Genomic DNA, 57,671 nt, shown 5'->3' on the forward strand with positions numbered 1-57,671 from the left:
CTCGCGATAACAACAAACTTTACGAAAACAGTCTACTTCTTTATAGAAATCGGCCCACATGAACTTGTACAGGATTTTTTTGCCGAGCAGCTTGCACATTTTCCCTGCTTTGACTTTTTGATAAACTTGATTAAACTCCAGCTGGCATATCCAAAAATCAGCCCGCCAATAATGAAGTTTACAACCATTTCATTCACTTCCTTCTCGTTTTTTCAAGAAAATCCAAGTAGCTTTCCACCTTGATAAATAATAAGTGCTAGAAGATAAGCGATGAACAGCGCATAACCAATCGAAAACGTCGTCCATTTCTTTGAGCCTGTTTCTTTATAAATGGTCGCAACTGTTGCTAGGCATGGAATGTACAAAAGAATGAATACCATGAAACTGTATGCTGCCAAAGGAGTGAAATGACTGGCAAGCAATCCCTGCAAGCTTGCTTCATCTGGAACGAAGTAAATAATATTCATTGTTGAAATAATGGCTTCTTTTGCTAAAAATCCTGTGATAAGCGACGCCCCTGCTTGCCAAGAATTAAATCCGATCGGTTCGAACATTGGCGCAAAAACACCACCAACTGCCGCCAAATAGCTATCATCTAAATCCACATTTAACCCGCTTGGTCCTGCATAAGATAATAGCCAAATAAATACGGAACCTGCAAAAATAAATGTACCTGCTTTCTTAATAAAGCCTTTCCCTTTATCCCATGTGCTTCTCCATAAAGCCTGAAATTGCGGCAATCGATATGGCGGCAGTTCAATGACAAATAATGAACTCTCTCCTTTTAAAATAGTTGAGGAGAAAATTTTGGCTAGAATTAACGCAACGACAATCCCGAGTACATAAAGAGACAAAACAATAAAAGCTTTATGGTGAACAAAAAAAGCGCCGACAAATAATGCATAAATGGGTAAACGTGCCGAACAGGACATTAAAGGAGTTAATAGAATCGTCAGCAGCCGCTCCTTCGGGGTTTCAATTGTTCTAGCTGCCATAATGCCCGGTACATTGCATCCAAAACCGATCATCATTGGGATAAAGGCTTTTCCGTTAAGTCCGACAAATTCCATCAATCGATCCATTACGAGTGCCACTCGCGCCATATAACCCGAATCCTCAAGCAATGAAATGAAGAAAAAAAGGATAAAAATTTGCGGAACAAAAACGAGAACTCCCCCAACCCCTGCTACAATTCCATCCAGTATTAAAGATTGAATAAATTCAGAAGCACCAGCTGCTTGCAGCACAGTTTCAATTGCACCAGCTAAAGTGACCGTAATGAAGCCCTCCAGCAAATCTGATAAAGGAAGTCCAAGCCAATCAAACGTTAACATAAACATGAAATACATAAGGAAGAGGAAAATTGGCATGCCTGCAAATTTATTAGTAACGATCGCATCAATCTTTTCTGATAAAGGAATCTTCATCTGATTTCTTTTTATCGCTGCATCCGCTATGATTCTATCAATCTTCTCTTTTCTTTTTTGAAAAACCAACTGTTCCAATGACTTGCCACAGTCTCTTCTCACTTTATCCTCAACCGATTGAATAAAGCTTTTGAGCGTCTCAGCGTTTATATATCCTTGCACATATTTCTCTACATATTTATTACCTTCGAATAATTGTAAAGCAAGCCATCTGGATCTTCCCGTTTTTCCTTCTAGCAGACGACTAAAATTTACTATCGCTTCTTCAATAACCTTCCCATAATAAACAAAATTCTCCCTCGGCTCAGGCGGTAATTTTTCTGTGACAAGGTCGGCCAAGTAATCACAGCCTTTGCCTGTTCTTGCAATGACAGGAGCTACAGGAATACCTAATTGGGCAGATAGATTCTCAGGTTCTATCTGGATCCCTCTATTTAAAGCAACATCCATCATATTTAAACCAATAATGACAGGCTGCCCGTATTCTAAAAGCTGAATGGATAAATGTAAATTCCTTTCCAGTTGAGACGCATCAATAATATTGATCATTTTATCAACATGTTCGGATAAGAGGTATTGCGTGACTACTCCCTCATCTTTAGATAATGGATTTAAAGAATAAATTCCGGGCAAATCAATTAGCTTTTCCTGATTATTCTTGAATAGCCCTACTTTCTTTTCAACCGTAACCCCGCTCCAATTGCCGACATATTCATAGGACCCTGTCAAATTATTAAACAGCGATGTTTTTCCCGTATTTGGATTACCTATTAAAGCAATGTCCATTACAATCTCTCCACTTCGATTTGGATCGCTTCTTTTCTGCGGATACCGACGCATTGACCGGAAGATTCAACCATCACCGGGCCGCCAAAAGGCAGGAAGCATTTAATACACACTTCGGCTCCTTCCGTAATGCCCAGATCAAGCAATCTCCTTCTAACTAAATGATCAATGCCAGAAACATCAAGTATCCTGCCCTTTTCGCCTTTTTTTAATTTTCCAAGCATCCTATTCACCCGATCTCATCAGATTATTTTAATTGAGAATGATTATCTTTATTATATCAAGTTATTACAAACAATACTGTAATAAAAATCAACAAATTATTGAAAAGTTCGAAATCGAAATCTGAAGTAATTTATCGAAATATTTTTTTATTTCGATTCAATTCGACAAAGGAAATTTGCAAAAAGGCTCGAAGTTTATACTAGTGTAAAAAATATGTTGAAATGAAGACTGGTGGTTAATATGTTTACAAAAACAAATGAAAAGATACTAGCGTTTTTACATGAAAACAAAGAGCTCTTGCTCCTTGAATGGGGGGAAAAGAAAATAATCTCCAAAGAGGAGCCTTTTAAACATAAAATGCAGGAAAACGGAGAATTAATGTTTTATCTTGTTTATCAAAGCTTGATGGAAGAAGATGATGAATTAGAAGAAAGGATTCGCACGCTTGCTCATACTGTTGCAGACCAACGAGTGGAAGCAGAAGTTAATCTTGGTGAATTTGTTTATAATGTGAATCTTGGCCGTTCAATTATTCAAAACTATTTAAATAAAATGAGATTGAGCAGGTGGGAGCTGCAAGAACAATTAGAACATATTAATTCCTGTTTCGATCGCTTTCTCTATTATTCCGTCTCCCATTATAGCGATGTAAAAAATCAAATCATCCAGGAAAAGACCCAATTTATTGACACAAGCCATAAAGACAGACTGACTTTGCTAGGGCAAATGACCTCTAGCTTCATCCACGAATTTCGTAACCCACTCACCTCTGTACAAGGATTTATCCAGCTGCTCAAAGCAGAAAATCCCGAAATGAAATATTTGGATATCATTTCAATTGAATTAGGACAGTTAAACTTTCAGATATCCCAGTTTCTTCTGCTATCCAAAAAGGAATTGATTGGAAAGGAGAAAATTACTTTTTCTTTAAATGAATTACTTGAAGAAGTATTAATCTTCTTATACCCAAGCATTTTAGACGGAAAAGTTACGATCGTGAAAAATTGGCAAGAAGAAATTTATCTTCACGGATATGCTGATGAAATTAGACAGGTGCTAATAAACATTATCTTTAATGCCATTGACGTTCTGAACCCGTTCACAACTGATCCCCTGATTGAAATTAATTGTTACCAACTCGGAGACTCTCATGTTAAGCTTAATATTGCCAACAATGGACCGCGGATCCCAGCGGATATTGTACAGTCCATTTTCGAACCTTTTGTTACGACAAAAACGCTCGGTACGGGGCTTGGCCTATTTGTTTGTAAAGAAATCATCGAAAAACATAAAGGAAATCTTACATGCGAAACGCAATCAGAAATGACGGTTTTCAGCATCACGCTTCCAATTGCTGAAGGAAATGAATTTGAGGCCGACTCCTCTAACGCCTGAGTCGGCCTTGTTTTTATCTAAGTCTATATTCTAAATGACTGTTGTTTTTAAATAGGTTTATATGAAGGTGATTGGAGCGGAAATCAACTTCACCTCTTTTGTGTTAATAGCAACAAAGTTTACGAAAACAGGCTTTTCTAAAAAGGAGAGTTGTCTGTGTTTACATTAAAAGTTGATCAGGAAATTGAGTTGCAGTTATTTCAATTACACCATTCAGAAGAGCTCTTTCAACTAGTGGATCGCAATCGGTATCATTTAAGAAGGTGGCTTCCTTGGGTTGATACGATGTCTTCTCCTGTTCAGTATCATTCGATTATTCCAATGTGGCTCAAACAATTTGCAGATAATAATGGGTTTAATACAGGGATTCGATATCATGGAAAGCTTGTTGGGGCAGCAGGTTTCCATCAAGTCGATTGGAATAATAAACAGACGAGTATGGGCTATTACCTTGCCGCGGGCTATGAAGGCAAAGGAATTATGACAAGAACCGTTCAAGCCCTTGTCAATCACGCCTTTTTAGATTTACAACTAAACCGGGTTGAAATCCGCTGTGGAGTCAGAAATATGAAAAGCCGAGCGATTCCCGAAAGACTAGGCTTTGCCCAAGAAGGCATCATTCGTGACGGTGAGTTTCTTTATGATCATTATCATGATCTGGCGGTTTACAGCATGCTTGCACGGGAATGGGGAAATTAAACGAAAGGCAGTCCGAGGACTGCTTTTTTTAATTCAAGGCTCTATAATGAAATGTTTTTATATAGATATTTGTAAAAAAATACGTTTACGGGAAAAGTATATGGAGGGAGGTGAATACTCCTTACATATTTTGTGAGGATATATATGATACTCAATATTTTTCTTTTATTTCTTTTAATAGCGCTAACGGCCTTTTTTGTTGCTTGTGAATTTGCAATGGTGAAAGTACGTACATCCCGGATTGATCAATTACTCGCGGAAGGAAACGTGAAAGCTAGAGCCGCGAAAAAAGTGATCTCAAGTCTTGATGAATATTTGTCGGCATGCCAGCTTGGAATAACAATTACAGCTCTAGGTCTTGGCTGGCTTGGAGAGCCGACAATTGAAAAGCTATTGGCGCCTGTTTTTGCCAGACTTGAACTTCAGCCACAGTTAACTCATATTCTCACTTTTATAATTGCCTTTTCACTTGTCACTTTTTTACATGTGGTCATTGGTGAGCTCTCTCCAAAGACTTTTGCGATTCAAAGAGCAGAAGCAATTACTTTAAGATTTGCACAGCCTTTAATTTTGTTTTATAAAATCATGTATCCGTTTATATGGGCATTAAATGGGTCCGCGCGGTTTGTGAGTGGTTTGTTTGGGTTAAAACCAGTTTCAGAAAATGAAATCGCCCATTCAGAGGAAGAATTACGAATTATTTTATCCGAGAGCTTTAAAAGCGGAGCAATCAATCAATCGGAATATAAGTATGTAGATCGAATTTTTGAATTTGACAATCGACTCGCAAAGGAAGTGATGGTTCCACGAACGGAAATCGTTAGTTTAGATGAGAATGCACCCCTTTCAGAAGTCCTGCAAATTGTTATGAATGAAAGATATACGAGGTATCCGGTAACTGGCGGCGATAAAGATACGATTCTTGGCCTAATTAATGTGAAAGAAATTTTAACCGACTGTATTCGTAAAAAGTGTGAAGAGGAAAAGCCATTAGGACAGTATATAAAACCAGTAATTAGGGTGATTGAAACGATACCAATTCATGACCTTCTTTTAAAAATGCAAAAAGAACGCTCACAAATGGCGATTTTATCTGATGAGTACGGCGGGACCGCAGGATTAGTAACGACAGAAGATATTCTCGAAGAAATCGTTGGTGAAATTCGTGATGAATTTGATATGGATGAGCTGCCACTCGTACAGAAACTGGATAATGACCATTATATTTTAGATGCGAAGCTCCTGATTTCAGAAACAAACGATTTACTCGGAACGGATTTATATGAAGACGAGGTCGATACCCTTGGAGGATGGATCTTGACCCAAAAATTTGATCTAGAAAAGGGCGACGCCATTGAGCAGGAGGGATTTCAGTTTATCATCAGCGAAATTGAAGGCCATCACATATCATATATTGAGGTCAAAAAAACTTAAACTGATTCAGGTGCCTATAAAGAGAGTTTGGCAACCATCAAACTCTTAATATGGGCTTCCTTGAATCAGTTTTACTGTTTCCTGAAAATTTCGGTTCATTTTTGCAATGCTATCTAATAAAATAGATATAATTACTATTCCCAAACCGCTACGTTTGACTGTATGGTTTTAACTAACATATAATAATTTTATGCTACTCATATGTGGGCCAATTTTACTCGAAAAAAGGTGCATATAGCATGATAAATGATCGCAGTTCGGTTGCGCTCATACCACCATATTTTTTAAAATAAATAATAATTGGGGTGATCCGATGGGGCAGTTTATCGTATCGGCGAATTAGCGGCTATCGCAAACGTTTCAAAACGAACCATTGATTATTATACAAACATCGGGCTCATTCAGGCCGAGCGCACGAAATCGAATTATCGAATTTATTCAGAAGACGTACTTTCTGACCTTAGATTTATAGAAGAATGCAAAAATATGCATTTTCCGTTAGATGAAATTAAGAGAAAGCTAGAGTTAAAGTCGAAATTAAATACGCAAACAAGGGACGTAGAGAAGCAGATCGATGCGGTTACCCAGCAAATCAAGCAACTTCATAATGAAATAAACGTTCTGCTGCCGCTTATTAATCGCTTAGATGCAGAACAAAAGGGCGACCTCTCGAAAAAGCTCAATACAGAAGGTTCAACATTAATCCAATCCCTTGTGAGCTTAACAAGTTAATTCTATTTTCCATATTATCAGGAGGTGACTCCTTACCCGAATATAACGGGCTAAGGGAACTTATTTGGACATATTAAACTTGGTTATTATAGCCATTTTAATTGCTTTGACGGCATTTTTTGTTGCTTCTGAATTTGCCATTGTAAAGATAAGAAGTTCAAGAATTGATCAATTAGTTGAAGAAGGTAATAAAAGCGCGATACAAGCAAGAAAAGTGATTAGCAATTTGGATGAGTATTTGTCAGCATGTCAATTAGGGATTACCATTACAGCCCTAGGAATTGGTTGGCTTGGAGAACCGACAATCGCCCATTTTCTTCACCCGATTTTCGAACAACTACACATTCCTGACTCTGCATCTCAAATCCTTTCAATCGGAATTGCATTTGCTTTTATAACCTTCATACACGTTGTGATAGGAGAATTAGCGCCAAAAACACTCGCGATTCAAAAGGCAGAAACAGTCACTTTATTGACCGCTCGTCCGTTAATTTGGTTTTATCGGATGATGTACCCATTCATTTGGGTATTAAATGGATCAGCACGCCTCATTACTGGATTATTTGGTCTAAAGCCTGTTTCCGAACACGAATTGGCGCATTCAGAAGAAGAACTTCGTATCATTTTGTCAGAAAGCTATGAAAGTGGCGAAATCAACCAATCAGAGTTTAAGTATGTAAATAAAATATTTGAGTTTGATAACCGCATTGCGAAAGAAATTATGGTCCCAAGAACGGAGATCGTTTCATTTTCAAAGGATGACACGCTGGATAGTTTTTTACAGACGGTTTATGAAGAAAAATACACACGCTATCCAATTATTGATGGGGATAAGGACCATATTATCGGGCTTGTGAATATTAAAGAAGTTATGACCGATTTAATTAAGAATCGGCAAGTAACAGTTAATAAACTTGAATCATATACCCGTCCGATTATTCGAGTTATTGATACAATTCCGATCCATAATCTCCTCCTTAAGATGCAAAAGGAACGAATTCATATGGCCATCTTAATGGATGAATATGGAGGAACATCTGGCCTCGTAACAGTTGAAGATATTCTTGAAGAGATTGTTGGTGAGATCCGTGATGAGTTTGATATGGATGAAGTACCAGAGGTTCGCAAAGTAAAAGACGGACACTATCTCATCGATTCTAAAGTGCTCGTAAGTGAAGTAAGTGAATTACTTGGCATTGAAATCAATGATGAAGATGTAGATACGATCGGCGGCTGGATCTTAACGGAAAATTACGAAGCAAAACAGGGAGATAGCATTCAACTTGAGTCCTATACTTTCAAGATTGTTGATATGGAAGACCATCATATTAAATACATCGAGGTAACACCTATTGAGGAAAATGAAAGCTCACCTCAATCACTGCCTTTGACAGAAACGCAAGTGGTTTAGATCTGGGAGCTAGACAAAAGGAAATCAGCGAACCTGCTGATTTCCTTTTTTTATTTTTTACTTTTGGCTCATTTCTAGCCTTCTAAGATTGCCCGTTGATTTCCGCTTCGGGCTCTTGCTTTCTCCGCGGGGAGGAACGGGAGCCTCCTCGGCGTTACCGCCTGTGGGGTCTCCCGTTCCCCCTATTCCCGCAGGACACTGAATTTAAATCCTTGAATTGCCCACGCACGAAGGAAGTCCGATAGCATTTTCGAGGAGTCAAGTGCCCTCCGCTCCAATCAACTCAGATTATTAAATAAAAATCGTATTTTAAAAGCAACAAACTTTACGAAAACTTCCTTACTTTTTTGGAAGATGGATCGTAAATTTCGTTCCCCTCCCCTTTTCACTGCTAACCTCAATTCTTCCATTGTGTAATTGGACTAGCTGTTTTACAATTGATAATCCAATCCCAAATTCTCCGAATGAGTGTCCCGTCCTCGAAAGGTCTGCTTTGTAGAATCTATGCCAGATGGACTCTAATTCTTCTGGATCGATTCCAATTCCGGTATCTTCTATTTCAATAATCGTTCCAGTGTCCTCTTCTAATCCACTTAACTTAATTCGACCACTTTCTGTAAATTGGTTACTATTTTTCACAATGTTAACCAAAATTTGAATGAGTCGGTCGTAGTCGGCAAAGACGGATAATTGCTCATGACACTCAATAATAATCTGATTCTTTTTCTCTCTAGCCTGAATGAAAAGCTGTTCTTTCACAACTTCAAGCGCTTCGTTCAAATTGACGTCCATTTTATTCAATTTCAGCTGATTCGATCGAATCTTTTCATAATCAAGATTTTCATTCACGAGCCGAATTAATCGCTTTGCTTCCCGATCAATTAAAACCATCCCTTTTTCGATACCCTCTTTAGGAATTAATTGATCCTTGATTCCTTCGGCCAGACCGCTAATCGTTGTTAATGGTGTACGCATTTCATGGGAAACGTCGGCGATAAATTTCCTCCGCCTGTTTTCCAGCCGTTCAATTTCTTGATTGGATTCCTTTAACTTTGCCGCCATCCCATTGAAATCCTTTGCAAGCTGGCCAATTTCGTCCATATAAGTATCTGGCACATGGACATCATAATTTCCGGCAGAGATCATCGAAGTCGCATGACGGATGTCCTTAATCCGTTTGACTAGATTTTTTGAGAACAGTAAGCTTATTAAAATCGAAGCTGATAATGAAATAACGATCGTATACAATAAGAATTTATTAATCCGGCTTATCATTTCCATCGCTCCGGTAATTGGTGACAGCAGTAAAACCCCTCCTGCCAGCCGTTCTCCATGCATTAATGGTAGGGCAACAAGCGTTACTTCCTGACCAAATCTTTTAATATCATGTTTCACAGACACCATATTTCCAGTGGAAATCTTTTCCCACTCTGCCTTTGTCAGCTGGATCAAAGGTGAGCTTTGCAGTTGCGGATAGATTACTTTTCCATCATGGTTAAAAAGAATATATTTAATATGCCTTGCGTCAAGCAGTTGGCTATACTCTGATAAAAAGCGTTCATCTCCTTCAAGGCGAATCGTCAAGTCCGTTAATATTTGCTCCCCGAAAGAATCCAATTCCTCGACTTTATTTTGAAAAATATAATTTTCAACAAATTGTGAAAAAGATAGACTTAAAATTAACAAAGCGAGAATCAGAATGCTAATATGGCTAAAGAGCAGCTGGTAAAAGAATTTAACCTTCATTACCAGCCACCATTTCATCAAATTTATAGCCAATTCCCCATACCGTATGGATCAACGGTTGCTCTGGCGTGCCAATTTTCTTTCTTAATCTTTTAATATGGACATCCACCGTTCGCTCATCACCATAAAACTGATATCCCCACACACGGTCTAAAAGCTGCTCCCGCGAAAAAACCTGCTTCGGATTTTTCACAAAATAATAGAGTAAATCAAATTCCTTCGGTGTTAAATTCGTAAGCGGCTGACCATTATAGAACACTTCTCTTGAATCCTTACTAATTCTAAAACATTGACTTGTAACAACATGACTCTCTTCTTTTTCGGTTGCTTCATTTTGATAACGCCTCGTAACGGCTTTAATTCTTGCCATCAGGGTGAGAGGGCTAAAGGGTTTTGTGACATAATCATCTGCACCCATTTCAAGTCCCAGCACCTGGTCAGATTCGCTATCCTTAGCCGTTAGCATAATAATCGGCACTTGGCTTAGCTCTCTAATTTTTCGGCAAAGCGATATGCCATCCATAACAGGAAGCATCCAATCAACGATAATGACATCCCATTTTTCTTTATTAAACCGATCGAATCCATCCTGCCCATTATGGACAAAAGTTCCTTCGTACCCCTCTTTCATAAAAAACATTTCAAGCATCGAGCAAACACTTTCATTATCTTCAACAACGAGAATTTTCATCATGCACCTTCCCCGATTCACTGTCTTCTATATTACATTTAATCGAATTACCTCTAGTTTTTCAACGAATACCTCTTCACTCCCATATGATAACCAACTTTTACATCATTTGTTTAATATTTTTGGACATGCTAACTACGTAACTTTATTCTAAACCAAAAAAGGAGCGTGCAAAACAATGAACAAACAATGGCTAACTGTAACTGCTAGTATCTTAAGTTTCTTGTTAGCAGGGTCAATCTTTATACAGAACCCTTCAGCAGCTGCAGAAAAAGGCACGGAAATAAATGAGCGTAAAGAACAGCCGCACCATTTCGTTAAAGAAGGGGATTTTGAGCGTCTATTGAAACAAGGATATACCAAAAAGGAAATATACAAGGCTGCCCATATTGCCAAATATGCAGAAAAAAAGGTTGACGACGTACTTAAAATCTATAAAGATTACGGATCTTCGTGGGAAAAGACCACCCAACATTTCGGAGTAGATTTACAAAAAATCAAAAAACACCATCATCATATGGAAAAATATTTGCAGCAACATAAAGGAACAGTTATTGAAAATGTTGCCGAATATACTGGAAAAACAAAGAAGGAGATTGACTCCTGGCTGAATGAAGGAATTTCTTTACGATTTATCGTTGGGGGAGCTGCGATGGCAAAAGCCAGCAATAAAGACTTAAAAGAAGTAATAAAACTGAAGCAAGCCGGAAAATCTTTTAAACAAATTAAACAAGAACTGAAAATTGATGACGCAAAAATGCGTGATGAAATGAAAAAGTTAATTAGAAAAATAAAAGAAGACATCAAAGGATAATTCCACTCCCATGAAACCACTCTTTCTCTGATTCAGTGATTTCACATGTTTTCAACTATAAAGTGAAACTTCACTCAGTGGGGGTTTTACTACCCGTTAATCTGCGATAAACATTCAAGCTATGAGGCATAGTCGTATAGAGTCGCATTCATTTGATGGAAAAAGCAAAAATCGAGAACAGGGAACTGCTCAATCATTTGAACAGTCCCTCCCTAAATCTAAACAGCTTGATTTTCTTTTTTTCCGCTAGAAACCGTAATATGCTTCGGTTGATTGGCAATTAATAGTTGGAATTCCCCTTTTGATGTATGAACGATAATAGGTAGTCCGGCACCCTCATCGATGGAAATTTTAGCATTTTTTTCAACCTTCTGCGGTTCCATGTCTAGTTCGATTCCCTTATTCGACATATTTACTAAATAGATGCCGTTATGCAGATTTAAAAATTCACTGACCGAAGCTTGTGCTAATTCATTTGCTTCGGTCAATTCTTCTTCAGCAAAAACAGAAGCAATTTCTAGAAATAACTTTTCATCTACGGCAATCGCAGTAAATAACGGATTCGCTCCCTTAATCTCTTGAGAAACTAGCCATTCTGTCTGCAAGTTTCCATTTGCTGAGCCCGCTTCCACATATACTTGATCGTCGATAAATCGGATCATATTTTTCACAAATAAAGAAATATATTGAGCATAGCCTTGTTTTTCAGTTTCCTTTAAATGAAGAAGTCCCTCAACCATCGCATCGATATCGCCGCTTTTAATTGCTTCAAACTTTTCATCTGACAAACTATATAATTTTTTGTAATTTGTTAAGGCATTGGAAAACGCTTCAATCGTCATATAATTTTGATCGACGATTGCTTGAGCTAACAATAAGTGGTTTTTCTTTTGGGAAGATAGCATCATATCTACTTGATCGTTCGACAAGTATCCTAGCTCAGTCGCTATTTCTCCAAATCGTTTATCATGAATTCTCTGTCTCTCATGAATTTCTTCCACCTGATCAGTTGTCAGCAAACCTTCATCCACCGCAAGAACGCCGAACTTCACATGCGTTGTTTTTTGAAGCTCCAGGGCATGATTTAGCTGGACGGAAGTAATCAGCCCATTGTTTAATAAATAATGGCCGAAATATTGACTAAACATGCGCACTTTCCCCCTCATTGATCATTTTCTCAATGATGGATGTGACGGATTCAAGCGTGACCGGTTTTTGAATAAAATCATATGCCCCTAGATCAAGCGCTTTTTTCAAATGGGACTGAGTACCTGCTGAGGAAGCCATGACCACTTTAATCTTCGGATTCTCACTTTTTATTTCTTCTAATGCTTCGATTCCATCTTTCCCTGGCATAACAATATCCATAAAAACAAGGTCCGGTTTAAAAGTACGAGCCTTCTCAACTGCTGCCACACCATTTTCCGCTTCCTCTATCTCCTTCATTTGACAAACTTCTAATATATCTCTCAGCTTTTTCCTGATTAATACAGAGTCATCACAAATTAATACTCTCAATTGTTTTTGCACAATCAACCACTCCTAACTTATAATACCTTATAGGTTAAAAGTTCTACATTTTAGTATTTAATTCCTTCCATAAACGTAATTTTATTGTTTTTCCGCTAATTTAGACGGTGTTAATTTGGATAAATTTCTGCATTTTCTCTCCATCAAACCAAAAAATGTTATAATAATATGGTTATACGCTGTCTTAGTTGGGATAAAGCATATCCTGAATCGAAGCATCCAACTAATCAATAGAGGTGAAAGCGCATGAGTCAATTACCAGTAGAAACGGCTACAACTGCTGTACCAGTGCCCTTTCATAAGGGTTTATCGAAAGCTAGACTAGCTAGAAGAGTATTCTTTATCGTGATCGGTGCAATTTTAGCTGGTGTAGGCATTGAAGAATTTTTGGTTCCAAATAATATATTGGACGGTGGGATCACCGGTGTTTCCATTATCTTATCTCATTTTACCAACTTAAAACTTGGTTTATTTATCTTCATTTTGAATATCCCCTTTTTCTACATCGGTTATAAACAGATAGGCAAAACCTTCGCCCTCTCTACCTTATTGGGAATTGCTGTCTTTTCTATTACGACCGTCTTATTGCACGAAGTTCCAGTTTTCACTGAAGATTTGCTTTTAGCTACCGTGTTTGGAGGCGTTGTTTTAGGAGCAGGGGTCGGGATCGTCATCCGTTATGGCGGTTCCCTCGATGGAACGGAAATATTGGCCATTATCGTCGATAAGAAGCTGCCCTTCTCAGTAGGAGAAATCATTATGTTTTTCAATATTTTCATTTTCGGGACTGCCGGTTTTGTGTTCAGCTGGAATCGAGCGATGTACTCATTCCTTGCTTATTTTATCGCTTTTAAAACGATTGATATCGTAATTCAAGGGCTTGATGAATCAAAATCTGCTTGGATTATCAGCGAGCAGCATCGGATCATTGGCGATGCTATCCTAGCAAGACTTGGCCGTGGAGTTACTTATTTAAATGGGGAAGGCGCCTACACAGGGGACGATAAAAAAGTTATTTTTTGTGTAATTAACCGTCTAGAAGAGGCGAAATTGAAAGCAATCGTGGAGGAGCTTGATCCTAATGCTTTTTTAGCTGTCGCTAATATTTCAGAAGTCAGGGGCGGACGATTTAAGAAGAAAGCTATCCATTAATATTTTTATTGAAAAAGTCATTTAAAGGGAATGGCTTTTTTTGTTGGTCATTAGCTTTAAATTAGGATTCCCCCCAAATGGAGGGTTTTGTATTTTTTGGCAAGTTTGAGAGATAATAACTCATTATTACAATAAACTGGTCGGGGGGATTTCATTGTCCTTTTTTAAAAAATCAAAGCTACCTATGGAACCAACAGCTGTTAATAAGGAACAACATAATAAGAAACAACCCATGTCCAGTGATTTGCATGTCAATATGAACCTCATGAAAGATGCATTTTCTTATCCCGAAAATACGGCATTAAAATTTCGGGATGTGTTTCTTCCCGTTTTCAATAAAAAGGCCTCGATTTTATTTGTCGAGGGAACGGTCGACACAAATCTGATTGATGCACATATCGTTGAGCCATTGCTAAAAAAGTCCATCATTCTACCTAGAAATGATGAAATTGTATCCTTACTAATAAGAAGTGTTTTAACAACTTCTAACGCCAAAAGTATTTCAACCTTTCAAGATGCGATTGAAGATTTAGTGAACGGAAATACCATTATCCTGTTAGAAGACGAGTCACAAGCCATTTCAGTCGAAACAATCGGTTTCGAAAGCCGGTCCGTTGCGGTATCGACAATTGAAACGGTTATTAAGGGGCCTAAGGCAGCTTTCATCGAGTCGGCCGCTGTAAACCGATCCCTCATTCGAAAGCAAATTAAAGATTCAAACTTAATGTGTGAGATGGTTTCTGTCGGCAAAAATGCGCCTCAACAAGTTTCAGTCATGTATATCAAGGAGATTGCTGATTCTGAACTCATTAAGAATGTTAAAAAAAGGCTTACTGATATAGATAGAGATACCATTCTTGAAATTTCCATTGTAGAGCAATATATAGAAGATCGGCCATACTCATTATTTCCTTCAACCTTAACAACAGAACGGCCAGATCGGGCGTCTTCCTTTTTACTCGAGGGCCATGTTGTTTTATTAATGGAAAATTCACCTGTTGCACTAATTGTGCCGATTACTTTTTGGTCTTTATTTCATACGGTTGAAGATCAATATTTACGATGGGCATATGGGAACTTTATTCGTATCATTCGTTTAATCGCCCTTTTTATTGCCATACTTATGCCAGCTCTATATGTTGCAGTGACAACTTATCATGCGGAAATGCTGCCAACTGATCTGATGCTGGCAATTAGTTCTACAAGAGAAATACTTCCTTTTCCCGCCATTATTGAAATCTTTTTTATGGCAATCACATTTGAAATATTAAGAGAAGCAGGCATTCGAATACCAACTGCACTTGGTCCAACGATTGGCATTGTTGGTGCCCTTATTCTCGGTCAGGCTGCCGTTGATGCTAATATCGTCAGCCCCATTCTCGTTATCGTTATCGCGATTACCGGTTTAGCTTCGTTCACCATTCCAGATGTCGGTTTTAATATCGCCATTCGAATGTTAGAGTTTATATTTCTTTTAGCTGGCAATTTCATGGGAATATTCGGGGTTTCATTATGCTTGACATGGGTAATTGCTTACATGGTTTCCATTAAATCTTTTGGTGTTCCCTTTTTTGCACCTTTATCACCCCATTTGCCATCTTCCAAAGATTTACTCATTACACCACCAGTTTGGAAACAGTGGCTGCGTCCTTATACTACGTCTCCACAGAAAAAGATAAGGGGCAATAAACCGGAAGGAGGACCCGACAAATGATTAAAGTGTCAGATGGAAAAGTGGGAACAAGAGAGTTTATCTCAATCGTTCTCCTTTCAACTGGAATTAAACTCTCGGACACATCACCAAACCTACTCTTTACTGATGGGAAAAATGCAGCATGGACGATACCCTTTTTATCCTTTGTGATTCTAATCGTTCCATTTTTTATTCTAATCTCTCTGCTAAAAAAACATGAAATAGGTTTAATGGATCTATTATCTAAGCTTATGGGGAAAATTGTTGGCGGCATCATTGGATTTTGCTTATTTTTCATTATGTTTAACTCAACAGTCATCAACAGCCGCGGATATGTCGACATTGTGAATACGATGTTTTACCCGAAAACACCGGTACCTGCGCTTCTTCTCATGCTTTTGGCGACGAGTTACTTCGTTTCTAAGCGCGGATTAGAGATGATTGGCCGCACTGCTTGGATCGTCATTCCAACCATATTGTTTAGTCAGCTTCTTCTCATAGCTTTTGTTTGGAAGGATATCGATTGGATGCATTTATTTCCAATCGGTGGCCCAGGACTCAAACACATCATGAAAGAAAGCATCACCCATAGTTCGATTTTCGGAGATATCATCCTTCTTGCGGCCTTTTATCCATTCGTACGCACATTTAAGGATTTTCGGTTGGCTTCCCTTTTAGGATTTGGAATTTCGTGTCTGCAGATTGCTCTGTTTGTCGCAATATATGTGATGGTGTTTGATTATCCAGAAATTATTAATATGGCTTTCCCTTTTCAGCAATTAACAAGGATGGCCTCAATTGGGGAAACCCTCACACATATTGAAGCGTTATTTCTAGGCTTATGGTTAATTTCCTCTGTCATTCATTTTGCGATATATTTGTATTTGTCTGCATTTTTCTTTGCAGGGGCATTGCGTATAAAAGAGTTTGAACTGCTACTATTACCGCTTGCTGGATTAGCCTTTTTTTTAGGCTTGGTGCCGGAGAATATATTCCAACTTAATCAGTATCGAGAATTTTTTTTAATTATCATCACTAGTATGCTCATTTTCCTGCCCGTCTTTTTATGGATAGCAGATCGCTGGAAGGGGCGTCGGAAAGATGAAAGCGTGTAAAATCTTATTGTCGATTTTCATCCCCCTTTTTCTTACCGGCTGCTGGGATCAACTGGAGTTAGAAGATCACGCTTACGTCGTTGTTATGGGGCTTGATATATCCGATGATCAGGTGATTAATGTCACATTTCAAATTGCAAACCCGCAGGTCGGATCAACCGAACGAGGGGCAGCACAAAACGAACCTCCTAGCGACATTGTTACAATAACAGCTCCAGATATTTTATCTGCAAAAGAATTGGCGAATAGTATCATTTCAAGGAAGCTTAGTTTTGCTCATTTACGGACAATTATCATTGCTGAAGAATTGGCAAAGACGAAGTTGTTTCACCATATAATCAGCTCTGCCATTATCGACCCTGAATTAAGGCGCGAAACGAATCTGATCGTCAGTAAAGAGCATGCGAAAGACTTTATTGATGCGAATAAGCCGAAATTAGAAACGCGTCCGCATAAATATTATGCTTTTATGCTGCAAAGATGGAAAGACACTGGATATGTCCCCCTTTCGGATTTAAATCGCTATTTTCAGCGATTGTCCGGTGAGTTATTTTTAGCGATTTATGCAACTTCGGAAAAAAATGAGAAACATCGAGAAAATGAGGATAGTTATATTGCAGGACAAGTCCCGCAAAAATCAGGAGATCCGGTTCAAATGATTGGCTCAGCTGTTTTTAAAAATGGGAAAATGATCGGAACTTTAACTGGGGAAGAGACGAGATTTGCCTTGTTACTTAGACACAAGTCACTCGTTCATTCGGTCATTGAGTCATTCCCTGATCCTGTTAATGACAAATACCGAATCTCGGTCAGAGTCAAAAATGGCGAAACGAAAGTAAAAGTGAATACGCAAAAAGTGCCAGCTGAAGTGAAAGTGACTGTTCCAATGAAAGTACAAATTCTTTCTGACCCAAGCTTGGCTGATTACACTCAGGACACAAAGAAACGAGAACTACTCAAGCAATCGATAAAAGAAACCGTAGAAGCAAAAGCATCCGAATTAATAAAGAAAACACAAAAGGAATTCAAAGGAGAGCCCTTTATATGGTATGTAGAAGCAAGACGACATTTTCGAACAGTGCGGGATTATGAAAAATATGATTGGGAGAAAAAATACCAAGAGGCAAAAGTTCAAGTACACTTTGATCTGTCGTTCGAAAGCTTTGGCGAACATATTAAACCTTCCGTTATTAAGAACCATTGAAGGGGATGATGTCCATTGACCTTTTTTATAATCGGCCTTTCCCTGTATTTAACTTACTACACATTTGGTTTAGCCCTAACCATTTGGAAAGATGGCAACAAATTTGCTGGGATTGTGATTACTTTATTATCAGTATGCTTCCCCATCTTAGCCATATTTTTGAAATGGAGTTAGCCACTTGCTACATAAGGGTATCCACTACCGCTTTCTTTGAATTTCAAATACCCGGAACCATTGCCGCATCTTGTCTGCTAGGTTCCGGTGCCTAAATAGAATATGATGAAAAAGTTGTATGCTTTAGCGTTGTTATTAGATGTTCTGAATGCCAAAGAGCCGGGAAGTAAAATTCATTATTATCACCTTGAACAAAATTCAGTTTAAACTCCATCCCTATTATGTCTTTTCCTTCCTTCCAATTGTTAAGAACGGAAGCCAAAAACAACAAATTCTCTGTCCATAAAGCCATTTCTCTTTCAGATAGAGACCCCGCTTTTTGCCATTCATTCATAATATCGAAAAGGAATTCAATGTCTGTCGCGATTTTATTAATTGTTTTCATTCGGGATTCACCCATACTTAGAGCGATTTTACTTTTTTGTGAAAGCGGATTAAATCGCAAGCTTAATTCTGCTTTCTTGAACTGTTGTTCCACTTGGCTCAATCTATTTCGAAATTGGTTCATGCTAGATTCAAAATAATTATTTTGGGAGGCACCGGATTCAAGCCATCGTGCTAAAGATTGCAGTTTTCCCACTAACAGTTGCGGTAACTCCTCCATTTCCTTCAGCGCCTTTTTTGAAAAATTAGGCGGATACAGAAGAATATGCAGCAGAACAGCAATGATCACGCCGATAACAGAATCTCTAATCCGGTCAATCCCATAGCCATGCATTTTATGTAGAAATGTGAAAACAAGCAAAACACTAAGTGCGATCTGATGCAGAATTGTACTATTAGCGCCTAAAATAAGCGGAAAGACAAGACTAATTAGCATGATCATCGCAATAGTCCAGCCATTAACATGATAAGAGGAAGCGAAGATAAAGACGGATGCCACCCCGACGATCGTTCCAACAATTCGTGCGATCGCAAAGCGGATTGATTTAATAATCGTTGCTTGCAAACAGAGGATGAGTGAAATCGGCGCAAGATAGGGATGTTTCGAACCAAATAAGACGGCTAATTCCCAAGAAATAGCCGAACCTACAACCATTTTGATAATCAAACTAATCTTTTGCGGCAATGACAGCTTTATTTGATCCACAACCAGACCTCCTTAAACATACGCACAATTTATGTAGTTTTAGGGTTAGTTTGTTGTTTTCGTGGATATTTATTCTGGTTACTCTAATCGTCAAGTTATATATTCCAATAAAATACTAAAAATGAAAATAGATTTTCTATAATGATGTGAAGAATAAAATGACTATTTTTCTTTTTTAAAAAAACAACGGCAGTCATTTGCCGTTGTTTTTTTGTTACTTATAAATACTTCCTATGAATCCCTTTCCCATCATAAGTAAACAGCATATTTTTTCCTTCTACAATCGTTTCCATATGGACGCTTCTGCCCCATAATTGGTGAACATAAGGCAGCACTTTTTCTAAATATTTAAGATCCAGCTCGATTCCTTCGAACCAATGCTTCAGGTATAGCTCCCCGTTTTTCAAATAGTCTCCGTCAGTCACTGTTAAATATGGAAAACCACCGTTTACGCGCATGCTGACAAGCTGGTCACGGACATTTTTCCATTGTTTATCGACGACTTTATAGTCCTTACCCTGCTTCTGGAATAGGTACATATCTTCCCGCATGACAAGATCTTTTGTTAGGTAGTTTCGTAAAAAGGAGATGTCGGATTCAATTTCACGGACTTCGAACATCTTTTCACGGCCAGACCCTGGTTCTACTCCACGCTTCTTCATTTCTTCTGTTGGATTGTCATATCTTTCTTCAATATCCTCGAATATTTTCAAGCCCAGATAATAAGGGTTGATGCTTGTTCGCGATGGCTGAACGACTCCTGCATTTAACTTTGCAAACTCCAGCGCCTCCCCGCTCGTCAAGTCCATCTCACGGAGAATTCGCTGATGCCAGTACGATGCCCAGCCATCCTTTCGCAAAGATGTTATAAAAAATCGTCTCCACTTTAGGTTATTCCTTCTTTTTAACAAATCTGCACCATTAGCTTAATAACTTCAACAAAAAATGCGTTAATCCTTGTTCGATTAACGCACCCGTTAGTTTAACAAGGAATGGCTTCTTCTCTCGTTCGCTTATTTGTTACTGACGAATAAATAAGCCATTTCCCTCAATAATTTCCTTGCAATTCATAAAACCTATTGTCGTCTTAGAATAAATAGGAAAAGATAAATCCCAATTCCCCATTATTACTGTATCAAATGATGGAAAGAAAAAATCAACAAAATACAGTTCATTTACTGAAAGATTTGCTAAAAAAGTAAGGGCTTCCTCATTACCTATTTTATAAATTCCCTTTTTATTGGAAAATAATTTACGAAAGAGATTCGCCTCTCCTCGATTTAGGCAACTTAAGACATATTTAAGTCCTGGTTTATCCAAGCCTTTATTAATGTGTACATAAACTTCATTCTCTGCCAAATGAAAAAGGCTATTAAATGTACTAACAAATTTTGCACCGTATTTTAGATTATGGTTACTGCCCAATAATGGATTGAGTTGCTATTGATCCCCTCCAGTGTATTTATTATCTCCCATCATATAGTTTGAACTGTCCCCAGGCTTATAATTTGGATTGGTTGGAATATGAGGGTTATTATTGTTTTTCTTTCGTTTCAAGTCAATTATTAAAGCAAAACCTAAAATGCCGAGAATCAAAATAATAAAAAACCAAATTATAGTCAAATTAAAACACCCCTTTTTCTTACATTATATTCCACAAAGTAAATTCCAACCATTTTAATTAAACCTTATTAAAGTAACCTGTCCATTTAGTTCAATAAAGAAAAAGCTGCCGCAATAACCCCTTGTTAAACGATTCCGCCCGTTTGTTTAAGATGATTGATTTTTCTTTCTTGCAACAATTAATTTAAATCCAATTAACATTAATACGCATCCTATAATATCCATAATGACATTACCTTTAACACCGATGCCATTACTCGTTAGCCCTATCAAAAAAGCACCAATAAGAATAAGTGGGATTGCAAATATAAACCTCAAATTATTCAATCCTCCCTTTGTAAGACTTAAACATTCTTGTTGAACTATTCTGCCAGTTTGTTTAATAAGAAATGAAGCACCTCCTTGTTGAAGGAATGCCATCTGTTATCGAAAGAGTGTTCTCACTTGTATAAAATCACTCTGTTAATGCTATTCCTCAAGAAAATCAGACTCAAAAAAGGGATTAACTCTAATTTCCCTCAAAAAGTATTTTATTGGTGTATGCTTATTTAAATATTCCCGTTTAGGAATTAACACTTCCGTTTTCAAACGCTCATGTAGCTTCTTGTCAATTTCGATGGTTGAATTTGCATATTTTTCACCATTTTCTTCTTCAATCTTAATTAAAAATGAAATGATATATTCATGCATAATAGGAAAATCCATTTCGATTTTCTGGTGATGCTCTATAAGTGCCTTTATAAACTCTTCTAAATTAGATTTTGTATTTAGAAACGGAAATCGACAAAGGCTATACCAATTTCCTAAATACACTGTAAATACAGCAACCGCATAGCGACGTGTTTCTTTATCTGGGGAGCCAAAATAATTGTAATACGCTTCTTCCTCAAAAATTTGACCTGTATCAAAATATCCGATTTCAATTCCCATGAGTCCTCTTTTTACTTTTTCAATAATCTCGTTCGCCACTACGATTCCCCCAAGCAAAGAATCAATTATTTCCTTTATATTACCATAAAACATTATCTCTCTATTGCACTAATCTCCCGTTAGCACAACAAGCAAAAAAGACCGCCGCAGCGATCCATCTTGAACTCTTGCCCCCGTTAGTTTAAGTGTAATTATTCACATACTAAAGATTATCCGTCTATATATCTTCTTTTTATTAAATAGTAAATGCATTTTGCGTACGTTGATTGTAAAAAGGTAAAATCTATTGTTTTGCTTTTACACATGTAATATAATTATTACATATGAAACAAATATTGAGTGGTAACGATTTAATAAAATTATTAGATGCATTGTCAAACCCTTTTCGTTTTAAGATTATTGCAATACTGCACCAAGAAAAGAAATACGTTAGTCAATTAGCAAGAGAGTTAGGTATAAGCAGACCCTTACTTTACTTACACTTACAAAAATTAGAGGAGGTGGAACTAATTAAAGGGCATCACGAAATTTCAGAAACTGGTAAGGCGATGAAATATTATGAACTTAACTCATTTGACATTGTATTAAATGAACAAATAATTGCTGATTTAGCAGAGAATTTAAGTATAAAAAAGCGAAAGGATTAAATATGAATCCTTTCCCTTCGCAAAAAAATGAAAGGCTGGTACCACTAAAATGATGACTAACATAGACACTGGAGGCATTTTATTTCTTTTATCATTCGGCATTAATATCCTACCTATTTTGCTTTTTATTATTTTGTTCATTTACATAATCCGATTTATTCGTCGTACTGAACGCCGAGCAGAAGCAAGATTAAAATTAGATACTGAAAATATAACCTTCCAGCAACAACAGATAAAATCAATTCAGGAACTTAATAAAAGATTAACAACAATTGAAAACATTCTTAAAGAGGTTGATTGACTTTAACCATATATTAAAAAGACCTTTAATCAAAAAGGTCTTTTTTGAATTAACCTGCCAGTTAGCACAACAAGAAAAAAATGTTGCGGCTACAACACCTTGTTTAACTCTTGCACCCATTAGTTTAAGTACATTTCTTCACAAAGTAGACTTTATGTTGATGAAGAATAAATTAATTACTTATAACCACCATTAGATTTTGGTAATTTTTTATATTCATCCTTGTTTAAAACAATATCGAAAATGTAATTTCGTAATTCAATTAGTTGTTTGGCATCCTTGGTGGGGTTGCAATATTCTTCAGACAAATAAAATGTAATTGTCTCCCCATTTAATTTTATTTTCCATTTATCTTCATCATATGGAGTTTGCATACAGCTTTTTTTCTTTGGTTCAAGTTTCTTTGGTTCTAATACATTTATCTGTTTCATTTTTTGATATACCCTTTTTATTTCTTCTTTTGTTAATGGTATTTTTTCAGTTATGGTCCCATCAACCACTAAATCTTTTGTGACTGTATTATCAAAAGTATTTATTTCATTTTTGCTCCCTACACCAAATTGTACTAAAAAATCAAAGTCATTCGGCATTTCATCTGGCATTGAATTTTTAACGTTACAACCAGAAATCACTAAAAGTACAATTGTAATTAAAAGACTTATGGGGTTTCTAATTGTCAATTTCCATCCCTCCTTTATCTTCTTAGACGTGTCTTTTTATAAAAAGTTCCTTTAACCTCCTTATTAGACAAACCTGCCCGATAGTTTAAGTACATTTTATTCACAATCTCTCCCATAAATTTCAGGCTATTTTATTTAACAATGAATTCCTCCACAATCTGGCCTGTTACATAAATAAGGCACTTTCCTTGTTACAGAAAAGAGCCCTTTAATGGGGTAACTATAATAAGTTCTCAAACCTAAAATCACTTAATTCTTCTTTAACGCTACCCGTTAGGATAGTACATATAATTTCTGAAAGATTGCCACAACATAGTCATATTAAGTTAGTTAAACTTCAGACCTTACATCACTAGAATAACATTTATCTTATTTTTTGATTTCAAAAGAAGGCTATACTCAATGGACCCATATTTAACATTGGCTTGAAATCAAAATGTAAATATCATGTAACAACAATACCGTTGAAGTCAGGTATTTTAAGGTTTAAACTTTACTTACTATTTGAGGAGTGGATTTAGTGAAAGTAGTATCAGTGAATAAGCTAAAATTCAAGAAAAATTTATCCATGATTGAGCAATATTTAATCAAAGATTTTCTGTTTCAATGGATCGGGCGACCAACAGAAGGATTAGATGAGATTCTACCACTTGATTACACAGAAGATGTCTTTGCAAAGATGGAGGCAAAACAGGAAACATCATTCCTTATTAACGCGGATGAATATTTCAGATATGCGACAATAACAGAAGATGAGCAATTTATAATAGGTGTTTTAAATTGGAAAAAAGAGTTACAGCATAGAATCATTTCTCTGGATGTGGTTTGTTAGGTAAGCACTTTATGGTGCTTACTACTTAACTTTTCTCTTCCAAATTTTAAAAATCTTCTGCGAATTTCACTTATAATCTTCAGTAATATTATTAGTTTCTTCAATATCATGCTTACGTCAATTCTATGACATACCATCAACAACTTGTTCTTCAACTCTTGCCCCCGTTAATTGAAGAAGATTACCATCATTTATGAAAAACTAATTCGAATGATTTGAAATTATTGGAGTATGTTTTTCCCATTTCCCTTGTAAATTTCCCCAATAATCTCCAGTTCGTTTATCAAAAATCATATCGTAATCATCCGACGTTTTGATATATTCATAACGATTTTGTTCATGTTGTATCTTTACGACATCATCTTTTTTGCATCTTAAAGATTGTGAAATAAACCAAGAACCTAGAACGATACATAACCCTAAAAAAATAATAGAAAAAGCCATTAGGTTTTTATTCATAAATACCCCCATGTTTTTCCTTTCTAAAAGTCATATTCCACAACATTAATCAATATTCCTTCTTCTAATAACCTGCCACGTTAGTAAAAAAGCAACTGCTCTTCTTTCGCTATCGCCCCCGTTAGTTGAACAAAATTATTCTGAATTTTACGAGTGAATAATTCTACTTCTCACAAATTCAAGGATATAGAAATTGATGAATGTGAGAATAGGAATAAAAAACACTAATACTAAAATACCTAAACTTCCGAATAATCCATCTGTTTGCTTATGAAACGTTTGAACATCTAACTTGTAAAGAATGATTGTTGCTACTGATAAAATAAGTGTATTTATACAAAAGGAAACTAACATCCCTAACCATTTGTTTTGCTTTATTTTTAATATCCAAATGCAAGTTAGAGTTGAAGCAAGGAAGGAAAAAAATATGATAACGAAAAACGTGATATTCAACAATTAGCACTCCCTTCCAATATATTTTAATTATTAACCTGCCGCGTTAGCACAATAAAAAGCTGCCAAATTGACAGCCTCGATATTTAAGAAAGCACCCTTTAGTTCAATAAGGATTTTTAGTAATGAATAACTAATTCAGTTTAAGGCAAAATAAACCTAATTTTCACAGGGGTGTCTATCATGATTAAAAAGTTAGTTCTTGGAGCTTGTAGTTTTTTATTGTTACCATTTTATCAATGGTTATATTTTTTTCCTGCACTTTAATTTATGAAATTTTTCAAATAACGGAGGTTGTTAGTTTGCTGTCACTTGAAAAGCAATTGGTCCATAATAACTTTCGCCCTTCCGTACTGAGGTTGACGGATGTTGATTGTCAATCCATTTCGCCCTTATGAAATAATAATGAATCCCTTCTTCAGTAGGAATTATTATTTTATTATCTTTTATTTCATAGTTTTCTTTTTGTGAAAGTCCAGCATCATAGCGATAAGAACTATCAAAATCCAACGATGATGGTTTCGGTTTATTTATTAAAATGCTCACTTCTGAACCAATAGCTACATTTAATGTTTTAGGGTTCTTCGATTTTATTAAATCGTTATTTAAACGATTTAATGAACCAACATTTTCACAATTATTCCAGCAAAAATCGTAAACATCTAGTTTCGTTTCTTCTCCATTAACTGTTATTGTTAACGTAGGAGGAGTTCCTCCTGGTAGAGTCTTCTTGTTTGTTTCTGTTGTTACATCGCTTTCTTTTGAACAGCCCAATAAAGTGAATATAGTTAAGAAAACAATACCCAATGGAATAAGACGCTTCATTTGAAACCCCCCATATCTGTAATATCTATCCATTAAATTATACAATAAAAATGAATATCATTTTTATTAATTAAGCTATTTTAAAATATTGTTAAAACAATGGAATAGTTTAATCGAAATTAATTGACAACTTTTTACAACCAAAAAAAAAGACACCGCATATAGAGTAACGGGTTCGGTTGATGGGGAGAAAACATTAATTCACAATCAAATTGGGGATACAATTCACATATGAATTGGTATCCCAATTTTGTTATTATATCAATATCTTAGTGGATTTAACTTACTAATTATCACGCCAATACACATACAAATTGGAGATACCACGTAAATTTATGCGGTGTTGTTAAAACCAGTGCTAAAACTGCTACGAATTGGATTATCATTTATCTAAGGTGGTTCGCTTAGTATTAAGCAAGCTTATTTTTTGAAGAAAATTGGGAATTTTATGATAAAATAAATTTGTAGATTGTGGAATGATGTTCTTAAAAATGAATCTTAGTATTTCACGGGGGGATTTATCGTGTTAAGTATATTCAAATCAAATAATGGGGTGTGGTTAAAAGCCTTCATTGGTGGGGTAGTTTTTGGCATTTTGGCACAGTTCCTCAGACAAATTCCTGGAGCCTTGATGTATTTGGGGGCTTCGACTGCTCCGTGGGTATTCGTTGGATTTTTGTTTTCCTATTCAACATCACGCGGGGTTCATACATTGCGTAAAACCATACTCATCGCTACGGGGAGCATATTAACCTACCTAGTTGCGTGGATTGTGTCGTACTATCTTTTGTTCGTAGTCTGTGAGTCCGTAACGTTAGCTGATGGATGGAATAACGCCGCACCTTGGCTTTTTATCACCATACCAGCTAGCCTAATCATTGGTACAATTGCTGCCCTGTCACACAAGCGTGGATTGTTGGGAGATGTAAGTATCGCTATACCGTTAGCTTGGTCAATTCCAGAAATCCTCGATAGCCTAAGAGAAGGCTTGATGGATGGTATTTTCTTTATTATTACTGTATCTATTCTTGCGTTATTGCTTATTAAAATTGTGATTAACGAACGTCAAGTAAATGTGTTCGCTATGTTAACATCCGTCGTAATACTAGGAGTATTGGGGACTGCCTTGTATTTCCTCGTATGGACCAAACTTTTGAATGGTTATTCTAAATTACAAGGTTGGTAAAATATTATGGAGAAAACGCTCAGAAAAAATCTGAGCGTTATTACTTGCTATTTATATTGCTAATTTACTGTTAAAACATATGCTAACTGAGTTGCTTTTTAAATTACTTTTGGCATTTTTCTCCCCATCAACCGAACCCGTTACATATAGAGGTGCTTTTTGGTATGCATTTTACCCTACATTTTTAGTTGTAAATTCACGTTTTGCGATAGGAAACGGATCCCATTAATATCAGACTTCCCATTTATTAAAGTAACCTGCCCCGTTAGCTTAATAAAAAATTTGAAATAAATGTGCGTTAATGCTTTTTTTCTTCCCAAGTCTTCATTAAATTTTTGTGCAATTCCTTTGGCTTTTCAATATAAAACCAATCGATTGAATGGGCAGTTGTTGGCATCCATTTCTTACGACGGATTCTAATCTTTTCGTGATTTGTATAGTGTGGATAAATCACGGTGGACTTCATACCTCTTACATCGGAATATTGAATACTTTCAATCTCATCCCAGTAGACTTTATTCCCTTGTAGGTCAATTACAATCCCTTCATCTTCCCAATAAAATCCCTTACCTTCTCTTCTTTTTCTTAAGAGATAAAAGGAATACCCTAAAAATACAAATGAAAAAAACACCCCTACAAAAGAGATGAATATATTTAAGAGAATGTCTGTTAAACCCATAAAGCAAAATGAGAAAAACATTATTCCACCAGTAAACATTAAAGCCAATATTGGATACAAAGAAATTTTATACATTTTAACTTGTTCCAAAAATAACAACACCTTTTTAAATTTGATTTATTGTTATTTTTCAGTTGTTCTTGTTAAACTAAACTGCCCGTTACTTTAAGTACAATTCTTCACAATCTTATTAAGGTGTGACCACTCTTACTAAACAATCGACCCGTTTGAATAAGTTTTTTTCCTCTTTACTCTTAAATTACCTTTAATTCAAATCAAAAAATCACTATTTTACTTCTAATATAAATTCTCCCAAATGATTGTTATTAAGATACACAGAAACTTCCCACAGACCTGATTTTTCAAACCCAACATATGATGGCATCGTTTTTGTTGCTCCCAAGTTAGGTTGAGTAAATCCATTATTAAACTCCCACGTTGCATTTTTTAAGTTTGGCCCATTTAATAATATAGGGAATTTTTCTCCTGTTTCTAAATGAGTTCCTTCAACTCGAACTACTCCTTTGATTTCATCCGATTCTCCCCAAAAATGCCATACAGTTTTTTCAAATTCATTTTCTTTAAAGTTGTTGTTTAGGAAACCTACCTTACCTTCAATACCCACAAAATCCTCAGCTTCTGAAACAAATGTTGGAGTAACTTCATAATTGATAGTTGTTTCCTTCTCACATCCTACTACGAAAAGTGCAAATATCATTCCTGTTAAAACAAAACGTACAGCACCTAACAAAACAGCCCACTCCTTTACATAATCATTTTAAATAATAGACGAATGAATACAGCATATGTTTCACATTCAAAATATTTTTAACACCATTTTGAAGTAAATCTTTATTCCATTTTCACCATAATATCCAGATGTTTTCTTGAACTATACTGCTCCTTTAGTGAAAAAGCGACTGTTCTTGTTGAACAATCGCTACCCGTTAGTTCAAGAGCATTTACCTTTTTAACCTATAAATCTTGAGATAAACGAACCATATCCCTGCACTGAATACCGTTTTCAAAAATTTCTTCTGAATAATGCCTAACAAAAAAGTCCATATCAACACCAACTATTCTAAATCCACATTTTTGATAAAGAGCCAATTGCCCTATACTTGAATTTCCAGTTCCAATTTCAATTGTTTTGTAGCCCTGTGTCTTGGCTACCTTAATTGCATCCATTATCAATTGCTTCCCTATACCTCTACCATGTTGCTCTTCTACCACCGCAACGTTCACCAGCTCCACTGTTTCTGGTCTTGTAGGAAGCAATACATAAACTCCAACAATTTGCTGTTCGATTTCAGCTATAAAACATTCGCCCCTATTGACATATTCCTCAACAATCTCTATTGAAGGGTCAGCTAATAAAAACAATTCCATTGGAAGTTTTTCACCTTTATTAAGTTTCCTAATATCCATTTTATCCTCCTTTGAATTAACCTTTGTATATCATTGTTTATTTTACTAAACTGCCCTGTTATTCGAATAAGAAAAAGGGTCACCGCAGCAATTCGTTCATGTACTCTTGCCCCCGTTAGTCAAAATTTTAAGATTAGTTTCCATCAATTGGAGTGGTTGTTACTGCACCACTTTGAACAATTACCACACTCTTCAAGTCTCTTGAAACTTCTTTATTAACCTCAATTACAAATGTTCTTGGTGTTGCATCAGAAGTACAGGTACCATCTGGTTGCGATAAAGGCACTGTGATAGCTTTGTTGTCTGAGTTTAGTTCAATATTTTTAATCTTATAGGGACAACTTCCAGACTCCTGAATTCCAATGAAAATAACATTTTTCTCGTTAAAGTCTACATTTGGTGTCTTATTTTCAATTCCATATATGTTCCATGTTTCTTCAAATTCAGATTGATTAACGACTTTTTTTACTAAATACTGAAAATAAGGTGTTGTGTCCCTTTTAAACGCCACCTCATCAAAATCCGTAGGCAAAGATTTTTCACTTGCTATCAAACCGAAGTTAAATTGATTATCTTCTGCGTTGTTACTGCAACCAAATACGAATAAAAGTGACAAAAATACAGCAAGTGCAAGAAATGGTTTAATAAACGGCATCTTATCCCTCCTTCATTACCATTATTTTACCATGACCTCCATATTCCCTGTTAAACAAAACTGCCCGTTAGCACAACAAGAAAAAAGATGCTGCCGCTGCAACACCTAGTTTAATTCTTGCACCCATTAGTTCAATAAGAAGAATAATGTTTTACAGTTTCCCAGGGGGAATCAGAATCGTTTGGTTTTTTCCAAACCTGTCCATTAGTCTTATCATAGAGGTAAAGCCATCCTTCACTTACAATTAATTCATACTGTCCACCACTTGGTTGGTCAACACTTATTGAACTTGGAATATAAGGCTTTGAATTAGTAATGGCATTAGATACAAACCATCCAAAAATCAATAAACAGGCACCAAGAACAATTATTGAAGCAGATAAAGCCCTCACATTAATTCCCCCTCCACTTTATCCTTATTTCCCCATTTAACACCATCTGTTTGAGTCCTATTTTCCTTTTTCCTTATTCAACAAACCTATCCATTTGCACAATACAAATAAGCGTTCCTGCATGTTACAGAAAAGCACCCGTTTGTTTAATAAGCATTTGTTCGTCTGTACCTATCATCTATAAGACTCTATCCCTCTAATCCAGCAACTGCAATACTCCACATCATAACGGCGAATGATACCGTCAACCAAAATGTGTTTATAGAAAAGTCCTCTTCGGTTTTCACCTTTTTGATAATGCTAACTAAATTTAAACAAAAAATTATTGCCAGGATTGGAGTTCCATACACTGCAATAAAAATAAAAAACATCACCACTAATCCCTCTTATCTCTTTATTTTTGCACCCTTTTATTGTAATGCGACAACATCTATAATACACCGAAATGACCATAGTTGTTTTCCGTAAAAGTTGGCTTTCAGTTCCAAAAGGTTCATTCTTCTTCAGCTAACCTGCTTCGTTACTTTAAGTACAAAGTTTCACAAACTAGCCTAAACTTTCACCAGATATCTAGGTGTTATTCCACAATCTGCCCTTTTCATGAATAAAGACGCTTTCCTTATTTCAGAAAAGCGCCGTATTGTTGAAACTCGTTATTTAACTAAAGCTCCCGTTAGCCTACCATGATTCAGAAATTCACCACAGAGAATGAAAGATAATTATGTTCTTTAAAAGGGAAAATCATTACCGTTCTTGTCTTGGACAATTAGGTCATATTTCTGTTTCTCTGTCTTTGTTTTTCCTTCTTCGCTATCCAGGTACTCTGTTATTTCTTTTCGGATTTTGGTTACCGTTTCTTTAGCCTCTGCATCCGATGATTTCATGCTCGTCATGATGGTAATGGACACTTTTTCAGGCTTGTAAGAATAGCTAATGTCAGCTACTCGGTACTCTTTTTTCAGGTAAAACTCTTCTTCAATCCTTATCATGGCGGGCATCCATTGACTCTCAAGTTCTTCTTCAGAAACGTCTCGAGTTATAATCTGTACCTGTTTCGGTGAACCGTTTGCTTTCAAAAGTTCAATTGCGGCCTTGTAGATTTCTACTTTCTTAGCTTCATCGGCAATCGGGATGTACACTTTGACTACATGGCTATATGCGTTAATATTCATAATCGGATAGCCCGCTATCTGCAAGTCCCGCATTAACTTTTCACCTAGTTCCTCCCTTTGTTTTTCTATCTCATTTAGCGCAGGAGATCCCTCATTCGTGTCAGAAACCATTAACTCGTAGTTATCATACCCTCTTTTTTCCAAAACCTCAGTCAAAATATTTAAAACTTTGTCCTCTTCTTGATTGACGTATTCTTTCGTTCCCTTCAATCGTATGTCAAAGAGTGGCTTCTGTCCCCACATACCCATGCCGATACCTGCTGGTTTATACCCTTCTTTCTCCAACGTCTCCGCAATTACTTCCTGTATCGGTTTATGGAATACTTGTCCTAGATACGGGATTTTTGATACTACTTCCGCCATAGTTGGATTCAGGAATGCAGAACCCGTTAGGATGACAAGACTGATAACCGCTGCAACTACAAACTGGGATTTCCTCCACCCTCTATTTCTTCTTGTAGGTTTTTCGAAATCCCCTCTTTTTTTCGACTCTCCCTTAATGTTTTTAGAAAATTCGTACATGGAAGATGGCACCTGGATTTTCTCCATCTCTTCTTCGATATCTTTCTTCAACGATTCATCAATCTTCATTGTGAATTCACCCCTATAAACTGATTTTCGATCAACCTTTTTTTCAGAGCATTCCTCGCTCTACGAAGGTGGGATTTGACCGTCGAACTTTTCAGTCCCAGCAAATCTGAAATTTCTTGGATTGCTAGCTCTTGGTAATAGTAGAGTATGAGGACGTTCTGGTAGTCACAGTTATCAAGGGATGATATGCCCTTTTTAATATCGTTTTCGGTTTCCAATTTTAGTACGCTTTCCATCACACAATGTTTGTCTGTAACCACATCGATTTCAAGCGGTGATTCCTTCAGGCGATCATTCTTTCTCCAAGCATCGATCGAGCGGTGGGAGACCAGTTTATAAAACCAGGCGTTGAAATAGGTGATATCCTTTCCACTCATAATATTACGGTATACCTCAATCAACGCATTTTGGACAACCTCTTCCGCCTGTTCCTTCGACTTGAGAATACTAAAACTGGTCCTGTACCCCTTTTCAATCAAGGGGTTGACTAGTTGAGCAAAAGCTTCGTGCTCGCCGTTCCTGATCCGTGTCATCAGTGTTTTCTGTTCTATGAGGAAAACCCCCTTTTTTGTTTCTACCTTTTAGGCGACGGTGAGACTGTTTAGGATGCACAATTCGAAAAAATAAAATGGAAAAGGAGTTGAATTGACTTTCAACTCTAGCCAAGATTGAATTAGAGGCTGTTTTTTTGTAACTGTTTTTTCCGAAAACTCAGATTAAATATTAATGAAGGCTTCAGTTAATATAAATAAATAACCCAGTTCAATGAACTCGGCTAATACCTTATATTTATTTTAATGCTTGTTCACTAAACTGCTCCGTTAGTAAAAATACTTTTCTCCTCTTGAAGAAATACCCTATTAGCTTTCATGCAGTACAAGATCAACGCTGCATCATAGAAAGGAAATTAAAGAAATCATAGATTGCCCTAACCAAATCATCAATAAAATTCTCCTAATTAATCCTCGTTACAAAATTTAATTTCTATAAACCATTTTAATCGAGTAGATATAATTGTAAATTTATTTTAGTAACATTATGGGAACAAACTATCAACTGTTAATACTCAAAACTATTTTTAACTTAGTAATATTTAATTAGTAATCTAATCATTGTATTATTACATGAATATTATTACTACTATAAAACCGAGATATATTTTCCGACATACCCTAAAAACCGAGAGGGGTACTATAATGCGAGTCGTATTCTTAAACTAATTGAATAAAAGCCTTGTATCATAGCACAATCAAATAAAGTTCTCGGTTCTTGCCTAGGTAATTGATCAATTACCTAAGCAAGAACCGAGAAGTAAATACATGTCCCATCTAAAAACCGAGAAATCAATTTTTCTAATTCCTACTTTTCGTAGTGTGTTGAACCACTACAAGTTCAACATACCTATTTGCAGCTAGTGAATGAAATCATACTATTAAGGATTGGAAACTCCAAATATTCAAATGTAAAGTAGAAAATTTATTAAGTCATATATCTTGTAAGAGAAAACTCAGAGGCTTAATTCCTCTGCGTTTTCGAATAATTAGATATTTTATTCAAAAAAGACCCAGTAGTTGAAGTGTTTTTTCCAGAAAATTATTAACTTCTTAGTATAAATTAACCCTATTTATTTTTGTCGAAAAGACTTTTCTTTGGAGACACTCTATTTAATCTAAGAAAGCTCTCTGGTTTATTACTTAAAACAACAACTGGTTTTCCATCAATAAATGTAAAAGGTGGGAGTTCTTGTCCATCCTTAGCATAAATATATATATCAGGTGTTATTTCTCTTTCAATATGACTTAAAAGAGTTAAATCGATAGAATCCCTATTTAATAAATCCCACACAATTCTAGAAGCATCCGTATACACAAGTCTAAAATCGTCATTATAAAGTAAATGCATTGCGGTTAAATTTGTTTTTTCCGAACCCTCAACTAATGTATAAGGTTGGTTAAATCCTAAGGTTATTTGATATTTGCCTGACTTGAAGTCTTTAAAAAAGTTTACTGTAACTTTGTCAATTAACCTTGGTCTTTCTTTATCGAAAGTATGTGCTTTAGCAATATTAATATCATTTGAAGCAAAAGAAAGATTTTCGATTAAACAATTAAATGCATCATTATCATGGTGTTCCACAATAAATCTCTTATTATAAGCTTCTTTAATTTTATCTTCTCCATACCAAATTAACATTATAATCTGATGTAAGTCTTTATATTTCCCAAACTTCCTTGACCCCGTATAAATATATGTTTTTTCACCTTTTTTCAACTTTTTTTCATCAACATACCAATTTAAATCTTTGACTTTTTCCCAAACCTCTTCATTATATGTTGTGTAACCGAAAAAATTAATTTCTTTATTTGTAAAATTAATATGACATTCATCTTGTGTGATATTGAGTAAAATCCCCACTTTATTAACCTACCTCACATTAAAAAATTTGATTCTATAATGCCTCAAAGAGGTTATTCCTTATAAACAGATTTCATCCCCCAACTACCCTGCCAGAATAAAGGGTGTTAACAAAAAAAGTGTATTAATCCTACTGGATCAATGCACTTTTAGGAAAATGGCTTTTAAAAATTTCACCATTATAAATCAATGTCTTTATAGCCTGAAATAGATCCGATTGAACCATAATTTCCTGGGTTTCCATAGTTCCCTACATTTCCATAGTTACCATATATTCCAAAATTCACATTTTTGTATGAAGAGATATTATTATACATTAATCGATTATCATAAATAATTTCACCCAAATAATGTCCTCTCATATCAATAAATATTTTTTCTTCTTCACGATAATGACCAATATTTTGTCCATTAGGAGAATGGAGCTGACTATTTACAAAATTGGCAATATGCTGTCCCTTACTGTTGAATAGAAATTTCACGCTATTACCTCCTAATATTGTGGTGAAGTGCAATGAAAAAACTTTCTTATTTCAGTGAGATTCGACATTCTGATACAAAATCCTTCTTCAATTCCCCCCTTTTAAAGGAAAAGCCTCCAAAAGCAGCTAATTCTTTAACTCTGTGCTCCCATTTATATTAACAGGTTATTCTTTTCAGCATTAAATAATAGCGAGACTAAGAGTCGGAAATGAATATTATATTATGGATTTTACAAATTGCATCAATATACCGATTATGTAGAAAATACAAATTACATGTAAAAAACTAGACCACGGGTCTAGTTTTTTACTTTTCCAAGTCGACTCGAAATTGATATTCCAAACCTCCTGTGGAATTTACTTTTATACTTTTGATTAAATACAGATATAGCCGTCGTAGCTGAATATTGGGTAGATTAAAAAGGTGTTGATAATCATTAATTTTTTCTTCAATATGTCGATGATTTCCATCAATGTTCCATAGTGTTTGAACTGATTTTTGTAAGGTGGTAATTTGATTTTTCTTTTCTGTAATGGAATTAGTCAATGTTTCTTTACCGATTGATAAAATTTTTATAATGGTTTCATCTCCGTCGGTTTGAAACAGTTTTTGGATTTTGGTGTTGATTGTGAATAACTTTAGATCTTCTTCCTCCTTTGCCTTTGAAATCACCTCAATTTCCTTTTTTAGCCTTTCGCACTCGTCACTAATTTTTTCTTTAATGATGGATACCATTTCTTCTGTACTTTTCGTTTGTAATTTATCCAGCTTTTGCATAACATCAAGGTGGATGGATTCAGCTGAGATTTTTCTTTTACAGGATTTGCATAGATAAATTAAGCTGCCGTACCCTTTTGACCTTTGATCTTTACCCGAAAAAAATTGATTACAGGGTTTACAGAACAAAAGGTTATTGACTAAGAAGCTTGTTTTATAATAATTGGGCGGAAGCTTTTTCTCCTTTTTTTGCTCATACAGCCGAAAGCATTCTTCCCACTCACTAAAAGTAATGACTGGTTGAATGAGCGAACTCTCCTTTATTTTCCACTCATTGCGATTGTTTAGTGTGTTTTTTGCACCTAATTTCCTTTTACGAATGGCCAGATACCCTGCGTAAAATGGGTTTATAATGACTTGTTTTACCTTGTCATCGTTCCAGTCTTTACCTCGATGGCTTAACTTGGGCATCATTTCCGCTATTTGCCGAAAACCGTACCCTAATTTGTATAAAGAAAACACCTTATTAACCAAAATAATTTCATGTTCGATTCGCTCAAACCGACCTTTTTGAATAGAATTTGCTAAATCTTCCGTTAAAAATTCAGAAAACTCCATGATAGCGGAATTATTATCTTTTTTTCCTTTTTTTCTTAATTTCTTATGATATTTATAGCCAAAGGGCGCCTTGCCCCCCGTCCATAACCCTTGTCCTAGTAAGGTGGCTATTGCGTCTTTAGTTACCGCTCTTATCTTATCAAGCTCATATTTTGCTAAAGCGTCTTTAATAGATGAATATACAATATCACCGTAACTATATAAGGTTTCGGTGCTGCTTTCCACAATATGAATGCCCAAAATACTCATTGTTAGTCGAAGGGCATCATGTTCTTCTGGAATCCGCGCAAGCCGAGCATGAGCATAGATAATGATTACCTCAAATTTATTTTCCTTGGCATCTTTTATTAATGTTTCGATGCCTCTTCGTTCTTTTTTTCGAGAGGATATTCCTTTGTCTAAGTATTCACCGATAATTTCACATTGATATTTATCGGCAAAATCATAAGCACTTCGCAGTTGAGTATCCATATTTTGTTTGTCTGTCGAATGCCTTCCATAAAAAGCCGCCTTCATACCAGGTTGAATAATATTAGCCAAGCTCAATGTACTCTTTTCCTCCTAGCTCATCAATATGAGGGTGCTTCAAAATAACAGTTATTTCTTTTTCACTAAAAGCATATATCCCTTGGATTATATCTTGAAGCAATTCCTGTACCATTTCCTTGTCCATATCTGGTTGAATAATCTCAACTGTTTCTTGAAATTCGTTATGAAAATCATTTAATTCTTTAAGCGTTTCCTTTAAATCAAAAAACTTATCCTGAAATCTTTCTCGACTTTCTGAAATTTGCACTAATTCATTCAAAGTTTCCTTTATTCCCCTTGGCAAATCAGAGACACTTTCAGCATTTAAGATTACGTCAAATTCACTGCCAATTTGGTCTTTTAATTTTGATTTCACTTTTTCAAGATCATTTTCAATTTTTCCGTAATATTTCGCCTGTCTTTCTGTGGTTTCTAATAAGAATTTTTTGAACACAGGGGATAATATTTCATCAAAAAATTTATTTGCTTTTAGAATGATCTCCTGTTCAAGCAGCTCATGATTGTATTTTATTTTGGGATGGTCATTACATTGATATATCCCTATTTTTTGCCCATTGCGTTGCACTTTTTTTGCTTTTAACAACTGCTGACACTCCGTACAGGTGATGAAACCTTTCAAAAGGAAAAAGATTTCTTCCTCTTCTTCAGCGGATTCACGGGTAAATTTTAATAGCTTATTTTGTACTTGGTCCCAAACATCATCATCGACTATTTTTAAATGAGGAACAGCAACAGCTAAATTTTCTACATCATCTTTGTATTTTCGGGTGCCTTTATATATGGCATTTCTTAAAGCGTTACGGACATTTCCATATGTCCATTCTTTCTTTTCTTTGAATCGATATCCGCTTTCGTTTACCAGATCAACAAATTGATTCACGCTATCAAAGTCTTCACGAAGGAATAGTTCGTATATTTCTTTGATAGCCTTCGCTTCATCAGGAATAATGCGCCAATCTCCATCCTTTTCGGAATGAGGTTCATACCCAAATGAAATAGGACCAACAGCATGCAAACCTTGTCTTGCTTTTGTTCGTTTTGCATCTTTCAATTTTTTTACCAAGTTATCTGCTTCATGTTGATTAAACGATGCCATTATACGTTCGATTAATTCAGCTTCAATCGTATATAACATCGGAAACTCATGTTCTCCAGCAAATAGCACTTCAATTTCTTTATCCTGAAGGGCTTTATATATCTGCATGTATTGATGAACATTCCTCGCAAGGCGACAGCGGCTATAAACAATCAACGTTTTGATTCTTCCCTTTTCAATATCATCCAATAGACGGGACATGTGCCTTCTTTCCTCCACTTTCGTCTTCCGTGCAGATGTTTCGTCATCGCAATATTCATCTTCAATGAGTAAATTTTTTTCCTTTGCCAGCTTTTTTACATGATCCTTTTGCATTTCAATGGATAATTTTTGCTTCTCCTTGCTAATAGAATTGCGATAATAGGCTACTGCTTTCATACATTTCTCCTCCTCCTTTTGTCATAAGTCATTATATGCTTCATCATTTGATTTCTTGTCCTTTTTCATTTGATCCAACAATAAATCAAAATAGAGCTCCCCCCATTTTTTTGCTGCTTCAGGATCGTGTACATAACTAATAGATATGGTCTTTAAAGTATTCTTTGCCATTTTGAACTCCTTTCGATAATTCATTTATTAATTGGAAAAGGATTAACCTTTTCTAATGACAGATAGAGAAGGAATCTACGCCTGCTATATAGAAATAAGGACAAGTAGCACATTCATAGGACAAATATCATTCCACATAGCTATAAAATGAATGAACAAGTAAATGGAGGTAAAGCATGCTGCAAAATATCGGACAACGAATTCGCACTTTACGTACCAATAAAGGAATTGGATTAAATGCCTTTGCAGAAAGGTTAAATGTATCCCCTGGCTATCTTAGTAATTTGGAAACTGGAAAAACGGACACCATTCAATTTTCCCTTTTAGAAAAACTTCAAGAAGAATTGCATCTTTTGCCGCTAGAATCTGAAAGTACGGATGAATTAGATTTACGGCTGAACCATGCGAAGCGGCATCTGGTCGAGCTTGAACAAGTGAATCCTGAAGCTGCCCATTACCTTCTCAGCCATTTCGAAAAAGGATTGGAACTTTTTCGAAACAAAAAAGGTTTATAGGTCTATGGTAACCAATATTTAACATTTTATTCACCCTCGTAAATAAATCGTTTATAATTATGAATAACAAAATAAAAAAATGGAGAGTCTACCCATTAACGGTTGGACTCTCCTTCTTTGTTTCAACAGAAATATGAACAAATTTTCTCGAATCTAAATTAAGGCATCTATTTAATGAATGGACAGCTGAGCAATGTCTAACTCTTTTTTCCCAAAGTAAAAAGAACTGCTTTACTTTTTCTTGATTTCCTTCGGTTAATTCGGAAATTTCATGGAAGCCAGTATTGCCAAACCTAAAACTGATTTTTAAGTCGTCCATCCAATCCCTCCTTGTTCATGTCTATGCAAGGAATTGAGTTGGACAACCCTTTAAATTTGCTACTTCATGATTTTCCTTCTTTCTTCATATATATGTACAAAATGGAACGTGGAGGAATTTCGATGACGGATCATAATCGATTCATCGCACTTTATTGTCGTGTTTCTACGGATGAACAAGCGAGGGAAGGTGTTTCATTAGATGAACAACAAGAGCGATTAAAGGCATATTGTCGAGCAATGGGCTGGGATGAACATCCCCTATTATTCATTGATGACGGATATTCGGCGAAAAACTTGGACCGCCCGCAACTTAATAAGCTTCTAAATGAAATAAACAAAGGAACCATATCAAAAATATTGGTCACAAAACTGGACCGTTTAAGCAGACGATTATTAGATTTACTCAGATTAATCGACACCTTTCAGGATCAAAAAGTTTCATTTATTTCGATAAGCGAATCGTTTGATACAAATACACCATCGGGACGTTTAACACTTCAGGTACTGGGTGCTGTTGCAGAATTTGAAAGGGAAAGAATTCGCGAACGGGTTTTTGATAATATGCTACATGCGGCGAATCAAGGAAAATGGCTTTCTCAAAGTCCATATGGATATGACCTGAAAGAAAAAGAACTGATTATTAATGAAGTGGAATCAAAAGTGGTCAAAAGAGTATTCGACCTTTATTTAAACAAAGGACTTGGTTATTACAGCATCGCTAAACAATTAAATGAAGAAGGCATTCCTTCTAAACAAAAGAAAGAATGGTCCATTCGTTCCATTAAACTTATGCTCACAAACCCCGTTTATAAAGGGACATTGATGTGGAATCGTGTGGATAGAAGTAGCCAAAAACAAGTGGAAAAGAATGAGGACGAATGGGTCATTATCGAACATTCACATCCAGTTATCATTACAGAGGAAGTATGGGAAGCGGTACAAAAAAGGGTACATAAAAAGAATATGCCGTCGCGTGCTAAAACTAGCCCTCATCTATTAGGTGGTTTATTAAAATGCGGAAAATGCGGGGCATCCATGAGCATTAGTTGGACGGGGTCGAGAACAAAAAGAAAGCGTGTTTACCGCTGCTCGGCAAATAAAAATAAAGGCACTTGTACAAGTAAACCTTACAATGCAACGGATGTTGAGTCATGGTTTAAACATGGATTGCTACACTTGTCCAATAGCATTAACCAATCCTATGTGATTATGATTGCCAATCAAGTAAAGGAAGAAGAGAATAATGAAATACAACAGCAAATTCGCTCTGCAAAAAATCGATATAAACGAAAAGTGGAGGCTTATACAGCTGGATTGATTGAACTAGTGGATTTGCAAAACGAAAAGGAAAGAATGGAAAGAATTTTATTGGAAGCTGAAAATCGCGAAGTGCCTCCCTCCTTTAACGCATCAGAACTTGAAGAGGTGCTAAACAATAAAATTTCTACGATTATTGATGCCATCGATACCCTTCCCGTAGTAGAAGCTAAATCATTCGTACAGACTTTGGTCGAGAAGGTTATCTTGTTTGAAGAGAAGGATATTGAAATTGTTTTATCTGTACCTACTTAGGAGTGATTTTTTTGAAAACACTAACTCTTTATGACATCTTGAATCGAACCAAATTTAATGGAGGTTCCTTACATCTAAAACACTATTTGCTACGAAAAAAAAGGTTAGGACTGCTCTTTTATAAAGAAACATTAAGTACATTGCCGTTCGAACAGCCATTTGAAATTTATTATTATGCCACGAAAGGAACCATTGAATATCAGCACGCTTTCCCTGTACCAATAAACGATTACAAACCATGGATGAAAAAGAAGAATGTACACGATTTGTTGCCATTTTTTCAATCCTATTATGAAACATCCAATTCTCCTGATGATCAATATTTCCAAAACCTTTCTCATTTTAAAGCAGAAAGATTTGTTTGGTTTTATCAAAACGAGGTGTAAATAATGTCTTCTAACTGGATTCCGTTTGATCACCCTTTGGAGCAGCACGCTAAATATGCATATATTCTTTATTATTCAAGGATGTTGAACATCGATCCTATCTTAGCTCACTATCTATTTCACCATGGATTTAATAATGAGGAGAAATTAATACACTTTTTCATGCCAGACATTAGGACGGATTTACATCATCCCTTTTTATTAAATGACATGAAAAAAGCGGTCATTCGTATCATAAAAGCATTAAAGCAAAAAGAAAACATCTTAATTTTCGGAGACTATGATGTGGATGGGATTACCGCAACATCCATTCTTTATTTAGCACTCAAAAAATTCACAGGAAAAGTATCTTATCGTTTACCTTTAAGAAACGAAGGCTATGGATTGTCCATACAATCCATGCAGAAAGTAGATGATAATATTTCTTTAATCGTCACAGTTGATAATGGCACAAGTTCTCACGAGGCGCTGCAACTAGCTAAGGAAAAAGGAATTGATGTCATTGTTACGGATCATCATGAAATTTTAGGACCCTATCCAAACTGTCATGCTTTTATTAATCCCATGCGGCATGACAATACCTATCCATTTACGGCATTGTCGGGCGCAGGTGTGGCACTTAAAGTTGTACAAGCCTTGTATGAAGCAGCTAAGCGAGAATTAGATAAGGATTTTATGACATACATTGAATTAGCGGCTTTAGGTACAATGGCAGACATCATGCCCATTACGGATGAAAATCGAGTGATTTGCAAAGAAGGATTAAAAAAGATGATGATTAATCCTCATCCAGTGTTTGGCAAAATTTTTGAAGAGTTATATGTAAAGGAGATCGACAGCTCTACGATAGGCTTTTTACTTGGTCCCATTTTTAATTCCTGCGGCCGAATCAGTGACCCGAATATTGCCGTGGACATATTAACAAAAGAATATATTCAAGGCTCAGAAATTACTTCATTAATTGCTTTGAATGCCAAACGCAAGGAAATGACGAAACAGCAATTTATAATAGCAGAAGAGCAAATAAAGAAAAAGCAACTTTACCATGATAAAGTTATCGTAGTCCATGGTGATTTTCACAATGGAATCATCGGTATTATTGCATCGCGAATAGCGGAAAAATACAAAAAGCCAGCAATAGTCATTACTTCGTCGGGTACTGGATCAGCAAGAAGTGTAAATGGCTCTGGCTTCTCGATCATTAACGTAATTAATAATTGTGCCGACCATCTAATCAAACATGGCGGCCATCAGGCGGCAGCAGGTCTTTCTATCACTTCTAATGAAAAGAATATTGAACAATTTCGTAAAGCCATCCAGATTAAAGCCCGAAGTGAGGTCTTCAGACATCCTCATATGACTTATGTGCAGAAACTTAACATCAATCAATTTTCAAGACATCTTTATAGCGACATCATTTCGATGGAACCGTTTGGGATTAATCTTCCTAAACCAATGTTTTATTGTGACACCAATCTCTTGTCGTCATTCAGTTTATTTGGAAAGAACAAAGAACATTTGAAATTTCGTTATCGTAAAAACGAGGCTGTTGCATTTTTTAAAGGGGCGCTAATGCTGGAACTTGCTAACAAAAAACGGATACATACGCTTTACTCACCATTTGATTATCGCAAAGGGAATTTTCAAATTCATGCGATAAGAGCAGAATAAGATTTGATATTTCATGGTAGCATCTTTGATGAGTGTAATAAATACCTAAAATACACAAGCAAAAGGGGTTAATCCTTCTTCGATCAACGCATTCGTAATTATCACTTTATTAATGTAATTCCCATATCACTTTGAATAAACGCACACCATTTTATCCATTCAAAGTATTATATCTTATTGTTTATTAATTGAAATTTCGGAATTTCATAGGAAGATTTTCCATTTTTCTGTATAATAAATTATAGAGAGAGTTTTATATGATAATTAAGGGTGAAATTTTTAAAATTACTCGTGATTGGGAACAGCAAACTCTAATTGATCAAGTACCAATTTAAATAAATAAAAGATTAAAACTGATTGTATTGGGGTTTGTTAAATAAGAAAAATAATAAACCAATTCAGAGAAAAGGAATAATATCTAAAAAAATTTGATAAGGAGGTTTTATTATGCGTCCCAAGTGGTCAAAATGGGTCTTGAAATTACTATGGTTTCCAGGGTTATTGGGATTGTTATTTATTAGTAATCATTTTGAACTTATCGTAAAGCAAAAAGTGACCGAAACTTTTATTCATTTGCCTCTGTTTTGGTTTTATTCGATCGTACCTTTTATATTTGGTGTTTACATTTCTCTACTTTTCGTAAAAAAGTGGTTGTTTAAAATGAATAAACAATTATTTCTTTGTGTAACAGTACCCTGTCTGATTATTTCGTTTTACTTTCCAATCGTAGCTACTTTTTTTTCAAATGCACCAATCCCTTTTGTTTATTGGATAATTAATCCAACTTCCACTGGAATTGCCTCAATAGTGGCTGGTTTGACCTTTATGTTGGCTTTTTTCGGAGCTGATCAGCAATCAGCCAGATAAGTTTTGAAGTAAAAAATACAAAAGAACAGCCTTTAGCAGCTGAACAATAAATATCAAAAAAAGGTATTGGTTATTATATAGTCCAATACCTTTTCGATGTTATTTAAACTTGTCTAAGTTTGAAGAAAAATAAAGGACTCCATCTCTTATCTTTTATCTGTATCTGCTTCAATTAACTCTTCTTCTTTTGTATAGGAGTAAAGTGTATCTCCTACAATTAAATGGTCAGAACGATTTAACATGCTGATAGATTAGATTTTTTATCAAATTTCTTTGCTACTGCTAAAGTTGTTACTGTTTCCATATCCACTCCAACATGACCTTTAAAAGCCCCATCGCTATTCGTTTCTTTAGTTTCAAGTAACATTGCACTTGTAGTAAAAACACTTCCTACTACATATGAATATCCTCTTTTTTCGCAATAATCTATGGTTGCATTGGGTAATCCTTCATTTGATCTAGCTGTTTTGTTATTTGGAAAAGTCTCCATTTTTATTAACGGGTTCCACTTCATTCTTATTTTGAGCAGAAAGGCTTTCAAAATACTGCTTTGTCGCATTATTTATTAGTCTTTTTTGTTGTTTATACATTTTTTGCGTAAAAGGACATCTCACCTTGCCATCGTCCGCGACAAACTCTTGTCTTAAAAACCCCTCATGGAAAATTTGATCATAAATTGTTCTAAGATGGTCTTCCGTAACAGAATTTTTGATGCTTGGATCTAACTTTAATATCGTGTCATTGCTAATATTTTTATAATCCTCAAAAGTAACAGGATGGTTTGGTTTGTTATTGGCATTTTCAGTTTTTAATTTTGAGTCAATATCGGTTTCCTTAGAATTTTCAAACAGTAATAATTTTTCTTTTAGTTGCTTATTTTCTTCATCGATGATTTCGTATAACTCTATGATTGTTTTATTTTCCTCTTGTAAAGTTTCACATTTCTCTTTACGGCTATTGTTTAATTCCATCTCTTCAATCATATCCATTTCAATAATTTGTTTCTCTTCCTGCAATTCCAATAACGAATTTTCCAAATAAATAATCCTTTGCTGCAATTGATCAATCACTTTTTCATTAACCCCGTCTAACTTTTGCCCTCTTTTTTCTTCATCATTATTACCGTTTGGTGGATTATTTTTTTCTTTTTGTTCTCCGATATTAAGATTCTTTATATATTCTTCATATGTCTCTATAATAGCTGGTAAGCCTGGGCGTTCCTCTTCAATAAAATCAAACAAATCTTCCTCTAAAACTCTGTAACCGTCTTTTCTATTCGCACTTCTTGTCCCATGAATTTTCCCATCACGAATCCAACGAGTTACCATTTGCTGACAATCCGTTATGTAGTATTTTCGAAGAATCGCAAAGACTTCGTGTACATTATACTCCCTCATATAAACCACCCTTCGTATCATTACTTGGGTAACTATATGAATTTATAATAATAAAAAGAACCCAAGATAGGATTAGCGGTTCAATTTTAGGAAAGATAATTTCAAAAAATTACACTAATTGGAATGAAATTAATAGTAAAGGTAGTGGGCACTTCAGAGAGAAATATAGGAATTTTAAATAAAGCCGTTGCAGAACTTCAAGAGGAATACAATACAGTAAATGAATTCGATTATAAGGAAAGTCAAGAGATAGTTTGGGAGAAAATTGAAGGATTTTATAAAGCATACAATGTTTCTGTTTTGATTAGAAAGATGAAAACAACTTTATATTTTAAATCGTAAAGGTTGCTCCTTTTTAGAAACAGCCTCAGTTTTGAAGTAGAAAATCATACAAAGACTCCAAATTCACCTAATACATATCAATGAATTTGGAGTTAAAATAGCTAATATTTTTATGATTCCATTCTATCGGACAACTTCTTTAAGTTGAATCCTCTCACCAATTGTAAAGGCGTGATGGAAACCATCCTTTTCATCAAATAAAGAAAGTGGCAAATCTGCTTTAGGCATCCAGACCCTTCCTAATTCAATGGCAACTGAAACAGGAACCGCGGGGAATACATGGATAATGTTATCGTGACCGTGAACTAATTTTATGTTATTTAAAAGTTCTCTAAATACTTTTCGAATTTTCCTCAATTGATTGCTACTTTTCAAATAGTCATTGTAAGGCGATGGAATAGTTACGTTCCATATCGACACATCATCTCCTAGGGTATTTAAAATCCTCTGATTATCTATTGTGGCACTTAAGGATAAGTTAAGAGCCACTTTTTTATGAATGATTTCAGGTTTTTCTACGATGTATTCAAACCCTTCAGGATCATCTTGCCATTTCCAATCCGATGGCTCTCGATGTAATTGATAAACATCGGCGGGGCAAATATCGGAAAGTAGTCTGCCTAACTCAATGAGTAATGGTTGTGGAGCCAAAGCAAAAACAGAGAGATGTTGGATGTCACCTAATTCTAACCTTCTTTTCACTTTATCTAAAAATTGGTTTCTTAAATTCTCACTCTCCATCGTCCAATAAAGTTCTTGATGATCACGAAAAGGGCTATTCATAATGCTCAATTCAATGGCAGGCTTCTCAGCTGGATACCTTTGGGGTAACATAGCAGGAGTAGTTCTCTCCCAATGTACTGGAGAACTATGTTCCCCGATATTCGCACCGTAAAATAAAACATGACTCTTCCTGTCTTCACCAATCGATGTAACCATTTCAACTCTCAATTCATGCTTTTTCTTCATGTCCACTAATCTTTCCACAGGATGTCCTTCAACATCTTCTCTATCTATTAACCTATGATGCTTATCACACATTAGCATAAGATTTGATATGTCTTTCGCCAACTTTTCAGAAAGAGTTTCGTGTCCTCTTGGACCGTTAGGACTGTCGGCAATAATATGAGCAATATAGGCAGCATTAAATTCCCATTGAGTTAAAGAATCCATCCAAAGCGGTTCATTACAACCTTCGTACTGACATCTTCCTGCTGCTTTACCCCAAAGCCTGTTCTTCACTCTATCGGGAATACTTGTTTTAGACATAAGTGATTTCTCCTCTCCTTTTTCTCTTATCACCTTTTAAATAAAATAAACAGGGGAAAACATCTATGTCCCCTGCTATCATTTGTAGATATTACACAAATCTCTTTTTTCTTTTTTTGTTAGGGTGTTCCCCTCCGCCTAACCATTCCCCTGTTGCATGCCACGTTTCGTAGTAGTATAGCCAAAGTGATGTCCAGGGAACAATCGTTTCAGCAATAAGCATTTCTCTAGTCCATTCTTTCTTTTTGGGACGGAAAAGACATAGTTTGTTTCCTGGATATACATGTGGAATTTTTTCATCTCCTCTTGTTGTCAATTTAGGTGAGAGTACAATGACTTCTGGTTGCTGCATATCCAATGAATAAGAAATCTCGACCGTATAACTTTTACTAAGTGGTGTCGGCTGTAAATTTCCCGTCCAGATGACCGTGTTCTTTTTCCATTCCACATTAAATTCTGGAAAAGCAAGATTCATAGCAATAATCTGTTGTGAGATTGGAATATGAAACTTTTTAAACGCAATTCTCTTAACTGCCATAAAACGTATTTTTCCTCATTGGTATTACACTTTCTTCCTTTGATGCTGCTACTAACAATCCCGAACCAAACACGCCCAGTTTGTTGGTTGTTCTAGCTTTCTCGATGTATTCAGCCTGTTCTTTCATCGTTTCATTGATAACATTTTCACCAAACATCAATTTAAGTTCTTCGGCAATTTCATGGATTCCTCGTAGTTCGTTTAATTGGTCCCATTTTTCTTTTAAATGAAGGATAAATGTTACAAATGATCGATATAACTCAGATTGACCATCCCATCGTTCACTTAAATCTTCTTTTTTGTTTGTAGGATTTAAAACGACTAACCTTTTTCCATTATTCGGGATATGTTTAAGAATGCCTTGAAGTACCTCCGAAATCGCTTCATAAACTGAAGCCTGTCCATTATAAAATTCCCCAGCTAATGTTGTTAACACAATACTAATTGGTGCTGAATCAGGATCATCTTCAAAATAAACATCACGATATCGTTTTATCAATTGAACTGCTCGTTTTAATGGTGGTTTTCTTTCGATTGAATCATCATTTGGCAAGGGCTTAATATCCGCTCTTTTTTCAAGGTACGTTTCATATAAATAAGAACGCTCATTAAACCAACTTGTATATCCTTTTGGATTGCTATCTTTCCAATCCTTTGCTTTTCGATCAGGGACTTTAACACTTGTACTTGATGTATTGTCAGCTGGGTGAGCTGGTAGTATATCCATGTGAAATTCATTCGCATAATTCAGCCGAATACAGCGGTTTTTTCGTTCAACCATACCTTCATACATCTTGTTTTCCTTGAGGCGTTTTTCAATGGAGTTTAATAATTTTAGTGGATCTTTACCTTGCCAAGGCAGGTTAATTTGACAAACCAAATCAAGATCGTATTCTTGTTTTGAAAGTGGCTTTACAGTCGTGCTAATACTGAGGGACCCTTGTGGATAAATTTCAATATCCGCCCCATCAAACAATTCTTCATCCTTCGAAAGCCATGTTCCAACAGCGAGATATCTTTCCTCTGCCAGTTTTCGTTGTGTTTTACTGATTTGAAGTTTTGCACCAACGCGTTGTAGTAAATCATCTAGTTGGTTTGAAGCAGAAAAAATATCGTTCATATGGTCTCCTCTCTAGAAAAAACGAATATTCGTTCCTAGTTATTTATAACCATATTATATCCCCTTTGGTTAATATTGGTCAAGTCGGAATCACAATATATTGTATAACTTCATCCGAAATACAACTATATGTTGTGTTGTGCATGTTAATAATTTACAAATGTCAATATTTTTAAACAAAAAAGAACGATCAAATATTTAACATTTGACCGTTCTTCATGCTATCGATTTATTAAAAGGTTATCATTTAAATAATATTTACCACTGCAATACAGTTTGGCATGTAAATTTTAAAGTAATTCAGAATTGAATTATTAATTAGAGGAGTTATTTTACGAGTGATACTTATTTTGCTTCTATTAATGCTTCCTCATCTTCATAGAATACCATGCCTGGGTTGTCGATTTTGATGAAACCAGCCTCAGACAATTCCATTTCTAATTCTTCATCAGAAATATTAAACAAAGAAAAGTATGCCTATGAATGAAAACTTGAAGTTCGATATTTAATAAAGAATCTAGTATATAGGACATAGACAATGTTCCTAAAATAGGTTACCCATTGTCTTTTTCTTATCTTTTTTTAGTATTTAGCAAATTAGCATACAGGTAGTTACAAATAGTAAAATGTTAGGATGTTTTTAAACATATTTTTTGAGATTTAAAAAAGAGGTTGAATTTTGAATTCTACCTCTTTAATATTGGGGATTTTTTCATCAATTGGATATTTTCATAAATCTATTACCATCCTTTATTCCCCATAGATGTTTCCAATCCTACTACCGAACAACTCTCCATACAATTTATCTGCATAAGCATCTGTCATACCTGAGATATAATCAACAGCGAATCTTTCCCAAGAAATATCGTGTGCTTTCATGGTATTCCATTTTTTTACCCATTCTCTAGGCATTATTTTCATGGCGGCATCTTGGTCTTTGAATACATCCAATAATCCGTTTAATATTATCTCGCCTCTTTTTTGGAGACGTTGTACTCTTAAATCTTCAACTAATGTAACCCAAGCTAACTTTTTTAAAATAATCATAAATCTCAACAGTTCAGTATCTTCTTCATGCGGATTATTCTCTTTTACAAGTGAAATTTTGTACCAATCGTCATCTTGGATTATACCGACTCGATTTGCAAATATATTCACATAGTGTCCTTTTAATTCCTGACGAGCTAGTGATTCTTTTTGATCACATTCATCTAATTTTGTATTCCAAACTTTTATATATTCTTCCATAACTTTTTGAATTTCTTCTTCAATATTAAGACCCGTCCAAATCCCAGACTCATTATTTTTAGCTTTGTTTACCTCTCTTATTAATGATGATCTAAGCCAATCCGTTTCATTTAAGAATTCCGTTGTAATTCGAATTTTTCCTGCCTTCATTCCATCCTCAATATCGTGTGTTGAATATGCAATATCATCTGAAATATCCATGAGTTGTGCTTCCAATGTTGCTTTACCAGTCGGAATTTCCCACTTTTCCCTAATTTCATTTATAGTGTTCCATTCTAATGTGTAAAGCCCTTTACCTTTTTTAGAGCCATTAATGTGATAAGGGTACTTATTAATTCCTAGTAATACTGCATGCGTTAAATTGAGACCATCAAAAGCACCGTACCTTTCTTCAAGGTACATTAGTATTCTAAAATTCTGAGCATTCCCCTCATAAAATTCATTCCTTGACTTACCTTTAAGAAATTCATTTAAATCATGTTCTCCTTTATGTCCAAAAGGTGGATGACCTAAGTCATGAGCCAATGCAGCACACTCAACAACTAATGGATTAATTTTCAAGCCAGGTTTATCAGGTATATCATATTCACATGAAGTATTTAGCCTATATGCTACCTGTCTTGCAATTTGTGCAACCTCCAATGTATGAGTTAGGCGAGTTCTATAATAATCACCTGAACCCGCACCAAAGACTTGCGATTTCCCCTGTAACCTTCTAAAAGAAGGAGAATGAACTAAACGTCCATAATCCCTAGAAAATTCACTGCGTGCATCATAGTTATCTCTTGGCTTACTTCCATATATTCTTTTTGATCTTAATTCTTCTACAATACTTTTTTTGACCATAAAAAAACCCCCCATATTTTAACCTAATATAGGAATTTTATCATATTTTCTAAATTTTTTGGTATTAATAACACCTTTACGATACGATGCCCAGCCTTCGTTCATGATTTTTGTTTCGAGCTGCGGCCAGAAATACAGCATTTCCTCACGCATCATTGTTAAAATATCCCGCTGCCAGTCTGTCAATTCCCGGCTATAGCTTTCAATGAATAGGAGGAGGTCCTTCTCAGGCTGGGGTGGAAACTTCTTTTTCTTCTTTCTTAGCTCCTTTTTCTTGTTATTTCTTTCATCAATGCCCCATAAATCGTCGTATGGAGAGGTGGAGGTGGTTTCTTCCTCCTCATATTCAACATCATCCATATTCCAAGCAAGCTTAGGCCTCATTAGGGAAGGGTCAATATGTTCTTCAATCGCAAGAACAGCGTCTAAAAAGGTTTCTACCTCACGCTTTCCATGCTCGATCTCATATTGTCTGATACGCTCTGCTGTTGCTGCCATACTTTCCACCATATCGCGTTTCGTATTTTGAAAACGAACATTATTCTTAAAGAAATCACAATGAGCTAATACATGGGCAACGATCAATTTATTTTGAATCAATGAATTGGAATCGAGCAAAAAAGCATAGCATGGATTAGAATTGATGACGAGCTCATAAATTTTTGACAGCCCAAAATCATAATGGAGCTTCATTTTATAAAACTGTTTGCCAAAGCTCCAATGCGAAAACCTCGTCGGCATTCCATAGGCACCGAAAGTATAGATGATATCTGCCGGACAAATTTCATAACGCATTGGATAATAATCCAAACCAAATCCATTCGCGATCTCTGTAATTTCCTGAATGGCATACTCCAGGGCTTTATTTTCCTCTTCTCGCATTCGCCACTCCCCCTTTTCGTCCTTACCACAATCTATGAAGAAAAAGCGGGAATGATGAATTGGAGAAGAGTTTACCTTTATTAATTTTAGAGTCCCAAATAAAGGGATTTTCAGATTATACAAAAAAAGCGGAGTTAAAAACTCCGCTTTTTTCGTGAATCACTAGTCATCTAAGTCATTATCATCGTCTACATCTTCATTTTCTATTTTCACAATTTTCCCAGTGACGGCATTGATCTTAACTTCTTTTCTTCCCTGGTTTGTGTTTAGCTCGAATTCGTAGACACTTTGTCCATCATCGTCATCTTTGTCTATTTCGATCACAGTACCATTTACTGCTTTTTCTACGATTCCAATTGCCTTCTGTTCAGAGATGGTGTTAGTGCTTTGAGAAAAATCAACACGATCATTGTTTTTATCATCGTGATCAATATCTTCAGTTACTGACATAATTTCTCCTGTGAAAGCGTTAATATGGATTTCATTATTCTTTTCTCCATTTTTAATGTCGACTTCATAATATTGCTTCCCTAAATTATTCTTCAACTCAACACTTTCAACGTTTCCATTTACTTTTGAAAGTGCTATATTTTTGGCTTCTGAAATAGAAATTATTTTCTCGATCTCTTTTACTTTTAGTTGATTAGAGGTGCTAGTGTCATTTTTAGCAGCTCCCACAGCTACTGCCCCGCCTAGAATCACACATGCAGATAAAATACCAATTAAAAATTTATGTTTCATTCTTGTTTCCTCCTTCATCCATATCTTCGCTACATCTACAATATAACCCGCGAATATTAGAGAATTAGGATAGGAAGATGAGAATTTGATGAGAAGTTCAAAAATTTTAAGACCCATTCGATAAAAAAAGAAATAAGAGAGATTGCTCTCTCTTATCCCTTCTTTTCTTCTACTGACAATCTAAGGAGCTTTTTGTTTTTTAGACTGTGGGCTATTTTGACAGTTACCGTTATAGGCTTATTATTTTCTTTCACTTGAAATGTGAAGCTGTCCACAACAGCCGTGTCAGAGATTTTTTGCCTTCCTGTATACTGATATTCGATCACTGCTTCACCAGGATAGTCTTCCTTGACAATGGCAATGGCAATCCTGCCGTATTTTTCGTAATCCGGCTTTTGGTTTAGTGCTAGAGCTGAAGTACTTGAAATATTCATTATCAAACTGATGGTTAAAAATAACAGCAAAATTCTTTTCATTATATACCTCCAACAATTATTAGTTCTTCATTCTATTTTTTGCTGTCTTTCAATTTTTATGTATTGATTTTTTACAAGACATTATTCAGGTAAATGATGTTAAACCTTAAAAATCAGCATCTCCAACATTTACAGCGGAAATTCTTAGCGTGACGGCACAAACTATATTCAACTCCTGAAAGAGGAGGCAAGGACAAATGAATAAAGTGGATTATGATAGGGCGCTTTATTATACGCACCGTTCTGAATGGGATAACTTGCTAATTTTAATGGTAAGAACAGAGGATCAGTTTCTGTCGAAAAAAATTGAACATTTTTTACATGCATACAACTTTGAAAAAGACTACTCCGTCATTGAGAAACAGTTATATTCTTTACTCAGATACATCGATCATGCAAATGAATTGTCAGTAGACGAATTATCAGGACGCTTTATACCAGCTACCATGACGTAAAAGATATTAGGGAGCAAAAAATGCAGAAAAAACATTGATTTCCACCAATAAAACACGGTTCCCTTGTGAACCGTGTTTTTAATGATATTTTCCATGTATTGCTTTTGAGAAGCTGTCTTCTTTTTGTCTCTTCATTGTTTTCTCAGTACAATATACGATTAGGAATGAAGTGACCAATAATCCGGTTAACAAATAAAAGCTAATTAAAACATTATTTGAAGCGGTAAATTGTGTAAAAATCATCAAAAGGACAATTCGTATTCCAAGTCCTACAACCCTAAACAAACTATCAACTCTTCCTATTATTTCATTTGGAACAACTTCCATCATAAAAGAATTTCTTGCTACCCTTGTTCCTGCATTTCCAAAAGCTAAAAGAACAGTTAAAACAAAAAAGAATGGAATGTTATCTACAAGAAGAATAGCCGATATCCCTATGGTATAAATTAGGACAGTAACTAGAATTGATCTCCTGTTGCCCCATTTCACGGCTAAAAAAGGGATTATCATTCCAGCAGCAGCTGCCCCGATCCCGTAAACCATGCTTTGCATACCGTAAGCTGAAGCATCAGTCTTTAATACATCAGCTAAGTAAACCGGAAAAACATAGTTGGTTACCATTACACCAATGAAAGGCATGAATGAAGCCATTAGGAACCAAAACAGGATAGGCTTTTTTTTCAGAAACCAATACCCTTCGGTGAGATTCCTCCAAAAGGAACCCTTTGGTAAAGCCCTTTCCTTCCATGAATATGGGACCGCTCTATATAATAAAAATGCTCCAAAATAAGTAATTGCGTCGAGCAGGAGCATCCAGTGCAAGTCTACTGTGGAAATGAGCATTGCAGCAACGGCTCCGGCGATTACACTTGAAATTTGCCCTTGTATTTCCATTGCTCCGTTTAAAGACTGATAAACAGATTGTTCAAAAACTTCTTGATTAAATGCAAAAATGGCCGGATAGAAAAAATTATAGTATAAGCTCCCAGTGCCATACAAAATAATATAATGCCCAATTTGAAAATCGAAGCCCAGTATGCCAACGATGACAAAGGCCATAATTAGTATGAAACCAAATGCTTCACCAAACATCAAAATTTGTTTTCTCGAATACCGATCAACTATTTGGCCAACCCAGGGAGTTAAAACAAAATTGAAAATAGTCATAAAAATAGTGGTGTAACCCAAAACTGTTCCACCATCCACCTGGGTGACTAGCAGCCAAGGAATAGCAATCATGGTAATTCCTGAACCTATGGATGAAAGAACATTAGCAAATAGGAATAAATAAAAACGGCGATCGTGGCACAATCTGTTCAAATGAATACCCCCTATTCGCCCTTCATTTGAACATAGCTGTTCATATATAATTGAAGTTCACTTATTAATTGATCGATAAGTTTTGCAGGCTCTTCAAACAGCCAGTTATTTGCGTAATCAAAGCATTGAGGGTCAAGTACGAGCTGCCTTGGGATCACATTTGCATAAACGCCTCTTCCTACAATCCTCATATTGTTCAATGCGTTCATGCCGCCCTTTCCACCACCTGCTACTACAAGCAAACCAACAGGCTTATGAGCAAATTGTTCGCTGCTGAGAAAATCGAGTGCGTTTTTTAAAGATCCACTCATTCCGCTATGGTACTCAGGTGAGGCAAGAATAATCCCATCAGATACAGCAATTTGCTTACGAAGTTCCTTAATAGCTGGCAGCTGGTGCTGCTCTTCCTCACCATTATATAGAGGAATTTCTCCTCTGCTTAAGTCGATTAGATCCGCACCATATTTTTTCGCAATAAAGCGCGCGGCAATACCGGTTCTGCCTTTTTTTCTTGGACTTCCATTAATCACTGACAATTTCATTTTGTATCTCTCCTTTTGTTATCTACTCTTAGTATAGGAAGAGATTGTACCGTTCACATCACCGCTCTGATTGATATTTCCCTCCATATTTGGTCTAAAGAAATTTCAATTTACCTACATCTTTTGTCGTAGATTCGCCCAAACCTGATGCTGTTCTTTACCCGATTAACCCATTTCGGACTGCAAATAAAGCTGCCTGGGTTCGATCTGCCAACTCTAGCTTTGATAGGAGGTTAGAGACATGTGTTTTAACTGTTTTTTCTGTTATGAACAGAGCTGAAGCAATTTCTTTATTGCTTTTTCCTTTGGCAATTTCTTTTAATACCTCGACTTCCCTTTTTGTCAGATCGTCTAATGGCTTTCTGTCTGCACTGCTTTTTGCCGATAAATGGGATAAAAGATGTGAAGTTGCTTTCGGGTGCAACTGGTTTTCTCCGTTCATTAAATGGTTGATTGCCTTAACAAGCTCATCTGGTTCAATATCCTTTAACTGGTATCCTGAAGCACCCGCTTCGATAGCAGGTATGACATGATCTTGATCAGAAAAGCTTGTCAACATCATGATTTTAACCTCAGGAAAATTTCCTTTTATCTCACGGGTTGCGTCAATCCCATTCATGATTGGCATTTCTAAATCCATTAAAACGATATCTGGACGAATCTTCAACGTAAGTTCAACAGCTTCGCGCCCGTTTTTTGCCTCTCCCACAATTTCAATTTCAGGTTGCGTTTTTAGAAAAAAAACAAGACCTCGCCTAACGACATGATGATCATCTGCAATGAGAATACGAATCGCCATTTTCATCCCCCTTAAATTGGCATGCTGATATGAATCGTTGTCCCTTTTTGCGGAGAACTTTGCAGCATAAAATGTCCATTTAACGCTTCTGTTCGGTCCTTCATACTCTTTAAGCCGAGTGAAGGAATTTCTTTGTCCTTGTCATAATGAAATCCAGATCCGCAATCTGAAATCACCATTGTTATCTGTTGATTTTCTATCGTTAGCGAAATTTCCACATTCGTCTGTCCGGAATGCTTTTTGCAATTCGCTAACGCCTCCTGCCCGATTCGCCATAAAACTTCCTCGATTTTCCCAGGCAGACAAATGACGCCTTTCACTTCCGTATGAGGTTGTAATCCAAGCATTTGCCCATATCCATTTAAAGCACTGATAAGGCCATTTTCCAGTCCCCTCGGCCGTAATTGCCAAATTAATGCTCTCATTTCACTTAATGCTTCCTGGGCCAAATCTTGAATATAGGTGAAGGTTTCTTTCGTATTTGGCTCTTTAGTTATTTCGGCACCGCCCCTTGCTGTTAAACTTAGCGAGAAAAGGAGTTGATTAACCGAATCATGGAGATCTCTCGCTAATCGATTTCTTTCGGCTGTGAGTGCAGTTTCCTGCTCCCGCTCAGCTAATTTAATCCTCTTTAATGCCGTTCCTATTTGAAAAGCAATGGATTCCAATAATGCAAGCTCATTAGGCTCAAAATAGGTTTTATTCGGAGCCGCGACATTTAGGATACCGAATTTTTCATCACCAGCTCGAAGTGGAACAGTTGCGTGATGCGTCAGGCCGTTCGTATTTCCCCTTTTTTCGGCAATTGCGTCTTCAATTCTTTTACATTCAATGATATTGATCGCTTTATTAAGTCTGCCATCGTTATAACGGTCGATACACCAGCAATCACCCGTGCACATCGGTTCAAAGTTAAGGCAGGAAAGGGCGGGAGGCAGTTTTTCCTCCGCTACCAGCCGGTATTTGCCATCCGGCTCAATTAAAAAAATCCACCCTGTTTCCAACCCAGTAACGTGAAGCAATTTTCGCAAAACCTCTGACAATATTGTATTGATTTCTGTTCCCTCATTTAATAATTCGGCAATTTCTTTTAATATCCGGATTTCCGAATGATGCTTTTCCCCTGTCATTTTTCTCCTCCAAGCTTTATTATTTACTAAAGTATAATACTTTTCTTATTTTTCATCTTTAGTAATTAGAATGAGAACAAATACGACTAAAGTTGTAAATTTTACACATCAATTATATTTCGCTGATAAAAAACACCGAAGAGATCTTCTCTTCGGTGTTTTTTAAGCGATCGGATAATTTTGTTCAAACAAATGAATGACGATTTCATCAATCAACATATGCTTTGGAGCGCTGGCCATATAGACAACATTTGCGATGTTCTCCGCCTAAGCCTTCGTATTTCATGATGTCATTTTGAAAACTGTACATGCTCTTAAGCTTCTTAATTAAGCGAGGATGATTTCAATTTCAGATCGACGATTTCCATAAAAGCATCTTCAATAGAAGTAAGCTTTTGTTTACTTTCTACAAGAGAAGAACCATTTATCCCAAAGTAAAATTTGATTTTCGGCTCTGTTCCTGATGGTCGCAAGCATATCCATGTCCCATCTTCAAAATAGTACTTAATGACATTCGATTTAGGCAAATCAATTACCTGTTCTTGTCCATTGCTTTCTGTGCGGACGCTTGTCAAATAGTCTTCAATGGCTGACACCTGTAGATCCCCTAACCGTTTAAGCGGATTCTTCCTGAAG

62 protein-coding genes and 2 pseudogenes (1 of these 64 cut by a window edge) are annotated in these 57,671 nt (G+C 35.9%); 21 read left to right on the forward strand and 43 right to left on the reverse strand.

The genetic code is table 11. The features are described 5' to 3' along the window. A partial coding sequence (locus BGM26_RS21970; protein ID WP_483297781.1) for a hypothetical protein occupies window positions 1–243 on the forward strand: 243 nt, incomplete at its 5' end. Here the strand turns inward: BGM26_RS21970 and feoB are convergent. Both feoB and BGM26_RS13825 read right to left on the reverse strand, forming a co-directional pair. Next, entirely contained in the window at window positions 213–2,213 is a 2,001-nt protein-coding gene (feoB, locus tag BGM26_RS13820; protein WP_217040363.1) for a ferrous iron transport protein B, read from the reverse strand. The genes BGM26_RS21970 and feoB overlap by 31 nt on opposite strands. Then, on the reverse strand, window positions 2,213–2,437 hold the full coding sequence (locus BGM26_RS13825) for a FeoA family protein (RefSeq protein WP_217040364.1): 225 nt from the start codon (window positions 2,435–2,437) through the stop codon (window positions 2,213–2,215). The genes feoB and BGM26_RS13825 overlap by 1 nt, the downstream gene beginning before the upstream one ends. Before the next feature lie 241 nt (window positions 2,438–2,678). Here BGM26_RS13825 and BGM26_RS13830 point away from each other — a divergent pair, with 241 nt between their 5' ends. The 5 genes from BGM26_RS13830 to BGM26_RS13850 all read left to right on the forward strand — a co-directional run bounded on the left by BGM26_RS13830 (window position 2,679) and on the right by BGM26_RS13850 (window position 8,109). Beyond that, complete coding sequence (locus BGM26_RS13830) at window positions 2,679–3,833, forward strand: histidine kinase N-terminal domain-containing protein (RefSeq protein ID WP_217040365.1); 1,155 nt, start codon at window positions 2,679–2,681, stop codon at window positions 3,831–3,833. Between the two features lie 156 nt (window positions 3,834–3,989). After that, window positions 3,990–4,532: a GNAT family N-acetyltransferase gene (locus BGM26_RS13835; RefSeq protein ID WP_217040366.1), complete on the forward strand. Its 543-nt coding sequence runs from the start codon at window positions 3,990–3,992 to the stop codon at window positions 4,530–4,532. Window positions 4,533–4,676: 144 nt separating this feature from the next. Beyond that, a complete protein-coding gene (locus BGM26_RS13840) occupies window positions 4,677–5,966 on the forward strand; it encodes a hemolysin family protein (RefSeq protein ID WP_217040367.1) in 1,290 nt (429 codons plus the stop codon). Between the two features lie 330 nt (window positions 5,967–6,296). Beyond that, entirely contained in the window at window positions 6,297–6,698 is a 402-nt protein-coding gene (locus BGM26_RS13845) for a MerR family transcriptional regulator (RefSeq protein WP_217040785.1), read from the forward strand. Between the two features lie 64 nt (window positions 6,699–6,762). Next, window positions 6,763–8,109: a hemolysin family protein gene (locus tag BGM26_RS13850; RefSeq protein ID WP_217040368.1), complete on the forward strand. Its 1,347-nt coding sequence runs from the start codon at window positions 6,763–6,765 to the stop codon at window positions 8,107–8,109. 339 nt (window positions 8,110–8,448) lie between these two features. Here the strand turns inward: BGM26_RS13850 and BGM26_RS13855 are convergent, their stop codons facing one another. Beyond that, window positions 8,449–9,855 carry a sensor histidine kinase gene (locus tag BGM26_RS13855; RefSeq protein ID WP_217040369.1) on the reverse strand — a complete coding sequence of 469 codons (1,407 nt, stop codon included), beginning with the start codon at window positions 9,853–9,855 and terminating at the stop codon, window positions 8,449–8,451. After that, window positions 9,845–10,546 carry a response regulator transcription factor gene (locus BGM26_RS13860; RefSeq protein ID WP_217040370.1) on the reverse strand — a complete coding sequence of 234 codons (702 nt, stop codon included), beginning with the start codon at window positions 10,544–10,546 and terminating at the stop codon, window positions 9,845–9,847. The genes BGM26_RS13855 and BGM26_RS13860 overlap by 11 nt, the downstream gene beginning before the upstream one ends. A 178-nt stretch (window positions 10,547–10,724) precedes the next feature. On the opposite strand from BGM26_RS13860, the gene BGM26_RS13865 reads away from it, so the two are divergent. After that, window positions 10,725–11,360, forward strand: coding sequence for a hypothetical protein (locus BGM26_RS13865; protein ID WP_217040371.1), 636 nt, complete (start codon window positions 10,725–10,727; stop codon window positions 11,358–11,360). A 218-nt stretch (window positions 11,361–11,578) separates the two neighbouring features. On the opposite strand, the gene BGM26_RS13870 is transcribed toward BGM26_RS13865, so the two are convergent. Beyond that, window positions 11,579–12,508 carry a cyclic di-GMP-binding domain-containing protein, MshE-related gene (locus tag BGM26_RS13870; RefSeq protein WP_217040372.1) on the reverse strand — a complete coding sequence of 310 codons (930 nt, stop codon included), beginning with the start codon at window positions 12,506–12,508 and terminating at the stop codon, window positions 11,579–11,581. Continuing rightward, window positions 12,501–12,890, reverse strand: a complete 390-nt coding sequence (locus tag BGM26_RS13875) for a response regulator (RefSeq protein ID WP_217040373.1) — start codon at window positions 12,888–12,890, stop codon at window positions 12,501–12,503. The genes BGM26_RS13870 and BGM26_RS13875 overlap by 8 nt, the downstream gene beginning before the upstream one ends. A gap of 246 nt (window positions 12,891–13,136) precedes the next feature. On the opposite strand from BGM26_RS13875, the gene BGM26_RS13880 reads away from it, so the two are divergent. The 4 genes from BGM26_RS13880 to BGM26_RS13895 all read left to right on the forward strand — a co-directional run bounded on the left by BGM26_RS13880 (window position 13,137) and on the right by BGM26_RS13895 (window position 18,054). Next, window positions 13,137–14,042, forward strand: coding sequence for a YitT family protein (locus tag BGM26_RS13880; protein ID WP_217040374.1), 906 nt, complete (start codon window positions 13,137–13,139; stop codon window positions 14,040–14,042). 154 nt (window positions 14,043–14,196) lie between these two features. After that, the gene (locus tag BGM26_RS13885) at window positions 14,197–15,756 is read left to right on the forward strand and encodes a spore germination protein (RefSeq protein WP_254119292.1); all 1,560 of its coding nucleotides are present in this window, start codon (window positions 14,197–14,199) and stop codon (window positions 15,754–15,756) included. Then, complete coding sequence (locus BGM26_RS13890) at window positions 15,753–16,850, forward strand: GerAB/ArcD/ProY family transporter (protein WP_217040375.1); 1,098 nt, start codon at window positions 15,753–15,755, stop codon at window positions 16,848–16,850. Before BGM26_RS13885 ends, BGM26_RS13890 begins: the two co-directional genes overlap by 4 nt. Next, window positions 16,837–18,054, forward strand: coding sequence for a Ger(x)C family spore germination protein (locus tag BGM26_RS13895; RefSeq protein ID WP_217040376.1), 1,218 nt, complete (start codon window positions 16,837–16,839; stop codon window positions 18,052–18,054). The genes BGM26_RS13890 and BGM26_RS13895 overlap by 14 nt, the downstream gene beginning before the upstream one ends. 265 nt (window positions 18,055–18,319) lie before the next feature. On the opposite strand, the gene BGM26_RS13900 is transcribed toward BGM26_RS13895, so the two are convergent. The 6 genes and pseudogenes from BGM26_RS13900 to BGM26_RS13925 all read right to left on the reverse strand — a co-directional run bounded on the left by BGM26_RS13900 (window position 18,320) and on the right by BGM26_RS13925 (window position 21,910). Continuing rightward, on the reverse strand, window positions 18,320–19,318 hold the full coding sequence (locus tag BGM26_RS13900; RefSeq protein WP_217040377.1) for an FUSC family protein: 999 nt from the start codon (window positions 19,316–19,318) through the stop codon (window positions 18,320–18,322). Window positions 19,319–19,536: 218 nt separating this feature from the next. After that, a pseudogene (locus tag BGM26_RS13905) lies at window positions 19,537–20,169 on the reverse strand (SpoVR family protein); the annotation flags it as partial. A 169-nt stretch (window positions 20,170–20,338) separates the two neighbouring features. Continuing rightward, complete coding sequence (locus tag BGM26_RS13910) at window positions 20,339–20,677, reverse strand: hypothetical protein (protein ID WP_217040378.1); 339 nt, start codon at window positions 20,675–20,677, stop codon at window positions 20,339–20,341. An 81-nt stretch (window positions 20,678–20,758) separates the two neighbouring features. After that, the gene (locus BGM26_RS13915; protein ID WP_217040801.1) at window positions 20,759–20,941 is read right to left on the reverse strand and encodes a hypothetical protein; all 183 of its coding nucleotides are present in this window, start codon (window positions 20,939–20,941) and stop codon (window positions 20,759–20,761) included. A gap of 147 nt (window positions 20,942–21,088) precedes the next feature. After that, a complete protein-coding gene (locus tag BGM26_RS13920; protein ID WP_217040379.1) occupies window positions 21,089–21,259 on the reverse strand; it encodes a hypothetical protein in 171 nt (56 codons plus the stop codon). A 150-nt stretch (window positions 21,260–21,409) separates the two neighbouring features. Next, complete coding sequence (locus tag BGM26_RS13925; RefSeq protein ID WP_217040380.1) at window positions 21,410–21,910, reverse strand: hypothetical protein; 501 nt, start codon at window positions 21,908–21,910, stop codon at window positions 21,410–21,412. A gap of 296 nt (window positions 21,911–22,206) precedes the next feature. Between BGM26_RS13925 and BGM26_RS13930 the strand changes: the two genes are divergently transcribed. Then, on the forward strand, window positions 22,207–22,518 hold the full coding sequence (locus BGM26_RS13930) for an ArsR/SmtB family transcription factor (protein ID WP_254119294.1): 312 nt from the start codon (window positions 22,207–22,209) through the stop codon (window positions 22,516–22,518). A gap of 477 nt (window positions 22,519–22,995) precedes the next feature. On the opposite strand, the gene BGM26_RS13935 is transcribed toward BGM26_RS13930, so the two are convergent. Then, on the reverse strand, window positions 22,996–23,499 hold the full coding sequence (locus BGM26_RS13935; RefSeq protein WP_217040382.1) for a hypothetical protein: 504 nt from the start codon (window positions 23,497–23,499) through the stop codon (window positions 22,996–22,998). Between the two features lie 520 nt (window positions 23,500–24,019). Here BGM26_RS13935 and BGM26_RS13940 point away from each other — a divergent pair. After that, window positions 24,020–24,331 (forward strand): hypothetical protein, encoded by a 312-nt coding sequence (locus BGM26_RS13940; RefSeq protein WP_217040383.1) that lies wholly within the window; start codon window positions 24,020–24,022, stop codon window positions 24,329–24,331. Between the two features lie 201 nt (window positions 24,332–24,532). Here BGM26_RS13940 and BGM26_RS13945 read toward each other — a convergent pair whose 3' ends face one another. Together BGM26_RS13945 and BGM26_RS13950 are read right to left on the reverse strand one after the other, a co-directional pair. After that, entirely contained in the window at window positions 24,533–24,790 is a 258-nt protein-coding gene (locus tag BGM26_RS13945; RefSeq protein ID WP_217040384.1) for a hypothetical protein, read from the reverse strand. 750 nt (window positions 24,791–25,540) lie between these two features. After that, window positions 25,541–26,068 carry a hypothetical protein gene (locus BGM26_RS13950; RefSeq protein ID WP_217040385.1) on the reverse strand — a complete coding sequence of 176 codons (528 nt, stop codon included), beginning with the start codon at window positions 26,066–26,068 and terminating at the stop codon, window positions 25,541–25,543. Window positions 26,069–26,591: 523 nt separating this feature from the next. Here BGM26_RS13950 and BGM26_RS13955 point away from each other — a divergent pair. Next, entirely contained in the window at window positions 26,592–27,254 is a 663-nt protein-coding gene (locus BGM26_RS13955) for a hypothetical protein (RefSeq protein ID WP_217040386.1), read from the forward strand. 298 nt (window positions 27,255–27,552) lie between these two features. Here the strand turns inward: BGM26_RS13955 and BGM26_RS13960 are convergent, their stop codons facing one another. From BGM26_RS13960 to BGM26_RS14015, 12 genes are all read right to left on the reverse strand, one after another. Then, window positions 27,553–28,023 carry a hypothetical protein gene (locus BGM26_RS13960; protein ID WP_217040802.1) on the reverse strand — a complete coding sequence of 157 codons (471 nt, stop codon included), beginning with the start codon at window positions 28,021–28,023 and terminating at the stop codon, window positions 27,553–27,555. Between the two features lie 196 nt (window positions 28,024–28,219). Continuing rightward, window positions 28,220–28,684 (reverse strand): DUF4871 domain-containing protein, encoded by a 465-nt coding sequence (locus BGM26_RS13965; protein WP_217040387.1) that lies wholly within the window; start codon window positions 28,682–28,684, stop codon window positions 28,220–28,222. A gap of 224 nt (window positions 28,685–28,908) precedes the next feature. Beyond that, on the reverse strand, window positions 28,909–29,361 hold the full coding sequence (locus BGM26_RS13970) for a GNAT family N-acetyltransferase (protein ID WP_217040388.1): 453 nt from the start codon (window positions 29,359–29,361) through the stop codon (window positions 28,909–28,911). Window positions 29,362–29,494: 133 nt separating this feature from the next. Beyond that, a complete protein-coding gene (locus BGM26_RS13975) occupies window positions 29,495–30,016 on the reverse strand; it encodes a hypothetical protein (protein ID WP_217040389.1) in 522 nt (173 codons plus the stop codon). A gap of 131 nt (window positions 30,017–30,147) precedes the next feature. Beyond that, on the reverse strand, window positions 30,148–30,408 hold the full coding sequence (locus BGM26_RS13980) for a hypothetical protein (RefSeq protein ID WP_217040390.1): 261 nt from the start codon (window positions 30,406–30,408) through the stop codon (window positions 30,148–30,150). Between the two features lie 728 nt (window positions 30,409–31,136). Beyond that, the gene (locus tag BGM26_RS13985) at window positions 31,137–32,171 is read right to left on the reverse strand and encodes a DUF4179 domain-containing protein (RefSeq protein ID WP_217040391.1); all 1,035 of its coding nucleotides are present in this window, start codon (window positions 32,169–32,171) and stop codon (window positions 31,137–31,139) included. Then, window positions 32,168–32,704 (reverse strand): RNA polymerase sigma factor, encoded by a 537-nt coding sequence (locus BGM26_RS13990; RefSeq protein WP_217040392.1) that lies wholly within the window; start codon window positions 32,702–32,704, stop codon window positions 32,168–32,170. The genes BGM26_RS13985 and BGM26_RS13990 overlap by 4 nt, the downstream gene beginning before the upstream one ends. A 1,087-nt stretch (window positions 32,705–33,791) precedes the next feature. After that, window positions 33,792–34,586: a hypothetical protein gene (locus BGM26_RS13995; protein ID WP_217040393.1), complete on the reverse strand. Its 795-nt coding sequence runs from the start codon at window positions 34,584–34,586 to the stop codon at window positions 33,792–33,794. A gap of 179 nt (window positions 34,587–34,765) precedes the next feature. Beyond that, window positions 34,766–35,068 (reverse strand): hypothetical protein, encoded by a 303-nt coding sequence (locus BGM26_RS14000; RefSeq protein WP_217040394.1) that lies wholly within the window; start codon window positions 35,066–35,068, stop codon window positions 34,766–34,768. A gap of 307 nt (window positions 35,069–35,375) precedes the next feature. Beyond that, window positions 35,376–36,950 (reverse strand): recombinase family protein, encoded by a 1,575-nt coding sequence (locus BGM26_RS14005; protein WP_217040395.1) that lies wholly within the window; start codon window positions 36,948–36,950, stop codon window positions 35,376–35,378. Next, window positions 36,937–38,427 carry a recombinase family protein gene (locus tag BGM26_RS14010; RefSeq protein ID WP_217040396.1) on the reverse strand — a complete coding sequence of 497 codons (1,491 nt, stop codon included), beginning with the start codon at window positions 38,425–38,427 and terminating at the stop codon, window positions 36,937–36,939. The genes BGM26_RS14005 and BGM26_RS14010 overlap by 14 nt, the downstream gene beginning before the upstream one ends. A gap of 21 nt (window positions 38,428–38,448) precedes the next feature. Beyond that, on the reverse strand, window positions 38,449–38,598 hold the full coding sequence (locus BGM26_RS14015) for a hypothetical protein (protein WP_217040397.1): 150 nt from the start codon (window positions 38,596–38,598) through the stop codon (window positions 38,449–38,451). 176 nt (window positions 38,599–38,774) lie between these two features. Here BGM26_RS14015 and BGM26_RS14020 point away from each other — a divergent pair, with 176 nt between their 5' ends. Further along, window positions 38,775–39,113, forward strand: a complete 339-nt coding sequence (locus BGM26_RS14020) for a helix-turn-helix domain-containing protein (RefSeq protein ID WP_217040398.1) — start codon at window positions 38,775–38,777, stop codon at window positions 39,111–39,113. Between the two features lie 88 nt (window positions 39,114–39,201). On the opposite strand, the gene BGM26_RS14025 is transcribed toward BGM26_RS14020, so the two are convergent. Further along, on the reverse strand, window positions 39,202–39,432 hold the full coding sequence (locus BGM26_RS14025) for a hypothetical protein (RefSeq protein WP_217040399.1): 231 nt from the start codon (window positions 39,430–39,432) through the stop codon (window positions 39,202–39,204). Window positions 39,433–39,554: 122 nt separating this feature from the next. Between BGM26_RS14025 and BGM26_RS14030 the strand changes: the two genes are divergently transcribed. From BGM26_RS14030 to BGM26_RS14045, 4 genes are all read left to right on the forward strand, one after another. Then, the gene (locus BGM26_RS14030) at window positions 39,555–41,006 is read left to right on the forward strand and encodes a recombinase family protein (protein WP_217040400.1); all 1,452 of its coding nucleotides are present in this window, start codon (window positions 39,555–39,557) and stop codon (window positions 41,004–41,006) included. Between the two features lie 11 nt (window positions 41,007–41,017). After that, entirely contained in the window at window positions 41,018–41,392 is a 375-nt protein-coding gene (locus BGM26_RS14035) for a hypothetical protein (protein WP_217040401.1), read from the forward strand. A gap of 3 nt (window positions 41,393–41,395) precedes the next feature. After that, window positions 41,396–43,063, forward strand: coding sequence for a single-stranded-DNA-specific exonuclease RecJ (gene recJ / locus BGM26_RS14040; protein WP_217040402.1), 1,668 nt, complete (start codon window positions 41,396–41,398; stop codon window positions 43,061–43,063). Window positions 43,064–43,510: 447 nt separating this feature from the next. Then, on the forward strand, window positions 43,511–43,930 hold the full coding sequence (locus BGM26_RS14045; RefSeq protein ID WP_217040403.1) for a hypothetical protein: 420 nt from the start codon (window positions 43,511–43,513) through the stop codon (window positions 43,928–43,930). Between the two features lie 235 nt (window positions 43,931–44,165). On the opposite strand, the gene BGM26_RS14050 is transcribed toward BGM26_RS14045, so the two are convergent. After that, complete coding sequence (locus tag BGM26_RS14050) at window positions 44,166–44,420, reverse strand: nucleoside phosphorylase-I family protein (protein ID WP_217040404.1); 255 nt, start codon at window positions 44,418–44,420, stop codon at window positions 44,166–44,168. Next, window positions 44,401–45,327 (reverse strand): helix-turn-helix domain-containing protein, encoded by a 927-nt coding sequence (locus BGM26_RS14055; RefSeq protein WP_217040405.1) that lies wholly within the window; start codon window positions 45,325–45,327, stop codon window positions 44,401–44,403. Before BGM26_RS14055 ends, BGM26_RS14050 begins: the two co-directional genes overlap by 20 nt. Window positions 45,328–45,471: 144 nt before the next feature. On the opposite strand from BGM26_RS14055, the gene BGM26_RS14060 reads away from it, so the two are divergent. Further along, window positions 45,472–45,669 (forward strand): hypothetical protein, encoded by a 198-nt coding sequence (locus tag BGM26_RS14060; protein WP_217040406.1) that lies wholly within the window; start codon window positions 45,472–45,474, stop codon window positions 45,667–45,669. 123 nt (window positions 45,670–45,792) lie between these two features. Here BGM26_RS14060 and BGM26_RS14065 read toward each other — a convergent pair whose 3' ends face one another. From BGM26_RS14065 to BGM26_RS14095, 7 genes are all read right to left on the reverse strand, one after another. Further along, complete coding sequence (locus BGM26_RS14065; protein ID WP_217040407.1) at window positions 45,793–46,938, reverse strand: SAVED domain-containing protein; 1,146 nt, start codon at window positions 46,936–46,938, stop codon at window positions 45,793–45,795. A gap of 91 nt (window positions 46,939–47,029) precedes the next feature. Beyond that, window positions 47,030–47,476 (reverse strand): type II CBASS E2 protein, encoded by a 447-nt coding sequence (locus BGM26_RS14070; RefSeq protein ID WP_217040408.1) that lies wholly within the window; start codon window positions 47,474–47,476, stop codon window positions 47,030–47,032. Beyond that, window positions 47,466–48,596, reverse strand: coding sequence for a nucleotidyltransferase domain-containing protein (locus tag BGM26_RS14075; protein ID WP_217040409.1), 1,131 nt, complete (start codon window positions 48,594–48,596; stop codon window positions 47,466–47,468). The genes BGM26_RS14070 and BGM26_RS14075 overlap by 11 nt, the downstream gene beginning before the upstream one ends. Before the next feature lie 750 nt (window positions 48,597–49,346). After that, window positions 49,347–50,690 (reverse strand): deoxyguanosinetriphosphate triphosphohydrolase family protein, encoded by a 1,344-nt coding sequence (locus tag BGM26_RS14080; protein ID WP_217040410.1) that lies wholly within the window; start codon window positions 50,688–50,690, stop codon window positions 49,347–49,349. 18 nt (window positions 50,691–50,708) lie between these two features. Continuing rightward, window positions 50,709–51,572 (reverse strand): SpoVR family protein, encoded by an 864-nt coding sequence (locus BGM26_RS14085; RefSeq protein ID WP_302053234.1) that lies wholly within the window; start codon window positions 51,570–51,572, stop codon window positions 50,709–50,711. Between the two features lie 162 nt (window positions 51,573–51,734). Beyond that, window positions 51,735–52,313 (reverse strand): PepSY domain-containing protein, encoded by a 579-nt coding sequence (locus tag BGM26_RS14090; RefSeq protein ID WP_217040411.1) that lies wholly within the window; start codon window positions 52,311–52,313, stop codon window positions 51,735–51,737. A gap of 152 nt (window positions 52,314–52,465) precedes the next feature. After that, a complete protein-coding gene (locus tag BGM26_RS14095) occupies window positions 52,466–52,789 on the reverse strand; it encodes a DUF3889 domain-containing protein (protein ID WP_217040412.1) in 324 nt (107 codons plus the stop codon). A 197-nt stretch (window positions 52,790–52,986) separates the two neighbouring features. On the opposite strand from BGM26_RS14095, the gene BGM26_RS14100 reads away from it, so the two are divergent. Further along, window positions 52,987–53,244 carry a YhdB family protein gene (locus BGM26_RS14100; RefSeq protein WP_217040413.1) on the forward strand — a complete coding sequence of 86 codons (258 nt, stop codon included), beginning with the start codon at window positions 52,987–52,989 and terminating at the stop codon, window positions 53,242–53,244. 78 nt (window positions 53,245–53,322) lie between these two features. Here BGM26_RS14100 and BGM26_RS14105 read toward each other — a convergent pair whose 3' ends face one another. The 6 genes and pseudogenes from BGM26_RS14105 to BGM26_RS14125 form a co-directional block, all read right to left on the reverse strand. Next, on the reverse strand, window positions 53,323–54,564 hold the full coding sequence (locus BGM26_RS14105) for an MFS transporter (RefSeq protein WP_217040414.1): 1,242 nt from the start codon (window positions 54,562–54,564) through the stop codon (window positions 53,323–53,325). 11 nt (window positions 54,565–54,575) lie between these two features. After that, window positions 54,576–55,106 carry an NADPH-dependent FMN reductase gene (locus tag BGM26_RS14110; protein ID WP_217040415.1) on the reverse strand — a complete coding sequence of 177 codons (531 nt, stop codon included), beginning with the start codon at window positions 55,104–55,106 and terminating at the stop codon, window positions 54,576–54,578. 157 nt (window positions 55,107–55,263) lie between these two features. Then, window positions 55,264–55,905: a response regulator gene (locus BGM26_RS14115; RefSeq protein ID WP_217040416.1), complete on the reverse strand. Its 642-nt coding sequence runs from the start codon at window positions 55,903–55,905 to the stop codon at window positions 55,264–55,266. Between the two features lie 11 nt (window positions 55,906–55,916). Beyond that, the gene (locus BGM26_RS14120; protein WP_217040417.1) at window positions 55,917–57,035 is read right to left on the reverse strand and encodes a GAF domain-containing sensor histidine kinase; all 1,119 of its coding nucleotides are present in this window, start codon (window positions 57,033–57,035) and stop codon (window positions 55,917–55,919) included. A 162-nt stretch (window positions 57,036–57,197) separates the two neighbouring features. After that, window positions 57,198–57,302, reverse strand: a pseudogene (locus BGM26_RS21825) (SDR family oxidoreductase); the annotation flags it as partial. A 56-nt stretch (window positions 57,303–57,358) separates the two neighbouring features. Then, window positions 57,359–57,671 carry the end of a phospho-sugar mutase gene (locus BGM26_RS14125; protein WP_217040418.1) on the reverse strand. Its footprint extends 1,433 nt past the window's final position, so the window shows 313 of its 1,746 coding nt (coding positions 1,434–1,746); the start codon falls outside the window, past its right edge; the stop codon is at window positions 57,359–57,361.

This window comes from Bacillus sp. FJAT-29790, assembly GCF_019039215.1.
GTDB lineage: Bacteria > Bacillota > Bacilli > Bacillales > Cytobacillaceae > Cytobacillus.

Coding starts and splice junctions, on each gene's coding strand:
- BGM26_RS14095 (WP_217040412.1), bottom strand. CDS start 52,789: ATGAAAAGAATTTTGCTGTTATTTTTAACCATCAGTTTGATAATGAAT.
- BGM26_RS14110 (WP_217040415.1), bottom strand. CDS start 55,106: ATGAAATTGTCAGTGATTAATGGAAGTCCAAGAAAAAAAGGCAGAACC.
- BGM26_RS14115 (WP_217040416.1), bottom strand. CDS start 55,905: ATGGCGATTCGTATTCTCATTGCAGATGATCATCATGTCGTTAGGCGA.
- BGM26_RS14055 (WP_217040405.1), bottom strand. CDS start 45,327: ATGAGGGAGTATAATGTACACGAAGTCTTTGCGATTCTTCGAAAATAC.
- BGM26_RS13880 (WP_217040374.1), top strand. CDS start 13,137: ATGAGTCAATTACCAGTAGAAACGGCTACAACTGCTGTACCAGTGCCC.
- BGM26_RS14100 (WP_217040413.1), top strand. CDS start 52,987: ATGAATAAAGTGGATTATGATAGGGCGCTTTATTATACGCACCGTTCT.
- BGM26_RS14015 (WP_217040397.1), bottom strand. CDS start 38,598: ATGGCAAAGAATACTTTAAAGACCATATCTATTAGTTATGTACACGAT.
- BGM26_RS13970 (WP_217040388.1), bottom strand. CDS start 29,361: ATGGATATTAGGAAACTTAATAAAGGTGAAAAACTTCCAATGGAATTG.
- BGM26_RS13985 (WP_217040391.1), bottom strand. CDS start 32,171: ATGAAGATTGATGAATCGTTGAAGAAAGATATCGAAGAAGAGATGGAG.
- recJ (WP_217040402.1), top strand. CDS start 41,396: ATGTCTTCTAACTGGATTCCGTTTGATCACCCTTTGGAGCAGCACGCT.
- BGM26_RS13840 (WP_217040367.1), top strand. CDS start 4,677: ATGATACTCAATATTTTTCTTTTATTTCTTTTAATAGCGCTAACGGCC.
- BGM26_RS14075 (WP_217040409.1), bottom strand. CDS start 48,596: ATGAACGATATTTTTTCTGCTTCAAACCAACTAGATGATTTACTACAA.
- BGM26_RS13895 (WP_217040376.1), top strand. CDS start 16,837: ATGAAAGCGTGTAAAATCTTATTGTCGATTTTCATCCCCCTTTTTCTT.
- BGM26_RS13945 (WP_217040384.1), bottom strand. CDS start 24,790: ATGAATAAAAACCTAATGGCTTTTTCTATTATTTTTTTAGGGTTATGT.
- BGM26_RS13855 (WP_217040369.1), bottom strand. CDS start 9,855: ATGAAGGTTAAATTCTTTTACCAGCTGCTCTTTAGCCATATTAGCATT.
- BGM26_RS14070 (WP_217040408.1), bottom strand. CDS start 47,476: ATGGCAGTTAAGAGAATTGCGTTTAAAAAGTTTCATATTCCAATCTCA.
- BGM26_RS14120 (WP_217040417.1), bottom strand. CDS start 57,035: ATGACAGGGGAAAAGCATCATTCGGAAATCCGGATATTAAAAGAAATT.
- BGM26_RS14020 (WP_217040398.1), top strand. CDS start 38,775: ATGCTGCAAAATATCGGACAACGAATTCGCACTTTACGTACCAATAAA.
- BGM26_RS14010 (WP_217040396.1), bottom strand. CDS start 38,427: ATGAAAGCAGTAGCCTATTATCGCAATTCTATTAGCAAGGAGAAGCAA.
- BGM26_RS14030 (WP_217040400.1), top strand. CDS start 39,555: ATGACGGATCATAATCGATTCATCGCACTTTATTGTCGTGTTTCTACG.
- BGM26_RS14025 (WP_217040399.1), bottom strand. CDS start 39,432: ATGGACGACTTAAAAATCAGTTTTAGGTTTGGCAATACTGGCTTCCAT.
- BGM26_RS13890 (WP_217040375.1), top strand. CDS start 15,753: ATGATTAAAGTGTCAGATGGAAAAGTGGGAACAAGAGAGTTTATCTCA.
- BGM26_RS13870 (WP_217040372.1), bottom strand. CDS start 12,508: ATGTTTAGTCAATATTTCGGCCATTATTTATTAAACAATGGGCTGATT.
- BGM26_RS14080 (WP_217040410.1), bottom strand. CDS start 50,690: ATGGTCAAAAAAAGTATTGTAGAAGAATTAAGATCAAAAAGAATATAT.
- BGM26_RS14050 (WP_217040404.1), bottom strand. CDS start 44,420: ATGGAGACTTTTCCAAATAACAAAACAGCTAGATCAAATGAAGGATTA.
- BGM26_RS13860 (WP_217040370.1), bottom strand. CDS start 10,546: ATGAAAATTCTCGTTGTTGAAGATAATGAAAGTGTTTGCTCGATGCTT.
- BGM26_RS14090 (WP_217040411.1), bottom strand. CDS start 52,313: ATGAAACATAAATTTTTAATTGGTATTTTATCTGCATGTGTGATTCTA.
- BGM26_RS14065 (WP_217040407.1), bottom strand. CDS start 46,938: ATGTCTAAAACAAGTATTCCCGATAGAGTGAAGAACAGGCTTTGGGGT.
- BGM26_RS13825 (WP_217040364.1), bottom strand. CDS start 2,437: ATGCTTGGAAAATTAAAAAAAGGCGAAAAGGGCAGGATACTTGATGTT.
- BGM26_RS13830 (WP_217040365.1), top strand. CDS start 2,679: ATGTTTACAAAAACAAATGAAAAGATACTAGCGTTTTTACATGAAAAC.
- BGM26_RS14045 (WP_217040403.1), top strand. CDS start 43,511: ATGCGTCCCAAGTGGTCAAAATGGGTCTTGAAATTACTATGGTTTCCA.
- BGM26_RS13950 (WP_217040385.1), bottom strand. CDS start 26,068: ATGAAGCGTCTTATTCCATTGGGTATTGTTTTCTTAACTATATTCACT.
- feoB (WP_217040363.1), bottom strand. CDS start 2,213: ATGGACATTGCTTTAATAGGTAATCCAAATACGGGAAAAACATCGCTG.
- BGM26_RS13865 (WP_217040371.1), top strand. CDS start 10,725: ATGAACAAACAATGGCTAACTGTAACTGCTAGTATCTTAAGTTTCTTG.
- BGM26_RS14085 (WP_302053234.1), bottom strand. CDS start 51,572: ATGCGAGAAGAGGAAAATAAAGCCCTGGAGTATGCCATTCAGGAAATT.
- BGM26_RS13975 (WP_217040389.1), bottom strand. CDS start 30,016: ATGCCGTTTATTAAACCATTTCTTGCACTTGCTGTATTTTTGTCACTT.
- BGM26_RS13990 (WP_217040392.1), bottom strand. CDS start 32,704: ATGACACGGATCAGGAACGGCGAGCACGAAGCTTTTGCTCAACTAGTC.